Genomic DNA, 57,671 nt, shown 5'->3' with positions numbered 1-57,671 from the left:
CGCCATACCGTCAACATCGGTCCGGCGGTCAAGGCACTGGCCAAGGAAGTGCTGGCGTTCGAAGGCAAAGGGCCGGGCTCCCGGGATTTCGTGCTGGGCAATACCAAGGCGCGGATGCGCATGGTGGCGCAGTACACCATCGCCGGTGCCGAGCAAGGCCTGGTCATCGGCACCGACCATGCGGCCGAAGCCGTGATGGGTTTCTTCACCAAGTTCGGTGACGGCGCCTGTGACCTGGCGCCGTTGAGCGGCCTGGTGAAAAACCAGGTCCGGGCTATTGCCCGAGACTTCGGCGCGCCGGAATCGCTGGTGGAAAAAGTCCCCACTGCCGACCTTGAGGACCTGTCGCCCGGCAAGCCCGACGAAGCCGCCCACGGCGTGACCTATGGCGAGATCGATGCGTTCCTGCATGGGCTGCCGGTGCGCGAAGAAGCCGCTCGAATCATTTGCGAGACCTATCGCAAGACCGAGCACAAGCGGGTGATGCCGTACGCGCCGTGACCGGCAATCCCTGTGGGAGCGAGCCTGCTCGCGATAGCGGTGGGTCAGTTTGCATTGATGTTGAATGTGCTGCCGTCATCGCGAGCAGGCTCGCTCCCACAGGATGTGCGGTTATTGGCGAGGCACAAAAAAGCGCCCTGAAACGGGCGCTTTTTTTATGCCTGATGTGATTACTTCAGGGTAACCGTGCCTTTCATCATCGAGATGTGGCCCGGGAACGAGCAGAAGAAGCCGTATTTCTCATCGGCGCTCAGTTTCGACACATCGAAAGTCACCGAGTCCTTCTCCTTGGCCCCAATGAGCTTGGTGTGAGCGATGATGCGCGCATCGTCTTCTTTCAGGTAGTTCTTGTCGATGCCGGCTGCCAGGCCATCGGTAGCAATCGGCTGCATGTCAGCCTCTTTGCTCAGTACCCAGTTATGGCCCATGACGTTCTTCGGCAAGCTGCCTGAGTGAGTCAGTTCAACGGTGAAGGTCTTGCAGCTCTTGTCGATCTCGATGGCCTTGGTGCTGAAGGACATCTGGTCGGTCGAGTCGATGGTGGTCTTGCACTCGGCTGCCATCAGCTGGCTGCTGGCCAGCGTCAACAGGGATACTGCAGCAAGTTTGGCAAACATGGTGAATCTCCAAGGCATGGTTAGAAAAATTCCGTCAATGGGGAAGACTGCCTGAATTTCAGACAAGTTCCTATGACCTGAGTCAAAGATTGTATACAACTTAAGGCTATCAGCCTGATGAGCATAATCAACCAGCCAAAGGTATGAGGCGGCCATATGATCAGCTCCATCACCTCTCTGGAGTACCGCATCATGAACCTCAACGGCCTGCTGTGCAGCTTGCTTGCCGCCTACGCCTGCGGTGCCAGTGGCACCTACGAAAAACCCCGGCGCGAGGTTTAATTGCTTTGCGCAGCCAAAGCCAGGCTTTACTCTGGTCCAGTTACTGACCACGGAGTAAGGCATGTCTTTAGCGTCTGTTTGTGTATTTTGCGGCGCCAGCACCGGTAGCCACCCAGCCTATCGTGAAGCGGCGCAGGCCTTGGGGCGTGCGTTGGCAGAACGAAAACTGACCCTGGTCTATGGCGGCGGCGCGGTCGGCTTGATGGGCATCGTCGCCGATGCGGCCCTGGCGGCCGGCGGCGAAGTGATCGGTATCATCCCGCAGAGCCTCAAAGACAAGGAAATCGGCCACAGCGGCCTGACCCGCCTGGAAGTGGTGGACGGCATGCACGCCCGCAAGGCACGCATGGCTCAGCTCAGCGATGCCTTCATCGCCCTGCCCGGCGGCCTTGGCACGCTGGAGGAGTTGTTCGAAGTCTGGACCTGGGGCCAGCTCGGCTATCACAGCAAACCGCTGGGGCTGCTGGAAGTGAACGGTTTCTACAGCAAACTCACCGGTTTTCTTGATCATATCGTCGGCGAAGGCTTCGTCCGTGGGCCCCACCGTGACATGCTGCAAGTGAGCGAATCACCCCACCACCTGCTCGATGCGCTGGACGAATGGCAACCGTCGGTGCAGCCAAAGTGGGCCGAACAAAAACCCAGCTAACGGCTCGACCCCGATACAGGGCAGAATACGCGCCGCTCAACCTCACCTTCGACCCCAGAGGATCGCCCATGGCCAAACCCAATTATTCCTTCGCCAAACGTCAGAGAGACTTGGCCAAGGAGCAGAAGAAAGAGGAAAAGCTTCAGCGCAAGAAAGCTACCGCTGAAGAAGAAGCAGCAGCACTGACCCCGGATACCGAAGGCGACGTGGCAGCAGACGTAGATGTTGATGCACCGAAAGATCAGACGCCCGACGCCTGATACCCTCAGGGCCCGATGATCTGATCCGGCCCCCGGTTCTGTGTCCAGGGTCGGCAGCCTCGCTGCCGGCCCTCACAGCCCAGTCCGTTCCCACACTGGGATCTGTTTACGATTCAAGCGGCATCACCGTCACCCGCACTTCGGGGTCATGATCACCGCCGCCCAGAATGACTCCCCGCAACGGCGACACATCGGAAAAATCCCGGCCCCAGGCCAATGTGATGTGTTCCAGCGCCGGCTGAACGTTATTGGTCGGGTCGAAGTCCACCCAGCCCAGCACCGGGCAAAACACCGAGATCCAGGCGTGCGAGGCATCGGCACCGATCAACCGTGGCTGACCCGGCGGCGGTTGAGTCAACAGGTAGCCGCTGACGTAACGCGCCGCCAACCCGCGGGAGCGCACGCAGGCCAGCATCAGGTGAGCAAAGTCCTGGCAAACGCCCCGCCGCCGTTCCAGCACCTCCACCAGCGGCGTTGCCACCTGGGTGGCTTCGGCATCGAAGGTGAACTCCTCGAATATCTTCTCCATCAGCGCCCGCACGCCGAGCATCAATGGGCGCCCCGGCGCGAAACAGCTTTCGGAAAACTCGACAAAGCTGCGCTTGAGGTGCACATAGGGTGACTCGAAACGATAGCGGCACGCATCCAGCAACGGAGCAGCCATTGGCCGGCCGCTGTAGGTCAACGCATGACGGGTTGACTCCCAGGCGGGGGACAAACTGAAGTCCAGCACAGGACGCGCCAACACTTCCACGCTCAGACGCGCGTTGACCAGCAACTCGTCATGGGGCCGTTCGAACGCCAGGCGGGTCAGTGGGTTGCCGAACACATCCAGCTCATCGCGGCGGGTCGTCGGCTCCGGGCTGATCAACAACTGCTGCTCGGTGCAACGCTGCCACTCACAGGGGCGCGGCCACAGGTGAGCAAGCTGCTGGGCCAGGGATACCGGGCTGTCGTAATGGTAGTGGGTGTCGTGGAAGATCTGGTAACGAGCGCTCATCAGACGGACACCGTACGCTGGCTGACGTCATCGACGTGAGCGAAATGACGCAAGGCCAGGCGATCGGACACCTGGCCGCTGACGTCGGCCACTTCCTGCAACAGATCGGCCAAGCCATCGAGGGCTGCGCGCAGGCTGGCCTCGCCGAACAGCGGACTCTCCAGGCAACGCAGGTCAAAGCATGACAGGCGAGCGACCAGCTCTGGCAAGGCGGTTTCCCTGGGCGCGCCGAAGTCATCGTTCAAGCGCTTGAGGGTACGGGCCACCAGTTTCAACTGGAAGAGCACCGCGTGAGGGTTTTGTTCGTCCAGCAACAGCAGGTCGAGCACCGGAATCAACTGGGCCACCGCCAGGTAACGCGAACGATAGGTGATGCTGCTGTTGCCCAGTTCCAGCAACCAGTCCAGCCCCGCCTGGTCGAACACCGCCTCGCCTCGCAGGAACGCCGCCAGGCTGCTGCTGAGAAATTGCAGGCGCTCCAGACGACGACCGATCATCAGGAAACGCCAGCCCTCGTCGCGGGTCATGTCGTCCAACGCGAATCCGGACAACGCCGCCAGGGACATCACCAAACGGTTGAGAAAATCCAGCAACTCACCGAAATCCGGCTCCGCGGTTTCTAGCTCCATGGCTTCGCGCTGCAGCTCCACCAGTGCCTGCCAGTTCTCCCGGGACAGCTTGCCGCGAACCTGGGAGGCCGCCCACTGCAATCGCTGCAGGTTGGAACGCAGGCTGAACGACCAATCGTCCCCCAACAAGGCCGCCAGCAGTCGCTCGGGCAGCTCGCCCTCCTCCGGCAACAGCATCAGGCTTTCCCCCAGGGATACCGCCGACTGCAGCGCTTGCGGGTCGTCGCCATCGACATAGCGCGCCAGCATGATCCGCAGCAGCCGCGCACTGTCGTCACAGCGCTCGCAGTAGCGACCGAACCAGAACAGATTTTCCACGACGCGGGACGGCAGATAGGGATCACGCCGAACCAGATCGTGGACGCCCACGGTTCGCTGGGCCTTCCATTGTTCGCCACTGGGCGGCTGTTCTCCCAAGACCCAAGTGTCCTTACTGGCGCCACCTCGCTGCATCGACACCACTTCGGCGTCGGCCTCGGCCGCCACGCGGGTCAGGCCGCCCGGCAGCACCCGATAGTCATCCTCCCCGGAAACGGCATACACGCGCATGCCGATGGCCCGCGGCTGAAGCTGACCGTCTTCGGCCTGCCAGACCGGTGCCTGGGACAGCTGCGCCAGCTCCTGGGCGACATAGGCATAGGGACGCGCCTGCATGCGCGCGGCCAGAAGTGCACGCTGTTGTTCGTTCAGGTCGCGCCCCAATACCGGGCTGAAACTTTGGGAAGGAAACGCCGGTTTGATCAGCAAGTGCGGCAGTTTTTCCAAGGCCTGGGCCAGCACCGGCGGCTCACCGCACCACCAGGTGGCGATGGACGGCAGTATCAGTTCCTCACCGAACAGAAACTGGCTGATCTTTGGCAAAAAGCCCAACAAGCCCGGTGATTCCAGCACGCCGCTGCCCAAGGCATTGGCCACCAGAACCCGGCCCTGGCGCACCGCCTCCAACAATCCCGGTACACCCAAGGCCGAATCGGTGCGCAGCTCCAACGGGTCGCAGAAATCATCGTCGAGCCGGCGCATGATGGCGTGAACCCGTCGTAGCCCGCTCAGGGTCTTGAGGTACACCGTGGCGTCGCGAACGGTCAGGTCGCTCCCTTCCACCAGCGGATAGCCCAGCTGGCGCGCCAGGTAAAGGTGTTCGAAATAGCTTTCGTTGAACCGTCCAGGCGTCAACAGCACCACCAGCGGCGACTCGCCATCACTGGGGGCCTGACGCGCAAGGGTCTGCTGCAAGGTGCGGAAGAAACCGGCCAGGTGCTTGACCTTCAGGTCACGATACAAATCGGGAAAGGCGCGGGAGACGATCATGCGATTTTCCAGCGCATACCCGGCCCCCGAAGGCGCCTGGGTCCGATCCGCCGTGACCCACCAGCGACCGTCGGGCGTACGGGCCAGATCCACGGCATACAGGTGCAGGAAAATGCCGTCCGGTGGCGTTATGCCCTGGCACGGCCAGAGAAAATTGTTGTGCCCGAACACCAGTTCCGCCGGCAGCAGCCCCTCACTGATCAGCCGTTGCGGCCCGTACAGGTCGGCCAGTACTGCGTTGAGCAAGCGTGCACGCTGGGCGATGCCCGCCGACAGTTGCTTCCACTCCTGCGCATCGATCACGTGGGGCAGCAGGTCCAGCTCCCACGGCCGGTCGGCGCCCTTCGGGTCCGCATAGACGTTGTAAGTGACACCGTTTTCCTGGATCTGCCGGGCCAACAGTGCCTGACGCTGGAGCAGTTGGGCCGGCGTACTGCGCTGCAAATGGTCGAGCAGGCGGCGCCAGTGCCCGCGCACCGCGCCACTGTCGTCCATCAATTCGTGATAGGTGCCCGTCGTCAGCGGGTAACGGTCAAGCAGGTCAGGCATGGAAAGCTCGGCAGACAGCAATGAAACGTGAGACTAGCGCAAGCGCATGACACCCGGATAGTTGAAATATCCGGGTGTCGTGTACGACTTAGGGAGCGCTCTCAAAAACGTCGCAGATCGAGCGTGAGGGGAAACTCGTCGTCCACTGTCAGGTGAGGTATCGGAAGTTTCCCAGGCGTGTGTCCGAGACGGAAAAAACGCGCCATTCGCCGGCTCTCCGCCTCATTGGCATTCACCGGCAGGCTGTCGTAATTACGTCCCCCCGGATGGGCCACATGATACTGGCACCCCCCCACCGAACGTTGCGTCCAGGTGTCGAGTAAATCGAAGACCAACGGCGCATGGACCGCAATGGTCGGCTGCAGGCAGTTGGCCGGTTGCCAAGCGCGAAAACGCACCCCGGCGACAAATTCGCCGACCCGGCCGGTGGCTTGAAGCGGCACCGGAACACCGTTGCAGGTCAGCAGATACCGTTGCGGCGCCAGGCCGCTAAGCTTGACCTGCAAACGTTCAAGAGAAGAGTCCACATACCGCACGGTGCCGCCCGCTGCCCCCTCTTCTCCCAGTACATGCCAGGGTTCAAGGGCCTGGCGCAATTGCAGTTCGATGCCGCTGACCGCGTAATCACCCACCTTGGGAAAACGAAACTCCAGGTGCGCGGCGAACCATTCGGCCCGCAGCGGGTAACCGGCGGCGTTCAGTTCATTGATGACGTCGGCAAAATCCTGTTCGATAAAATGCGGCAACAGGAAGCGGTCATGCAGTTCGGTCCCCCACCGCGCCAGCTTCGCAGGCAGGTAGGGCTCACGCCAGAACCGCGCCACCAGCGCCCGCAGCAATAGCTGCTGGGCCAGGCTCATACGGGCGTGGGGCGGCATTTCAAAAGCCCGCAGCTCCAATAGACCGAGACGCCCGGTGGCGCCGTCCGGCGAATAGAGCTTGTCGATGCAAAATTCGGCACGATGGGTGTTGCCGGTCACGTCGATCAACAGATTGCGCAACAGCCGATCAACCAGCCAGGGCGGGCACTCTTCGCCAGGTTGCGGCATTTGTGCGAAGGCAATTTCCAGCTCATACAACGCATCGTTGCGCGCTTCGTCCACCCGGGGCGCCTGGGACGTCGGGCCGATGAACAAGCCGGAAAACAGGTAGGACAACGACGGGTGGTTATGCCAGTAGCTGATGAGACTGCGCAGCAGGTCAGGGCGCCGTAGAAAGGGAGAGTCGGCCGGGGTTGCGCCCCCCAGTACGAAATGGTTGCCACCACCGGTGCCGGTGTGCCGACCGTCGATCATGAATTTCTCGGTGGTCAGCCGGGTCTGTCGCGCCTCTTCGTAAAGAAACTCGGTGCGCTCGACCAGTTCATCCCAGGTCGCGGACGGCTGCACGTTAACCTCGATCACACCCGGATCGGGGGTGATGCGAAAGTTACTCAGGCGCGGGTCGCTCGGTGGCTCGTAGCCTTCCAACAGTACCGGGCAATGCAGCTCCTCGGCTGTCGCTTCGATGGCGCTGACCAGTTCCAGATAATCCTCGACCCGCTCCAGGGGCGGCATGAACAGGTACAAACGCCCCTCGCGAGCCTCGGCACAAAACGCCGTGCGGGTCAGCCAGTCGGCGGATTCGTCGATCTGCGGGGCACGATCCTGCTCGGTTGCCGGCTCACCATGACGGGCCAGGCGTTCGGCATCGGGCAGCACCGGCAGGTCCTGGTTCGGGTCGGTGGGATGAATGAAAGGGTATTCGGCCGCTGTCACCCAGGGCTGGGAAGCCAATGGCAGGCGGTAGCCCAAGGGCGAATCCCCCGGAACCAACCGGCAGTGACTATCGCGCAGGTACCATCGACCGCTTTGCCATTGATCGCCCTTGGCGGTACGCGCCAGCGGCAGGACCTGCCCGATCACTTTATCCAGGCCCTGACTGAAGACCTTGCGCAACCGTTCCCGCTCCAAAGCATCTTCCAGGCGGGGGTCCTGGGCCGTGACGTTCGATGGCAATGCACCTTCGCGCCAGAGGTAATAGAAATTGTCCTCGTAGGCTGGGAACACGAATCGCGCAGGAATTTTCAAACGCTCGGCAACGCTTGTCAGAAAGCGCCCGGCCATTTCGCCGTCGGCGCCGTAGTCCTGCTGCTCGTCAGCGATCAACGCGCTGTTGTGCCAGATCGGCACTCCGTCACGCCGCCAATAGCAGTTGAGCGACCAGCGCGGCAACTGCTCACCGGGGTACCACTTGCCCTGGCCAAAATGCACAAGCCCCTGGGGCGCATAATGCTTGCGCATGCGCTGGAACAGCTCGGCGGAGAGGCGACGTTTGTCCGGCCCCAGCGCGGCGGTGTTCCATTCGGCGCCGTCCGGGTCATCAATCGAGACGAAGGTCGGTTCGCCCCCCATGGTCAGGCGCACATCGCCTTCCAGCAGGTCGGCATCAATTTTCCGGCCCAACGCCTGAATCGCCAGCCACTGCTCTTCGGTGTAGGGCTTGGTGACCCGTGGCGCTTCCCAGATCCGCTCGACGGACATTTCGTGGCTGAATTCGCACTCGCACGGTTCCACCAAGCCACTGATGGGCGCCGCCGAGGACGGATCGGGACTACAGGCCAACGGGATATGCCCTTCACCGGCGAACAACCCGGACGTCGCATCCAGGCCGATCCAGCCGGCACCGGGCAGGTAGACCTCGCACCAGGCATGCAAGTCGGTGAAATCCACCTCGGTACCGGACGGACCGTCGAGGCTTTTCACGTCGGCGGTCAACTGGATCAGGTAGCCGGAAACGAACCGCGCGGCCAGGCCAAGGTTGCGCAACAACTGCACCAGCAACCAGGCCGAGTCGCGGCAGGAACCGGACGCATGCTCCAGGGTGTGCTCCGGGGTCTGGACGCCCGGTTCCATACGGATCAGGTAGTTGATGTCTTCGCTCAGGCGCTGGTTGAGCGCCACCAGGAAATCCACCGCCGGCAACGGCGTGCGGTCGATGCCGTCCAGATAGGCTTGGAATCTCGGCGTCAACGGCAGGGTTTCAAGGTAAGGCGCCAACTCCTTGCGCTCATCGGCGGCATAGGTGAACGGGATTTTTTCCGCGTAGGGTTCCAGGAAAAAGTCGAACGGATTGAACACCGCCATTTCAGCCAGCAGATCGACTTCAATGCGCAGCTCCCGGGTTCTCTCGGGAAACACCAACCGCGCCAGGTAATTGCCCTGGGGATCCTGCTGCCAGTTGATGAAGTGCTGATCGGGCGCGACCTTCAGCGCATAAGAAAGAATGCGCGTGCGGCTGTGGGCCGCCGGGCGCAGGCGAACGATCTGCGGACCGAGCTCGACAGCGCGGTCGTATCGGTAATGCGTGACATGGTGCAATGCGACGTGAATCGACACGACGTACCTCCTGCGAGCCTGGGCGTTATCGAAAGCGGCGCAAGACTTATGCCATGCAGGCAAGCCGGACACTTTCTTCGTCTACTCAAGGCAGTAGAGCACTAAAAGCGCGCGATGCTCGCATTCGGGTGCAAAGCTAAGCACATAAATGTGGCAGCGGTGGTAGCGAATCGACTCAACGCCGTGAGCGGGAGGCTTTGGCGGCCTGGATGAAGAGCTCGCGTTGGTGGCGGACTTCTACCAGTTTGCTGCGCATTTCGCGGTGACGTTTGCTGTTGAGCAATAGCAGCCCGAGCAATGGAAAAAACAGACCCGCCGCATAAACGAATCGATTCGGGCGATAACCAATAGTCGGCAAGACACACAACAGACAGACCACAAAAAGCCCGACAAACACCCAGACCCAACCCGCTCTGCCGCGCACGACCATAAAGTTGCTATGGACCAGAACCAACGTACAAATAGCAATGCATACAGCGGAAATTTTCGCTTGGCTCGACAACGTAGCGCGCACAAAAAAACTGTCGAGAAGAGCAAAGAGCGCCAGTAAACACGATATTTTCGCCACGAATATCGTTGCGATGAAGGTCGGAAAGTAGCGCTTCATAAAATGGATGAAAGTCGGATAGTTTTCCATCTAGCGTCCTTTCCTTTTCTTCTGTAAACGGACGGCAGACCTTATCGCCATACGCTCCTCGCGCAACTCCGACAATTTCTGGCGCATCTCTCGATGGCGCTTACTGTTGAGCAATAGCAGCCCCAGCAACGGGAACAACAACCCCGTCACATAGGCAAAAGGATGCGGCTTGTAGCCGTAGGTGGGGAGGACCGTGAAGAGACACGCCAGATAGAACACAACGATGGCACGAACACCCCATGACCGCCCCCTGATCATGACGAAATGGCTCAACGCCAAGAGCAGAGAGAGGATCAGCGCAACCAGAAAAGAATACTTGGCCCGTTCAGGATCGCCTCGAAAGTAAGTGCTAGAGACTAATGAAATTGAAGCGGAAACCGCGAAACAGGCTAGAAAAAAAGCGCAGATGAAGGTTGGAAAATAATGAGCGAGGAAAGCGTTCAATGAATGCTTGCGGTCCATTATTCAACTTCCTCATACAGCCCCACGGCAATTGTCTTCAGGTTCCCAGACAAGCTACTGCCCGTTAAGCCGATGGCTGCCCCCAGGGAGTCGCGAATCTGGGTCACGGTCGCGTGATTGATCTGGGTAGCCGTGAAACGCTTTGCAAGCGTCCCCGAACGCTGGCGAAGCTTTAATAGTTTGTTAGTCAGGCTTGGGTCCTTCAGTGTTAACAACTCTTTGGTCAATGCCTTTCTTTGCTGACGAGTCAAACCTTTGGAAAGCTCGTACCAACTCCTGCCAGTCGAGACCTTCCTCGCTTGCAAGAGTTTGAGCGTTGTTAAAGTGGATGCCCCGGCTCCCAGCAATGATGCGGCATCCAACACTGGCATTGCGTAGCGATACCAGTCCTCACTGTCCATATCATCATTAGCTGCTGGATCGTTGAGTTCGTTGTAGGTACGCATGCTCCCAACCACGCACTGCGCAGTACTGGCAGCGGCGGCGGTTGCCCCCACGGCTGTGACAACCAGGCTTGCACCCGCTGTAAATGGAACTGCGATCGTGCCACTGAAAACCACAATCCAGCCCAGAATGGCGCCAGCGCAGGATAACGTCGTATTGACAGCCTCTCCCACTAAACGAGACTCACGCGGGTTGTTCTTTACCTGATCAGCAAACTGAGCCGGCGCAATGTACTTCTGCGCCTCGCGCAAGATGATCCGCTTGGGCTTGATACTGCAAATCGGCTTGAACTCGCGCAGGGTCACCACGTTGAATTCGGCATCGATGTACACCACGCCAGCGCCGACGATACTGGGATCGGCGTCGATGGCCGCGAACAGGCGCGGCAGGTTGATCTGGCTTTCGATGCGTTGGCGGGCCATGAACTGGGAGGGGCTGTAGTCCATGCCGATACCCGGTAAAGGGGTACTCATATGAATCGTCCTTGAAAATCCGAGGGTGAGAACTTTATTGCCTGAGTGGCCGTGATTGCGGGCAAGCCGGGCTCTGCCAGGGCCAACACTGACATCTGTGGCGAGGGAGCAAGCTCCCGGTGTTTGGCTTTATTGCACGGAACTGACTGGCATTGGCGGTCGCCACGATAGCAAACGAGTAGCACAGCCGCTAGAAAGCAAAACGCCAGCTTTTAAGCTGGCGTTTGCAATGTGGCTTGGCGATCAGCGCGGTACGACTGGCTTGCGCGCCGGTTTCGGCCCTTTGCCCTTGGCGGCGTCCTTGCGCTCCTTGGCGGCCTGCTGGTTGCGGGCGAATGCCGCGGCCTTGGCCTGCTCGCGCTTGTCCCACGGGTTGCCGCCGTCGCTGGCGCGCGGTGGCAGACCGGTGTGCTGGGTCAGGATCTTGGTGGTTTCCTTGCCTACCTTGTGGCTGCCAGCCGGCGTCGAGTTCTTGCGACGGGCGCTCTGGTAGCTGTCGGTGGCTGGCTGGTGCAACGGAATCAATTGATTCTTGCCCGGCCCGATCAGGTCGGCGCGGCCCATGCGGGTCAGCGCTTCGCGCAGCATCGGCCAGCCCTTGGGGTCGTGATAACGCAAGAAGGCCTTGTGCAGGCGGCGCTGCTCCTCGCTCTTGACGATGGTCACCGCGTCGCTCTTGTAGGTGACCTTACGCAGCGGGTTCTTGCCCGAATGGTACATGGCCGTGGCGGTGGCCATCGGCGACGGATAGAACGCCTGCACCTGGTCAGCGCGGAAACCGTTGCCCTTGAGCCACAGAGCCAGGTTCATCATGTCTTCGTCGGTGGTGCCCGGGTGGGCGGCGATGAAGTATGGAATCAGGTACTGCTCTTTGCCGGCTTCCTTGGTGTACTTCTCGAACATCCGCTTGAATTTGTCATAGCTGCCGATGCCCGGTTTCATCATCTGGTTGAGCGGACCTTCCTCGGTATGTTCCGGGGCGATCTTCAGGTAACCACCCACGTGGTGGGTCACCAGTTCCTTGACGTATTCCGGCGACTCGACCGCCAGGTCGTAACGCAGGCCGGAGGCAATCAGGATCTTCTTCACCCCAGGCAATGCCCGGGCGCTGCGGTACAGCTGGATGAGCGAAGAATGGTCGGTATTGAGGTTCGGGCAGATACCGGGGAACACACAGGATGGCTTGCGGCACGCGGATTCGATTTCCGGGCTCTTGCAGGCAATGCGGTACATGTTCGCGGTCGGGCCGCCGAGGTCGGAAATGACGCCGGTGAAGCCCGGGACCTTGTCGCGGATCTCTTCAATCTCGCGAATGATCGATTCTTCAGAGCGGTTCTGGATGATCCGGCCTTCGTGCTCGGTGATCGAGCAGAAGGTGCAGCCGCCAAAGCAGCCACGCATGATGTTCACCGAGAAACGGATCATCTCGTAGGCCGGGATCTTTTCCTTGCCGTACGCCGGGTGCGGAACACGCGCGTAAGGCATGCCAAACACGTAGTCCATTTCCTCAGTGGTCATCGGAATGGGTGGTGGGTTGAACCAGACATCGACTTCACCATGCTTCTGCACCAGAGCACGGGCGTTGCCCGGGTTGGTTTCCAGGTGCAGCACGCGGTTGGCGTGAGCGTAGAGCACCGCATCGCCACGAACCTTTTCCACCGACGGCAGACGAATCACGGTCTTGTCGCGAGTCATGCGCGGGCTCGCCAGAATCTGCACGACCTTGGCTTCGCTCGGGTCTTCAACCGGACCTTTCTCTTGCTCGATGGCGCAGGCAGCGGTGTCCTGGGTGTTCACATACGGGTTGATGATCTTGTCGATCTTGCCCGGGCGGTCGATGCGGGTGGAATCGACCTCGTACCAGCCTTGCGGGGTGTCGCGGCGGATGAACGCGGTGCCACGGACATCGGTGATGTCTTCAATCTTGTGGCCATAGGACAGGCGCTGGGCGACTTCGACAATCGCCCGCTCGGCGTTGCCGTAGAGCAGGATGTCGGCGCAGGCGTCGATCAGGATCGAGTTGCGCACCCGGTCCTGCCAGTAATCGTAATGGGCGATGCGGCGCAGGGAGGCTTCGATACCGCCGAGCACGATCGGCACATGCTTGTAGGCTTCCTTGCAGCGCTGGCTGTAGACCAGGCTCGCACGGTCCGGCCGCTTGCCCGCCATGCCACCCGGGGTGTAGGCGTCGTCGGAACGGATTTTCTTGTCGGCGGTGTAGCGGTTGATCATCGAGTCCATGTTGCCGGCCGCGACGCCAAAAAACAGGTTCGGCTCGCCGAGCTTCATGAAGTCGTCTTTGGACTGCCAGTTTGGCTGGGCAATGATCCCGACGCGAAAGCCCTGGGCTTCCAGCAGCCGACCGATGATCGCCATGCCGAACGACGGGTGATCGACGTAGGCATCACCGGTCACGATGATGATGTCGCACGAATCCCAGCCGAGCTGATCCATCTCCTCCCTGCTCATGGGCAGGAACGGCGCGGGGCCGAAACATTCGGCCCAGTACTTGGGATAGTCAAATAACGGCTTGGCTGCTTGCATGTCGATGACCGGTATGAAAGATGAAAAATCGCGGGCGCGGAATATAGCACAAAAATTAACCAATTCCGACGGCTATGGTCGGAAATGGTGACGCCCTCATCGCGAGCAGGCTCGCTCCCACATTGAATCGCATTCCCTTTGAAGGAACTCGGTCAACTGTGGGAACGAGCCTGCTCCGGGCGGCGTTCCGACGATGGGGCCAGTTCAGGCGACGACGAACTTACTCGTCGTCATCAAAATTGTAGCTACCCGGCGCCAGGTTCTCGAATCGGGTGTATTTACCGATAAAGGCCAGGCGAATGAAGCCGATCGGGCCGTTACGCTGCTTGCCGATGATGATTTCGGCGATGCCCTTGTGCTCCGTCTCCGGGTGGTACACCTCGTCACGGTAGACGAACATGATCACGTCGGCGTCCTGCTCGATCGCTCCGGATTCACGCAAGTCGGAGTTCACCGGGCGTTTGTTGGGGCGCTGTTCCAGGGAACGGTTCAACTGAGAGAGCGCCACCACCGGGCAGTTGAATTCCTTGGCCAGGGCCTTGAGGGAACGGGAGATTTCGGAAATCTCGTTGGTCCGGTTGTCGCCACTGGAGCCCGGAATCTGCATCAACTGCAGGTAGTCGATCATGATCAGCGCGATATCACCGTGCTCACGCACCAGGCGACGGGTCCGGGCGCGCATTTCCGAAGGGCTGATACCGGCAGTATCGTCGATGAACAGCTTGCGGTCGTTGAGCAGGTTGACCGCCGAAGTCAGGCGCGGCCAGTCGTCATCTTCCAGTTGGCCGGAACGGACCTTGGTCTGGTCGATACGTCCCAGGGACGAGAGCATACGCATGATCAGCGATTCACCTGGCATCTCCAGGGAGTACACCAGTACGGCCTTGTCGCTGCGCAGCACGGCGTTTTCCACCAGGTTCATCGCAAAGGTGGTTTTACCCATGGACGGACGGCCGGCGACGATGATCAGGTCCGATGGCTGCAGGCCGCTGGTCTTCTCATCGAGGTCGGTGTAGCCGGTGGACAGGCCGGTGATGGCGTTGTCGGTGTTGAACAGGGTGTCGATGCGGTCGATGGCCTTGGTCAGCAGATCGTTGACGCTCACCGGGCCACCGGTTTTTGGCCGGGCCTCGGCGATCTGGAAGATTTGCCGTTCCGCTTCATCGAGGATCTCGGCAGCGGTTCGGCCTTCCGGGTTGAAGGCGCTGTCCGCGATTTCGGTGCTGATACCGATCAATTGGCGCAAGGTCGCCCGTTCGCGCACGATCTGGGCATAGGCCTTGATGTTGGCGACAGACGGCGTGTTTTTTGCCAACTCACCCAGGTAACCGAGGCCGCCAACCTGAGACGTCTGGCCTTCCTTGTCCAATTGCTCGGCCAGGGTCACCACGTCGATCGGCATGTTCTGATCGGCCAATCTTGCGATGGCACGGAAAATCAGGCGGTGGTCATGTCGGTAGAAATCGCCGTCGGATACTTGATCGAGCACGCGTTCCCAGGCGTTGTTGTCCAGCATCAGACCACCGAGCACGGCCTGTTCGGCCTCGATGGAGTGCGGAGGCACCTTCAGGGCTGCGGTTTGCAGATCGTATTGCTCGGGAGCGGTGATTTCGTTCATGGCCACTTGATTCTTTTGGAAACGCAGGGGGTTTTGAAAATCAGCAATTGCAGAAAGACAAAGGGCACGACCTGTAAACAGGATCGTGCCCGATGTTACCGACTAGTACCCGAGGGTGCCAGCCGACAGGTATTGCTTAAGCTGCTACCACGACAACGCGTACGGTGGCTTCAACTTCGGCGTGCAGGTGCACGGCTACGTCGAATTCGCCTACGTTGCGGATGGTGCCGTTCGGCAGACGAACTTCGCTCTTCGACACTTCAACGCCAGAGGCGGTCAGTGCGTCAGCGATGTCGTGAGTACCGATCGAACCGAACAGCTTGCCTTCGTCGCCAGCGGTGGCAGTGATGGTCACTTCCAGCTCGGCCAGTTGGGCAGCACGGCTTTCAGCCGAGGTCTTACGGTCTGCTGCGGCTTTTTCCAGCTCAGCGCGACGCTCTTCGAACGCGGCCAGGTTGGCAGCGGTCGCAGCGGTGGCTTTGCCGTAAGGCAGCAGGTAGTTACGACCGTAACCGGCCTTAACGTTTACTTTGTCACCCAGGTTGCCCAGGTTGGTGACTTTTTCCAGAAGGATCAGTTGCATGTGAAAATCCTCTAACTTTTAACCTTCACCGTTCGCGTTGTCGGCGTCTTTCGGCGCCATACGACCGCGAAAATCAATCAGGCTGTCGACGATGGCCAGGACCACCAGCAACGGATAGATCAGCTGCATGAACAGCAACAACGTGACGTACAACCCCACCAGCCAGAACCTGGCCAGTCGCTTTTGCGCCACCAGCCCGTGAATCAGGGCCAGAGCGGCAAATACCAGCGGTACACTGCACAACGGCGTGAGCATGGCCATCTGCGGACCGAAGTTCGGCCCCAGAAGCATGCCCGCCAGCAGCAACATCGCCAGCCCAAGCGGGAAACGGATGGCGCGAAATTCGCGACCAAAACCACCCGGGTTGTACAACAACGCCTGCCAGTAGCGCCCGATAATCAGGCTCAGCACACTGACGATTTGTAACAAGGCCGCAATCAGGCCGGTCAGGACCGGTGCGATCAGGGACGCGAAACGCGCTTGCTCCTCTACCGACATCTGCTGGTAGAGATCACCGAGGGCCTCGGGCAGGATTTTTATCAAAGCCTGCGACAGCATCTCGATCTGGGGCGCGAAAGCCACCCCGAGCACCACTGAAAACACCACTCCCATCGCTATGCTGACCAGCAGCACGCGGTTCCAGGATTCGCTTGCGCGCAACACCAACGCCAGCGCCGAAGACCCCAGCAGCACCATCAGTGCCCGCGGGTCAGCGGAATACAACCACCAGAGCAAAGCCGGCAGCAGTCCCAGAGCAAGAACGCCAAGGGCGTCCTTCAATCCGCGCCGCAGGAGTACAAGACTCACCGCGGCAGCACCCAACCAATACAACAACGGCAATGCCGCGCATCCAGCCACTACCAGAGTGGCCTGCATACGACCGCGCATGATGAACTCAGCTAAGGCGCGCATGCATTCAATCCTTTGCTACGTGTCGACTGCCCGGTCTCAGCGGCCGTGGCTGTCGGTGTAGGCCAGCAGGGCCAGGAAGCGGGCGCGCTTGATAGCGGTGGCCAGCTGACGCTGATAACGAGCTTTGGTACCGGTGATACGGCTTGGAACGATTTTGCCGGTCTCGGATACGTAGGCTTTCAGAGTGTTGAGATCTTTGTAATCGATCTCTTTCACGTCTTCAGCGGTGAAGCGGCAGAATTTACGACGACGGAAGAAACGTGCCATGTGATTGGCTCCTTAAAAGGTCCGTGGATTACTCGTCAGCGTTATCGCTGTTGTCGCTGTCGCTATCGCTGTCATCGCCATCGGCGCTGTCAGAGTGCTCAGGACGGTCGCGACGCTCACGGCGCTCACTGCGGTTTTCTTCAGCCTTGAGCATCTCGGATTGGCCGGTGACGGCTTCTTCGCGACGGATGACCAGGTTACGGATCACTGCATCGTTGTAGCGGAAGTTGTCTTCCAGCTCGGCCAGGGCCTTGCCGGTGCATTCAACGTTCAGCATCACGTAGTGAGCCTTGTGAACATTGTTGATTGCATAGGCCAGTTGACGACGGCCCCAATCTTCCAGACGGTGGATTTTGCCGCCGTCTTCTTCGATCAGCTTGGTGTAACGCTCAACCATGCCGCCGACTTGCTCGCTTTGATCCGGGTGGACCAAAAAGATGATTTCGTAATGACGCATGAATGCTCCTTACGGGTTGTAGCCTGCCGCTCAAAAACGGTCAGACAAGGAGTGAATGACACTTATGGACTTGTGGACGCTAGACACATAAGTGCCTGCCATCACAGCAAGGGGCGCAATTGTAGAGAAGGGCCGAGGGCGGCGCAAGGTGATTGGTGATTATTTGAACAACCCCAATGTTTACCCACACAAACCATTGTGGGAGCGAGCCTGCTCGCGATGAGGGCGCTCCATTCAACATTTGCGTTGAACGGCACTCCGCTATCGCGAGCAGGCTCGCTCCCACAGGAATACAACTGGATCAGGATTTCTTGGCGGCCGCAGCAACCTTGACGCTACGCTGGCGCTGAGCCTCGAACAGGCACACGCCGGTCGCGACCGAAACGTTGAGGCTGCTGACACTGCCGGCCATCGGCAGCTTGACCAGGTAGTCGCAATGCTCGCGGGTCAGGCGCCGCATGCCCTTGCCTTCGGCCCCCATGATCAGGATCGTCGGGCCCGTCAGGTCCTGGTCATAAATGCTGACCTCGGCCTCGCCCGCCGTGCCGACCACCCACAGGCCACGCTGCTGGAGTTTCTCCAGGGTACGCGCCAGATTGGTCACGGCCACCAACGGGATAACTTCCGCCGCGCCACAGGCGACTTTACGCACCACCGGCGTCAACGTCGCCGACTTGTCTTTAGGTACGATCACCGCCAATGCACCCGCCGCATCGGCCGAGCGCAGGCAAGCGCCAAGGTTGTGAGGATCGGTCACGCCATCCAGTACCAGCAACAATGGCGCGCCTTCGGTGCGATCGAGCAACTCGTCGAGCATCGCCTCGCCCCAGACCTGGCTCGGGCTGACCTCAGCCACCACCCCCTGGTGCACACCTTCGACCCAGGCGTCCATTTCCCGCCGTTCGGCCTGGCCGACCGCTACGCGATTCTCGCCAGCCAGCTCGATCAGGGTCTGGACCCGCGGATCACTGCGGCCTTCCGCCAGCCAGATCTGCTTGACCCGCTTGGGATGGTGACGCAGCAACGCTTCCACGGCATGCACACCGTAGATTTTTTCCAACTGACTCATGACTTGGCCTTGGGTTTACGCGCCCCGCCGCTCTTGGCTGGGGCCGAGCCCGCTTTCGGCGGGCCTTTACGGTGTTTGCTCGGCTTGCCGGTCGCCTTGTCCGGCGCCGACCGTCCGGTCTTTCCCCCAGACGCCGCTTTACCGCCGCTCTTGGCTTCGGCGAGCAACGCCTGTTTCATCTCACGACTTTTGCGCAGCTCGGCGTTTTTTGCCGCCGCATCGCTTGGGCGATAGGCTTCGACGGCCTTTTCCTTGGCCGGGCCGCGACGCCCGGACTTGGCCGCAGCAGGCTCGGCGGCGGTCTTGGCCGCAGGCGCAGAAGTTTCAGTGCCGCGCTTCTTGCGGCCAATCGGCGCGCTGATGGTTTTTTCCGCCATCTCGAAGTCGATCTTGCGCTCGTCGAGATCAACGCGCATGACCCGCACTTCGACCGTATCGCCAAGACGGAAGCTGCGACCGGTGCGCTCACCCGCCAAGCGGTGATGCACGGGGTCGAAGTGGTAGTAATCGCCCGGCAGCGCGGTGACGTGCACCAGGCCTTCGACGTAGATGTCGGTCAGTTCGACGAACAGGCCAAAACCGGTCACGGCAGTGATCACGCCCGGGAAGGACTCACCCACGCGATCCTTCATGAACTCGCACTTGAGCCAGTTCACTACGTCGCGAGTCGCTTCATCGGCACGGCGCTCGCTCATCGAGCATTGCTCGCCGAGTTGCTCCAGGGCCGCCTCGTCGTAGGGGTAGATGCGCGCCTTGGGAATGGTCATCGCACCGGCACGTTTGACATGCGGGGTGTCCATCTTCGAGTGGATCACGCTGCGGATCGCCCGATGCGTGAGCAAGTCAGGGTAACGACGGATCGGCGACGTAAAGTGGGTATAAGCTTCGTAATTCAGGCCGAAGTGGCCCTGGTTATCGGCGCTGTATACCGCCTGGCTCAACGAGCGCAGCATCACGGTCTGGATCAGGTGGAAATCCGGACGATCCTTGATACTGGCCAGCAGGGCCTGGTAATCCTTGGGCGACGGACCGTCCTTGCCTTTGTGCAAGGACAGGCCGAGCTCACCGAGGAAGGCCCGCAGTTTTTCCAGGCGCTCCGGCGGCGGGCCATCGTGGACCCGGTACAGCGCAGGAATCTCGTGCTTCTTCAGGAACTCAGCAGTGGCGACGTTGGCGGCCAGCATGCATTCCTCGATCAGCTTGTGGGCATCGTTGCGCACCGTCGGACGAATCTCGGCGATCTTGCGCTCGGAGCCGAAGATGATCCGGGTTTCCTGAGTTTCGAAATCGATCGCTCCACGCACGTGACGGGCCGCCAGCAGCACTTTGTAGAGCGAGTACAGCTCTTTGAGATGCGGCACGACATCGGTGTATTCGCCACGAAGCTTGCGCGATTCGGCAAGTTTCGGGGTTTCCAGCATCGCGCTGACCTTGTTGTAGGTCAGGCGGGCGTGGGAATGGATCACCGCCTCGTAGAAGCAGTAGTCGGTCATCTCGCCGGATTTGGAGATGGTCATCTCGCAAACCATGGCCAGGCGATCGACGTGAGGATTGAGCGAGCACAAACCGTTGGACAGTTGCTCTGGCAGCATCGGTACGACGCGCTCGGGGAAGTACACCGAGTTGCCGCGTACCTGGGCTTCGGCGTCCAGCGCCGAACCGAGTTTCACGTAGCTGGAAACATCGGCAATCGCCACGTACAACTTCCAGCCGCCGGAGAACAGGCGCAGCTTGCCAGGCTTGGCTTCGCAGTAGACCGCGTCGTCGAAGTCCCGGGCGTCTTCGCCATCAATGGTGACGAATGGCAGGTGACGCAGGTCGATGCGCTTCTCTTTGTCTTTCTCTTCGACTTCCGGCTTGAGCTTGGCGGCTTCTTTCAGGACCGCTTCGGGCCAGACGTGGGGAATGTCGTAGGTGCGCAAGGCAACATCGATTTCCATGCCTGGGGCCATGTAGTTGCCGACCACTTCCACCACATCGCCCTGGGGCTGGAAGCGCGGGGTTGGCCAGTGGGTGATTTTCACCTCGACGAACTGACCGACCTTGGCGTTGGCATTGCGGCCCGGGGTGACCAGCACTTCCTGCTGGATCTTCGGGTTGTCGGCGACGACAAAGCCGATGCCACCTTCTTCAAAGTAACGGCCGACGATGCTTTCGTGGGCACGGGACACTACTTCAACGATCACGCCTTCACGGCGGCCGCGGCGGTCCAGGCCGGAAACCCGGGCCAAAGCCCGGTCACCGTCGAACACCAGACGCATCTGCGCCGGGCTCATGAACAGGTCGTCGCTGCCGTCGTCCGGGATCAGGAAGCCGAAACCGTCACGGTGACCGGCGATGCGGCCCAGGATCAGGTCAAGCTTGTCCACGGGCGCATAGGTGCCGCGCCGGGTGTAGATCAACTGCGCATCGCGCTCCATGGCGCGCAGACGGCGGCGCAGGGCTTCGAGCTGGTCTTCGGTGGTCAGACCGAACTCTTCGACCAGTTGCTCGCGGCTAGCAGGCGAACCCCGATCGGCGAGATGCGCCAGGATCAGTTCGCGGCTAGGAATAGGGTTTTCGTATTTTTCCGCTTCACGAGCGGCCTCGGGATCGAGGGACTGCCAATCGGCCATTAGAGAGTTTTCACCTTGTCTATATGCGGGTTAGTTTGGCATAGGCGTAATGAAACGGGAAATTTCAAGCATCCAATGCCTTTTTCTGAAGCCTTTTGACCCCTCTTGAAGCCCGGAAATGCACCGCTCGTGAAATTTAGCGGTTTTTTTCTCGTGAGGGGTTTACAGTTAAAAACACGCTCCGTATAGTGCGCGCCATCGACGACGCACACACGTTGCCGATACTGCCCAGATGGTGAAATTGGTAGACACGCCAGCTTCAGGTGCTGGTGACCGCAAGGTCGTGGAAGTTCGAGTCTTCTTCTGGGCACCAATTTCGAGCGACAGATCAATGATCTGCCAGCTCCCCAAAAACCCGCGAAAGCGGGTTTTTGCATTTTCGGCCCCTGGAATCCGACTGGTAATTACTAAAACAAAAACAGGGGTTTACAGATCAAAACTCGCTCCGTATAGTGCGCCACATCGACAGCGGCAACGCTGAAGATGCTGCCCAGATGGTGAAATTGGTAGACACGCCAGCTTCAGGTGCTGGTGACCGCAAGGTCGTGGAAGTTCGAGTCTTCTTCTGGGCACCAATTCAAGCTTCAAGGTTACGGCCTTGAACTCACAGAAACCCGCGAAAGCGGGTTTTTGCGTTTCTGGGGTTGGCGATTTATTGGCTGACGACAAGATGCCTCTGAGCCACTGAAACCGCTATCGCGAGCAGGCTCGCTCCCACATGGGATCTCCAGCGCTCACAGATACTCTGTTCACAGTGGATCAATGTGGGAGCGAGCCTGCTCGCGATGAGGCCAGCCCATCAAGCCCGGAACTGTCCCAGGCTCGCCTTCAACTGCGCCGCCAGACTATCCAATACCTTGCCACTGGCCGTGGTCTCGACCACAGCCTGAGCCGCTTTCTCGGCCTGGGCGTGAATGGTTTCCACCCGCCCACGCACCGCTTGCGCACCTTGCGCCTGGTGAGCCGCCGCTTGCGTGGCCAGACCGATGGCCGCATGCACCTGCTCTACAGAGGTCTGTACCGACTGCTGTAAGCGCGCGCTGTCACGCAACACCAACAACCCCTCACTGGCCTGACGCCCGGCCTGGCCGATGGCAGCCACCGCCTCGCGAGCGCCCTGCTGCAGCGCGACGATATGCGCCTGGATGTCGCCGGTCGAACTCTGGGTCTTGCTTGCCAGCGCCCGCACCTCGTCGGCAACCACTGCGAACCCACGCCCGGTTTCCCCGGCCCGCGCCGCTTCGATGGCCGCGTTCAAAGCCAGCAGGTTGGTTTGCTCGGCAATGCCGTGAATGACCGTGAGCACCACTTCGATCTGCTCGCTCTGTTGCGCCAGCCGCTCGATGACTTTTGCCCCCGTATCGACCTGCCCTGCCAGCGCTTCGATCAAACCACCGACCTTGGCCGAGGTTCGGGTGTTTTCGTCGGTAGCCTTGCGAATCTCCACCACCTGCTGCAAGGCAGCCTGCATCGCCTGGCTTTCCGATTGCGCTTCATCGGCCATCTGCGACAGCGCCCGCAAGCTCTCGGCCACTTCATCACGCTGCATTCCGGCCGCCGCATCGGCACCGGAGTTACGCAAGGTCATTGCACCGATTTCCACACCGGTGCGCTGGGCCACATCCCCCGCCTCTCGCACGATGGGCTGCAACTTATCCACAAAACGATTGACCGCCGAGGCCATCTCGCCGATTTCGTCCTTGCTGCTGATTTGCACGCGCTTGGTCAGGTCGCCCTCACCCGCCGCCAGATCGTTCATCGCGGCAATCAACAGTTTCAAACGATTGACCACTCGCCGCCCCAACACCACCGCCAGCAGCACCAGCACGCCAAACCCCACCAGCGCTAGACCCAGGCCGATCCGCCAGCGCAAAGTGCCCGCAGCGTCCTGTACGGTGGTGGCGGTGTTGGCCTGCATTTGCGTCGCGGTGGACTGAGCCGACTCCAGGCGCCCGCGCATTGCCGTGGCGCTATCGGCTGCCGCCCCCTTGAGGCTATCACCCACCAACTGGTCACCACTGGCGATCAAGGCCGAGAAGCGCCGGTCCAACGCCTCCAGGTCAGCTTCAACGGAGGCCGTGGAAACGCCCATCAACACCTTGCCGATCTCTACGCCGTTGGGGTTGATCGAGGCCTCAAGGTAATACACCGAAGGGTCGTTCTTCGCCGCGTCCAACACCTTGTCCAGCGCCCGGTCGCCCTGGCCTTTCTCCAACAAAGCCTTGTTGATCGGGTTCTCCCGATTCAGGTAGCGAGTCAGGTGCTGGCCGGTGGCGTCGTCATAAATGACGAAGAGTACGTTGGGATTGCGCTGGGCCCGACGGGCAAACTCGGAGAGCGCAGGCACGTCGCTGTCCCACATGGCGCGGGGCGCAACCGAAGCCAGGAGTTGCGCCATATCATTGGCAGAGTCCTTGAGCGATTTTTCCAGCGTCGCCCGCAACTGTGCCTGCTCATCCTTCAGCCGCGCAGATAAACCGGCGGTGAGGCGCTGACGAGTGCTGGCAGACAAGCTGTCCAGGCTCGACGTCACTTCACGCCCGGCCTGCTCCAGCTCGCCAGACAACTTCTGGCTGTCGCCGCCGAGCCGCGCCTCCAGATCAGCCTCCAGCGCAGTGACCGTGCTTCGCGTCAGCGCGACAGCGACCAGCACCTGCACCAAAAGGGCGACACCAAGAGTAACGAACACAGGCCGCAACAGGCGGCTTTGTAACAATGAGAGAACGGCCGACACAGGGAATCCCTCTACTAACGCCATTAATTTGATGGCACTTCACAAGAAGCACTTATTATTCATGGTGTATAGCAAGTGTCGTGCCGTCTGGCAGGCAGAAACGACAAAGGACCCAAACGAGGGTCCTTTGTGTTTTACATCAACGACTTATTAGGCAAACGGGTGACGCAGAACGATGGTTTCGTTGCGGTCCGGCCCCGTCGAAATAATGTCGATCGGTGCACCGACCAACTCTTCGACGCGCTTGATGTAATTGCGAGCCGCTACTGGCAGCTCTTCCAGGGTCTTGGCACCCACGGTCGACTCAGTCCAGCCTGGCATCTGCTCGTATACCGGCTCCAGACCGATGTAGCTGTCAGCGTCAGTCGGTGCGTCGATGACCGCGCCGTCCTGATTCTTGTAGCCCACGCAGATGTTGATGGTTTCCAGGCCGTCCAGTACGTCCAGCTTGGTCAGGCACAGGCCCGAGATACTGTTGACGTCGATGGCGCGACGCAGGATGACGGCATCGAACCAGCCGCAACGACGGGCACGGCCAGTGGTGGCGCCGAACTCATGACCACGCTTGGCCAGGAACGCACCAACATCATCGAACAGCTCGGTCGGGAACGGACCCGAACCGACGCGAGTGGTGTATGCCTTGGTAATACCGAGGATGTAATCCAGATACATCGGGCCGAAACCCGAACCCGTGGCGATGCCGCCAGCCGTGGTGTTGGAACTGGTGACGTACGGATAGGTACCGTGGTCGATGTCCAGCAGCGACCCTTGGGCGCCTTCGAACATGATGTCCTTGCCCGCGCGACGCAGCTCGTGCAGCTCGGCAGTGACGTCGAGCATCATCGGCTTGAGCAGCTCGGCGTACTCCATGCACTCATCCAGGGTCTTCTGGAAGTCGATGGCCGGCTCTTTGTAGTAATTGACCAGAACGAAGTTGTGGTAGTCCAGCAACTCGCCCAGCTTGGCGGCGAAGCGCTCACGGTGAAACAGGTCACCGATGCGCAGGCCACGACGGGCCACCTTGTCTTCGTAGGCCGGGCCGATGCCGCGACCGGTGGTGCCGATCTTCAGCTCGCCACGGGCCTTTTCGCGGGCCTGGTCCAACGCAACGTGATAGGACAGGATCAGCGGGCAGGACGGGCTGATACGCAGGCGCTCGCGCACCGGTACGCCTTTCTCTTCCAGCTTGATGATTTCCCGCAACAAGGCGTCAGGGGCAACCACCACCCCGTTGCCGATCAGGCACTGCACGCCTTCGCGCAACACGCCCGACGGAATCAGGTGCAGTACGGTTTTCTCACCGTCGATCACCAAGGTGTGACCTGCGTTGTGGCCACCCTGGTAGCGCACTACGGCGGCAGCATGTTCGGTCAGCAGATCAACGATCTTGCCTTTGCCCTCATCACCCCACTGGGTGCCCAGGACTACGACATTCTTACCCATAACACTTGTCCTCATTCGCGCAAACTTGGTGCCGGCCGCGGCCGGCAGGAAAACTCAAGAAGCCAGCGGCAATACTTGCCAAAGCCCGTTCTGCTGAATCAATTGCCGGTCGCAGTCCGCTTCACGGGCGGCGGCCAAAGGCTGCCCAGGCAAGGCCTGGACGACACGCTGACCCTCACTGCGCAACTGGCAGACCGTCTGCCAGAGTGCTGCATCCGTACTGTCAGGCATCCAGATACCGCCAGACGGTAGCTCGACTTCAGCACGCCCCAGGGTCACCAGGGTTTTCAAATCGGTAGAGAAGCCGGTCGCCGGACGGGCACGACCGAAGTCGGCGCCAATATCATCGTATCGACCGCCCTGAGCGATGGACTGGCCAACCCCCGGCACGAACACCGCGAACACCACACCGGTGTGGTAGTGATAACCGCGCAGTTCACCCAGGTCGAAGTACAGCGGCAACTCGGGGAAACGCACCGACAGCCGCTCGGCAATCGCCAGCAAATCGTCCAGTGCCGCGAGCACCGGTGCCGGCGCATGGGCCAGCCGCTCGCGGGCAGCGGCCAGCACTTCGCGACCTCCGCACAGATCCACCAGCGCCCGCAACATGCCGGACAGATCGGCCGGCAGGCCTTCGGTCAGACTGATCACTTCATCGATGGCCTTGCGCTGCAAGGCATCGAACAACTGCTGCTCCACTTCGCCGGACAAACCGGCCGCACGCGCCAGGCCACGATAGATGCCGACGTGGCCCAGGTCCATGTGGACATCCGGTACGTCGGCCAGTTGCAGCATGGCAAGCATCAGGCTGATGACTTCCACGTCGCTGCTCGGGCTCGCATCGCCATACAACTCGGCACCCAGCTGGATCGGACTGCGCGAAGACGACAGGGCGCGCGGCTGGGCGTGCAGCACACTGCCGGCATAGCACAGACGGCTCGGACCTTCACGACGCAGGGTGTGGGCGTCGATACGCGCCACTTGCGGCGTGATGTCGGCACGAAAGCCCATCTGCCGGCCCGACTGCGGGTCGATAACCTTGAAGGTGCGCAGATCCAGGTCCTGGCCCGCGCCGGTCAGCAGGGATTCCAGGTACTCGATATGCGGGGTAACGACGAATTCGTAACCCCAGCTCTGGAACAGATCCAACACCTGCCGACGCGCTACTTCAATACGCGCAGCTTCCGGTGGCAGTACTTCTTCGATGCCATCTGGCAGCAGCCAGCGGTCTACCGTTGCCATTACGCCATTCCCCTATGGTCCGGGCGGCCAGCCCTCGGGCAAGCCTTGAGTGAAGCAGAAAATGCCCGCCCCATGCGCAAACCCCGCGCATGAGCAACGTGACGAATGGCCTGTAGTCGGCCTCGCCAAGCACTTTCCTCGAAAAACCTGTCGAGCCGTTCAACCCGACGCCTGCAACAAAAACCGCAATCGAACGTGCAGACGCAAAAAAGCCGGGAATTTCCCGGCTGCCGCATCATACACACGTTTTCCCAAAGGATCACCCCGCCCGACGCTTTAGCCGCCGGGCGGAGTGCTTCAGGTCAACGTCGCATCAAGGCTTGGACTTTTCCAGGTACTGGAAGAAGTCGCTGCTTGGGTCAAGGACCAGGACGTCGGATTTGTCCGCAAAGCTTTCACGGTAGGCACGCAGGCTACGGTAGAACGCGTAGAACTCCTGATCCTGACCATAGGCCTTGGCGTAGATCGCAGCGGCCTGGGCATCACCGTCACCGCGCAGCTCTTCCGATTCACGGTAGGCTTCGGCCAGCAATACGCGACGCTGACGATCGGCGTCGGCACGGATGCCTTCAGCCAGCTCGTTACCCTTGGCGCGGTGCTCGCGAGCTTCACGCTCACGCTCGGTGCTCATCCGCTCGAACACACTGCGGTTCACTTCCTTGGGCAGGTCGATGGCCTTGACCCGGACATCGACAACTTCGATACCCAGCTCTTTTTCCGCCATCGCGTTCAGCGAACGAGTGATGTCGGCCATGAGCGCATCACGCTCACCAGACACGACTTCATGCAGCGTACGCTTACCGAACTGGTCACGCAGGCCCGACTCAAGACGACGGGACAGACGCTCGTCGGCAATCTGCTTGAGACCGGAAGTCGCGGTGTAGAAGCGCTCGGCATCTTTCACGCGCCACTTGGCGTAGGCGTCCACCATCACGGCTTTCTTTTCCAGCGTCAGGAAGCGTTGTGTCGGTGCATCCAGTGTCATCAGGCGGGCATCGAACTTACGCACCTTGTTGACGTACGGCACTTTCACATGCAGGCCCGGCTGGACATCCGCCTGGACCACGCGACCGAATTGCAGCAACACCGCACGCTCGGTCTGAGCCACGATGTAGAAGCAGTTCCAGGCAGCGATCGCCACGACGACACCGACAATAAGGGCGATCAGCGATTTATTGCTCATCAGCGACTCTCCCTGGTACGTGCTTGCTGTTGCTGCTGCTCCGCCGCCGCGCGGGCATTGGCTTCATTGCTGGCCGCTGCCGTGCTGGACGGTGGCGTGCCGGTTTTACGACCGCCTTCGACCATCTTGTCCAGCGGCAAGTACAGCAGATTGCTCTGGCCGTTCTTGTTGCCGGTCACGAGGACCTTGCTGGTGTTGCTGAAGACTTCCTGCATGGTGTCCAGGTACAGACGCTCGCGGGTGACTTCAGGCGCCTTGCGATACTCGCTCACCAGTTTGGTGAAGCGATCCGCCTCACCCTTGGCGCGGGAGACCACTTCGTCGCGGTAACCGTTGGCATCTTCAATGATGCGCTGGGCCTGACCACGGGCTTCCGGCACGACGCCGTTGGCGTAGGTCTCGGCCTGGTTGCGCGAACGCTGCTCGTCTTCACGGGCACGGATCACGTCATCGAAGGCTTCCTGGACTTCACGCGGTGCCGCTGCGCTCTGAACGTTGACCTGGGTAACGGTGATACCGGTGCGATAGGTATCGAGGAACCTTTGCAGGCGCTCCTTGATTTCGCTGGCCATCAACTCACGACCTTCAGTCAGCACCTGGTCCATGGCGGTAGAGCCCACCACATGACGCAAGGCACTTTCAGTGGCGTGCTGCAGGCTGATTTCCGGTTGGTCGACGTTCAGTACGAAGTCTTGCAGATTGGAAATCTTGTATTGCACGGTCAGCGGCACTTCGACGATGTTCTCGTCTTCGGTGAGCATCTGGCCCTGCTTGGTATAGGCACGCTCACGCGTGACGTTTTCCATGAACTTCTTGTCGATCGGCGGGAAATAGATGTTCAGACCCGGACCGACAGTCTCGTAGTACTTGCCAAAGCGCAGCACCACGGCCTGCTCCTGCTCGTCCACGACATATACCGCGCTGTACAGCCAGACAGCCGCGAGCACGACGAGACCAATGCCGAGCAGGCCATAACCGCCACCCTTGCCCGAACGGCCACCACCATCGTCACCGCGTTTCTTACCACCACCGAACAAACCGTTCAGGCTTTCCTGCAGCTTTCGGAAGGCCTCGTCGAGATCCGGCGGCCCCTTGCGGTCGCCGTTGTTACGACGTTTTCCACCCCAGGGATCCTGATTATTCGAGTTGCCACCCGGCTCATTCCAAGCCATAGCGCTCTCCATCTGATAAAGCAAAGACGCACCCACGGCGCGCCGACCAATGCTACAGAATGCCTGACACAGCTTTCTCAGGCTTTTATTGCAAAGTGTGTTGCTCGATGAATTCCATCGGCTGCAGCCCTTCGCGACTGACCAGTCGATTGAGCTCCGCCCGAGGCAGGCGAACCGCCAGCAGGCAGACGCCTTCTTCGTCGTGTTCTTCTTTCTGCACCGCTCCGAGCTCAAAGAACTGGGCCCGCAGCCGAGCGAAACGTTGCGGCAACTTCAGCGTGCCAACAAACAAGTCGTTGCCCAGCAGCTCCGCCACGGCCTGCTTGAGCAGGTCGAGGCCGGAGCCGTCGCGGGCCGATAACCAGACCCGCTGCGGTTTGCCATCGGCATCACGCTGGATCTGCGGCTCCACGCCTTCGAGCAAATCGAGTTTGTTGTATACCTCGAGGATCGGCAAGTCCTGGGCTCCGATCTCGCCCAGCACCACCATGACCTGCTCGATCTGCAGCATCCGGTCCGGCTCGGCGGCATCGATCACGTGCAGCAGCAGGTCGGAGTTGCTCGACTCTTCGAGCGTAGCCCGGAAAGCCTCGACCAGCTTATGCGGCAGGTGCCGAATGAAGCCCACGGTGTCGGCCAGCACAATCGGCCCGAGGTCGTCCAGATCGAGCCGGCGCAGGGTCGGATCGAGCGTGGCGAACAACTGGTCGGCGGCGTAGACATCGGACTGGGTCACGTTATTGAACAGCGTCGATTTGCCGGCGTTGGTGTAACCCACCAATGAAACCGTCGGGATATCAGCACGCTTGCGGCCACGCCGGGATTGCTCGCGCTGGCTGCGGACCTTTTCCAGACGCCCCTTGATCTGGCGCAGGCGAACCCGCAGCAGGCGCCGGTCGGTTTCCAGCTGGGTCTCACCCGGACCGCGCAGACCGATACCCCCCTTCTGCCGCTCAAGGTGGGTCCAGCCACGAACCAGTCGCGTACTCATGTGCTCAAGCTGGGCCAGTTCGACCTGGAGCTTGCCTTCATGGGTACGGGCGCGTTGGGCGAAGATATCGAGAATCAACCCCGTCCGGTCGATCACGCGACACTCGAACACACGCTCGAGGTTACGTTCCTGACTGGGCGTGAGGATGTGATTGAAAATCACCAGGTCGACCTGCTCGGTTTTGACCAGGTCGCGCAATTCCTCGACCTTGCCGCTACCTATCAGGTATTTGGCGGTTGGCCGATGACGCGGCACGTTAAAAAACGCGACGGTCTCGGCGCCGGCCGAAAGTGCCAATTCCTGAAACTCCTGCGGATCTTCGCGCGCCTCAGGGTCTTGTCCATCCAAGTGAACGAGAATGGCCCGCTCACCCCCACCGTGGCGCTCAAAGAACAAAGGAGACTCCTATCAAGCGTTACCCGGTTCAGCGTCACCGGCTTCGGATTCGGTTGCGCTAGGCAGACGAATCGCACGCACAGGCACTACTGTCGAGATCGCGTGCTTGTAGACCATCTGGCTGACGGTGTTTTTCAACAGGATGACGAACTGGTCGAAAGACTCGATATGGCCTTGCAGTTTGATCCCGTTGACCAGATAGATGGACACCCCAACTTTCTCTTTACGTAAAGTGTTCAAGTAAGGGTCTTGTAGCGAATGCCCTTTTGACATGTGCCGCACTCCTTTAAGGATCAATAATTAAAATCGGAATCAGATGGCTTGGGCCGTCACACCCCCAAGGATAGACGGCAATTGCAAGGACTCAGCTCAATATGGAGATGGTCCCAAGGTATTTCAAGGCGCGCGGCAGATTGTCGCAATCAAGACTGTCAAGCCAATGCAAGTCAGTCCAGCTCCGCAGCCAGGTGAACTGGCGTTTCGCCAATTGGCGCGTGGCAATGATTCCACGCTCCTGCATCTCGGCTGACGTCAGCTTGCCGTCCAGATAGTCCCAGACCTGTCGATAACCCACCGCACGTATAGACGGCAACCCGGCATGCAGGTCACTTCGCTCACGCAGGGCTACGACCTCGTCTATGAATCCCTGTTCCAACATTAATGTGAATCTTTGTTCAATTCGCCGATGCAGCACTTGCCGGTTCGCCGGAGCGATGGCCAGATTGGCGACAGTATAGGGCAATTGTTGCATTCCCGAAGCGGCTGCTTCAGTACTTTGCGCAGATTGTCGCTGTCGCAGGGCCGTCATGCTCTGCCCGCTGACCCGATAGACCTCCAGCGCCCGGCTGAGCCGTTGCGGGTCGTTGGGGTGAATGCGGGCCGCCGACTCCGGGTCGATGACCGCCAGTTGCTCATGCAGGGCTTGCCAGCCAAGGCGTGCAGCCTCTTCTTCGATCTGCGCGCGCACGTTGGGATCGGCAGCCGGCATGTCCGCCAGCCCCTCGACCAGAGCCTTGTAGTACAGCATCGTGCCGCCCACCAGCAGCGGAATCTTGCCTCTGGCGGTGATGTCGGCCATGGCCTGAAGGGCATCGCGACGAAAATCCGCTGCCGAGTAAGCTTCGGCCGGATCCAGGATGTCGATCAGTCGGTGCGGGAACTCGGCCAGCAGCTCTTTTGACGGCTTGGCCGTGCCGATGTCCATGCCCCGGTAGACCAAGGCCGAATCGACGCTGATCAGCTCGCAGGGCAGCACTTTGGTCAACTCAATGGCCAGGTCGGTCTTGCCGGCTGCGGTCGGCCCCATCAGAAAGATCGCAGGTGGTAACTGGCTCATCAACGACCGCGCAGGAACAGTTTGTCCAGGTCGTCCAGGCCCAGTTGGGTCCAGGTCGGCCGGCCATGGTTGCATTGGCCGCTGCGCTCGGTGTTTTCCATATCCCGCAGCAGGCCGTTCATTTCCGGCAAGGCCAGACGCCGGTTGGCGCGGATTGCGCCGTGGCAGGCCATGGTGCCGAGCAGTTCGTTCAGGTGCGCCTGGATCCGGTCGCTGGTGCCGTACTCCATCAGGTCCGCCAGCACGTCGCTGACCAGTCGGTTGGCCTCGGCCTGTTTCAACAACGCCGGGATCTGCCGGATCGCCAGGGTTTCCGGGCCCAGGCGCTGCAGCTCAAAGCCCAGGCGCTGGAACCAGCTCACATGCTCCTCGGCGCAATCGGCCTCACGCTGACTGACCGCCAGGGATTCAGGCACCAATAGCGGTTGCCCGCTAAGGCCTTCGCTGGCCATGGCGATCTTCAGCCGCTCGTACATGATCCGCTCGTGGGCGGCATGCATGTCTACCAGGACCAGGCCCTGGGCATTTTCCGCGAGGATATAGATGCCTTTGAGCTGCGCCAGGGCATAACCCAGTGGCGGAATGTCACCCTGGCCGTCCGGCAACGCCGCCGCACCGGCCTCAGGCAGGGGCTTGAAGAACTCGCGATAAGCCGCCTGAGCTTCGGCGGCGGGCACGCTCGATTGCGCACGCGGGGTGTATTGGTACTGGTAACCGCTGCCCGCGCCGGTCCCGGCGGCGTTGTAGGTCGGCTGGGGCTGGGGTTGCTCCAGCAGTGCGTTGGCGGCCAGGCGCATTTCGCCCTGAGGCCCGAATTCGCCAGCCTCCAGCCCCGTTGGCCGGACCATGCCGGCAACTGCCGCCGGTGCCGCCAATTGATCTTCGGGGCGCACATCACCCAAGGCGCGGTGCAAGGTGCCGTAAAGGAAATCGTGCACCATGCGCCCGTCACGGAAGCGTACTTCATGCTTGGTGGGATGCACGTTGACGTCCACCACCGCGGGATCGACTTCGAAAAAAAGCACGAACGTTGGATGCCGACCGTTGAACAACACGTCGCGATAGGCCTGGCGCACCGCGTGGGCCACCAGCTTGTCGCGCACCGCCCGCCCGTTCACGTAGAAGTACTGCAAGTCCGCCTGGCTGCGAGAAAAAGTCGGCAGCCCGACCCAGCCCCACAGGTGCAGGCCATTGCGCTCCACTTCGATGGGCAGAGCCTGCTCCAGGAACCCGGCACCGCATACCGCGCCGACGCGTCGAGCACGGGCCGCATCATCATGGGCCTCGTGCAGGCTGAGGATGGTCTTGCCGTTGTGGCGCAAATGGAACGCCACGTCAAAACGCGCCAGCGCCAGACGCTTGATGACTTCCTGCAAATGATCGAATTCGGTCTTCTCGGCCTTGAGAAACTTGCGCCGGGCCGGGGTATTGAAGAACAGGTCGCGCACTTCCACCGAGGTGCCCACCGGATGGGCCGCGGGCTGGACGCGAGAGGCCATGTCCCGGCCTTCGGTCTCGACCTGCCAGGCCTGGTGGGCTTCGCGGGTACGCGAGGTGAGCGTCAGGCGCGACACCGAACTGATGGAGGCCAGCGCCTCGCCACGGAACCCCAGGCTCATGACCCGCTCGAGGTCTTCCAGATCGCGGATCTTGCTGGTGGCGTGGCGCGCCAGGGCCAACGGCAGGTCGTCGGCAGGAATGCCGCCACCGTCATCGCGCACACGCAGCAGCTTGACACCGCCCTGCTCGACATCCACATCGATGCGCCGGGCCCCGGAGTCGAGGCTGTTCTCCAGCAACTCCTTGATCACCGACGCCGGACGCTCGACCACCTCACCGGCGGCGATCTGGTTCGCCAGCCGGGGGCTGAGCAGTTCGATGCGGGCAGTGCTGCCGGTCAGTTCATCGCTCATTGCTTGACCACCACTTCGTTGCCGGGAATGGTCAGGGTCTGGCCGATCTTGAGCTCGTCGCTCTTGAGATTATTGGCACTGCGCAACGACGCGGGCGACACCTGATAGCGCACCGCGATCATTGCCAGGGTTTCGCCAGGATTGACCCGATGGTCTCGCGGCCCCTGGGCGATCTTGCCGGAGTCTCGTAGCCAGGCGATGTAGGTGCCCGGTGGCGGGTTCTGCTGGAAGAACTGTCGCACGCCGCTGCTGATGGAACGGGCCAGGGCCTGTTGGTGGCTGGAGGATGTCAGCTTCGAGGCTTCGTTGGCGTTGGAGATGAACCCGGTTTCCACCAGAATCGACGGGATATCCGGCGACTTGAGCACCATGAACCCGGCCTGCTCGACGCGTCGCTTGTGCAGCGGCGTGACACGCCCAATGTTGCTCAAGACTTTTTGACCGACGTTCAGGCTGGACGTCAGCGAGGCGGTCATCGACAAATCGAGCAGCACGCCGGCGAGCATGCGGTCCTTGTCATCGAGGCTGACGTTACCGGCACCGCCAATCAGGTCGGAACGGTTTTCGCTGTCAGCCAGCCAACGGGCGGTCTCGGAGGTGGCCCCCCGGTCAGACAGGGCAAACACCGAGGCCCCGAACGCGGCTTTTGAAGGGGCGGCGTCGGCATGGATCGAGACGAACAGGTCCGCGCCCTTCTTGCGGGCGATTTCGGTACGGCCACGCAAGGGGATGAAATAGTCTCCGGTACGGGTCAGTTCCGCGCGAAAGCCCTTCATACCATTGACCTGGCGCTGCAACTCACGGGCGATGGACAACACCACGTCCTTTTCACGCTGCCCTCGCGAGCCAGAGGCACCCGGGTCCTCCCCCCCGTGACCGGCATCGATCACAACGATGATATCGCGCTTGCCGGAAGGCGCCGGCGGTAGCTTGAGAGCAGGCTCGGTCGGCGTGACCGGCACCGCCGGCACTGTGGCGACTTTGGTCGGCGGCGCAGGCGGTGGCGCGGCATCGCCCGGGTTGTCGAACAAGTCCACCACCAGTCGGTTGCCGTACTGGGCGTTGGGCGCCAGGGTGAAGCTTTTCGGGGTAACCGCCTTATTCAGATCGACGACCACCCGCAGGTCAGTCGGCGTGCGCTGAGCCGAGCGAATGGCCGTGATCGGCGTGTTGGCGGTGGCGGCTGTCAGCGGCGCCCCCAGGGATGCGCCATTGATGTCGATCACCAGGCGATCCGGAGCGGTCAGGGTGAATACGCTGTGCTGCACCGGCCCCGTCAGGTCGAACACCAGACGAGTGTTGTCCGGCGCCCGCCACAGACGAACGCTGCTGACCTTCGTCTGTGCCACAGCATCGACGGCCAGTGCCGTAAGCAACATTCCTACGACAGCAACCACCGCGCGAAAGCGCATACCAAACCCCATCATCAATTAGTTTCCAGTGCCAAAGCGGCACACCACGACTCGCCACGCGAGCCTTGCGGCGTCAGTATCAACGAACGCCCGCCGTTCTGCGCGCCAATGGTAATGGTCAGGTCGGGCTTTGGCAAAAAGCCTGCACCCTTCTGGGGCCATTCGATCAGACACAAGGCGTCATCTTCGAAGTAATCGCGGATACCGAGGAATTCCAACTCTTCAGGGTCCACCAGTCGGTACAGGTCAAAATGGAAGGCACGAATGTCGCCGATTTCGTAGGGTTCAACCAACGTGAACGTAGGGCTTTTCACTGCGCCGACGTGTCCCAGGCCACGAATAATGCCGCGGGACAAGGTGGTTTTTCCCGCGCCGAGGTCGCCCTCCAGAAAAATCAGACCATGGCCTGCCGTGGTACGCGCAATGCGCGCCCCCAATTGCGTCATGGCTTGTTCGTCCGCCACGTACAGGGTTACTTCAGACACGGTGAATGCTCCTCCAACAACTGACGAATGGCCGGGATCAGATCGGTCGCCGCCAATCCCCGGCCCGACTGACCGGCTTGCGCACCGGCATTGGCATGCAGCCACACCGCCAGGCAGGCGGCGTCAAAGCCATCCATGCCTTGGGCGAGCAACGCACCGACCACCCCGGCCAGTACATCCCCGAGGCCTGCCGTGGCCATGGCCGGATGGCCCTGGCTACAAACCGACAGGCGACCGTCTGGACTGGCAATCAGGCTGCCAGCGCCTTTGAGAATCACTGTGGCCGCGTATTGTTTGCTCAATGCGTGGGCCGCCGCCGGACGATCGGCCTGCACCTGAGCCGTGGAGATACCCAGAAGCCGCGCCGCCTCGCCCGGATGAGGGGTGATCACACAGTGCGCGGGCAAACTGACCGCGCCACTGCTCAGCAGGTTCAGCGCATCGGCATCCCACACCTGGGGCAGCAATGCGTTGGCCGCCGCCGACAACAAGCTACGTCCCCACGCAGCCTGACCGAGGCCCGGCCCCACCACCAACACACTGACCTGCTCAAGCAACCCCATCAATTGGTTTGCTGAGTGGGTGCCCTGCACCATGACTTCGGGTAAACGCGTCAGCGCAGCGGACACATGCTCGTTGCGAGTGGCCATGGACACCATCCCCGCGCCGCAACGCAGGGCACTCTCGGCGCTCATCTGGATAGCCCCGCCAAAACCTCGATCGCCGCCGATCAATAGAACATGACCGAACTTGCCTTTGTGGGATGCGCGCGCGCGCGGCGTCAGACCCGGCAGATTAGCGGGCTGCAGAAGCCGGGCCGTGGCCGGCGCCGCCTCGACGATGTCGGGATCGGCATGCAGATCATTGAATATCAGTTCACCGACCCGGTCCGCCGCATCGCCTGTGAACAGGCCCAGCTTCAGGCCGATAAAGGTTACGGTCAGGTCGGCCGTCACTGCCGTACCCAGCACCTGTCCCGTGTCGGCACACAGCCCCGAAGGGATATCCACCGCGGCCACTGGCAGGCCACTGACATTGATGGTGTCGATTGCCCGAACGTAGGGCTCGCGTACTTCGCCACTCAATCCCGTGCCGAGCAAGGCGTCGAGCAGCACGCCGCGCAAGTCGGACTCGTCCGACCATGGCTCCACCGGCACACCCACCGCCACCGCCTCGGCGTGGGCATTGGCGGCATCCCCCTGCAAACGCCGGGGCTCACCCACCGTCAGCACCCGCACTGACCAGCCGGCACGGCGGGCCAGGGTCGCCACCAGATAACCGTCGCCGGCGTTGTTGCCATGCCCGGCCAGCACGGTCAGCTCGCTGGCGTCTGGCCAGTGCCGGACAATGGCGCGCCAGGTGGCGCGGGCGGCTCGCTGCATCAATTCGAAGCCAGTCGTGCCTGCCGCAATCAGCTGTGCGTCAAGGGCCCGAACCTGCGCGGCACTGTACAGCGCGTCGGGAAAATCATCTTTAGTGTGCGGCATGCGTCTTCGGGCTCCGATGTCTGGCAGAATTATACGCATCTCAGCTCCGGTTTCTCTCGCCTCATGCCCGTCATTCCCACAGACCTCCCCGCCCTCGCCCAATCCATCAAGGACTGGGGCCGCGAGCTGGGTTTCCAGCAGGTCGGCATCAGCGGCCTGGACCTGGCCGTGCATGAGCAACATTTGCAGCGCTGGCTCGACGCGGGCTATCACGGCGAGATGGACTACATGGGCGCCCACGGCAGCAAACGCTCGCACCCCGAGGAACTGGTGCCGGGCACATTGCGTGTGGTTTCCCTGCGCATGGACTACCTGCCGGGCGACACGCAAATGGCGCAGATGCTCGGCCAACCGGAAAAAGCCTACGTCTCGCGTTATGCATTGGGCCGCGATTACCACAAATTGATCCGTAAACGCGTGCAGCAGCTGGCAGAAAAAATTCAGGCGGTCATTGGCCCCTTCGGTTATCGGGCCTTCGTTGACAGCGCACCGGTGCTGGAAAAAGCCATCGCCGAGCAGGCCGGCTTGGGCTGGATCGGTAAAAACACCCTGGTACTGAACCGCAAGGCCGGCAGCTATTTCTTCCTGAGCGAACTGTTCGTCGACCTGCCGCTGCCGGTTGACCCGCCCCACGCCAGCGAACACTGCGGAAAATGCACCGCATGCCTGGACATCTGCCCTACGAATGCCTTCGTCGGCCCCTACGTCCTGGATGCCCGACGCTGCATTTCCTACCTCACCATCGAACTCAAAAGCGCCATCCCCGAGGAACTGCGGCCATTGATCGGCAACCGGGTGTTCGGTTGCGATGACTGCCAGATCGTCTGCCCGTGGAACCGCTTCGCCCGACCGTCCGGAGAAAGCGACTTCAAACCGCGACACAACCTGGACAATGCCGGGTTGGCCGAGTTGTTCATGTGGGACGAGGAAAAATTCCTCAGCAGTACCGAGGGCTCGCCCCTGCGCCGCGCCGGGTACGAACGCTGGTTGCGCAACCTGGCGGTGGGGCTGGGAAATGCACCTTCAACCATCCCGGTCATGCAAGCGCTTGAAGCGCGGCGCGATTACCCATCGGAACTGGTGCGCGAGCATGTGGAGTGGGCGTTGCGCCAACACGCCGAGCGTCAGACCTCGTCGTTGTAGACGAACTTCGGCATTTCCCAGTGAAAGCGGATCGCCAGGAGCCGCAACAGGAAACCGCCGAACAAGGTGATGAGGATCGCCTGCTCGCTCGGCAACTGCAGATAGACACACAGCATGTAGCACCACGCCGCGGCAAACGAAACGCTGGCATAGAGCTCGCGACGGAAGATCAGCGGGATATCGTTGCAAAAAATGTCACGCAGGATGCCACCGAAAACGCCGGTAATCACGCCACTGACCGAAGCCACCAACATGCCATGGCCCATTTCCAGGGCGGTCATGCAGCCGATCAGGGTGAACGCCACCAGGCCCACGGCGTCGAGCACCAGGAATAACGAGCGCAAATGGCGCATCCAGCGCGCCAGGATCACCGTCAGCATCGCCGCCGCGGTGGTCAGCACCAGATATTCCGGGTGCCTGACCCAGGTGAGCGGGTAATGACCGAGCAGCACATCGCGCACCGAGCCGCCACCCAACGCGGTGACGCAGGCGATCAGCACCACGCCAAACCAGTCCATGCCACGACGCCCGGCAGACAAAGCCCCAGTCATGGCTTCGGCGGTGATGGCGATCAGGTAAAGCATCAGCAACATGATGGCGGTCCTTGCAGGAAGGCGCGCAGTCTAGCCAGTTTGGGCAGGCACCAAAAGAGGGCGCGACACCGTCTTCTGCCTGAGCGCCATGCCGCCCGTTCAAACTACCCCTGTGGCGAGGGAGCTTGCTCCCGCTCGGCTGCGCAGCAGTCGCCAAACCGGACAACTCGATCTACCTGAAGCTGTTGGGCCTGCTTCGCAGGCCAGCGGGAGCAAGCTCCCTCGCCACAAAAGCGTGCTCGCACAACAGCCGAGGAGCCGACTTAGAACTTGATGAAGTGCTTACGGTAGTGCTGCAGCTCGGCGATGGACTCGCGGATATCGTCCAGGGCCAGGTGGCTGCCGCCCTTCTGGAAGCTGTCACGTACCTCAGGTGCCCAGCGGGCGGCCAGTTCCTTGAGGGTGGAGACGTCCAGGTTGCGGTAGTGAAAGTAGCTTTCCAGGGATTTCATATGGGTATAGAGAAAGCGACGATCCTGGCAGATGCTGTTGCCACAGATCGGTGACTTGCCCTTGGGCACCCACTGCTCAAGAAAGGCGATGGTTTGGGCTTCGGCCTCAGCCATGCTGATTTTGCTCTCGCGCACCCGTTGGGTCAGGCCTGAGCCGCCGTGCTGGCGAGTGTTCCATTCGTCCATACCCGCCAGGACCTCGTCGCTGTGATGGATCGCGATCACAGGGCCTTCGGCCAGGGTGTTGAGATCACTGTCGGTGACGATGGTGGCCATTTCGATGATGACGTCGGTGTCCGGGTTCAGACCGGTCATTTCCAGGTCGATCCAGATCAGGTTCTGCGGGTTCTGCATGGGGGAGCTCCTCGGCGTAGCTGCGCAGTTTAGCTTAGGCTTTGAACGAAAAGTGCCTGCGCGACGATCATGCTGCGTTGAAAACAGCCTCGGAATGCTCATTGACCACCAGTCAACGCCGCTTCCTCGCCTGTTTTCGCCCTGCCTGATCGCTGCTCGGCGACTTTTCGTTCAAACCCGAGGCAGGGCCTTGAGCGTGCTAAACTCGCGGCCGTTTTTACCTAATCGCTGCATTCTTCATACGGAACACCCATGGCCAAACGCCAACTCAATCGTCGTCAAAACTGGCGCATCGAAAAGATTCAGGGCGAGCGCGCCGCCCGCGCCGCCAAACGCGAATCCAGCGCGGTACAAGCGCTGGAGGGCGGCGACCTGGGCCCTGAACAGACCGGCCTGGTGATCGCGCACTTCGGTGTACAGGTCGAGGTCGAGGCCCGTGAAGGCGAATTGGCCGGCCAGGTATTCCGCTGCCACCTGCGAGCCAACCTGCCGGCCCTGGTCACTGGTGATCAGGTGGTCTGGCGTGCCGGCAACCAAGGCATCGGCGTGATCGTGGCTCAACTGCCGCGCCACACCGAACTGTGCCGTCCGGACAGCCGAGGCCAGCTCAAGCCGGTGGCGGCCAACGTCGACATGATCGTCATCGTCTTCGCCCCGCTACCCGAGCCCCACGCCAACCTGATCGACCGCTATTTGGTCGCGGCCGAACACGCCGGCATCCGCCCCTTGTTGCTGCTCAACAAATTCGACCTGATCGATGAACACAACGCCCCGGCGCTGAACGCACTGCTCTCGGTCTATCGGCACTTGGGCTACCCGGTGCTGGAGGTTTCGGCTCACCACGGCGACGGCATGGAAAAATTGCAGGAACAACTGGACGGGCGCATCAGCGTGTTTGTCGGCCAGTCCGGTGTCGGCAAGTCGTCGCTGGTCAACAGCCTGCTGCCGGAAGTCGAGACGCGCGTCGGGCCGTTGTCCGAGCTGTCCGGCCAGGGCACTCACACCACCACCACGGCGCGGTTGTTCCACTTCCCCGGCGGCGGTGAATTGATCGACTCGCCGGGCATCCGCGAGTTTGGCCTGGGCCACGTCAGCCGAGCCGACGTGGAAGCGGGGTTCATCGAGTTCAACGACCTGATCGGCACCTGCCGTTTCCGCGACTGCAAGCACGACCGCGAACCCGGTTGCGCCCTGCTCAAGGCGCTGGAAGACGGTCGTGTGCAGCAGCAACGGATGAACAGCTATCGCTCGATCATCGCCAGCTTGCCGGAAAGCAGTTACTGATCCGAAAGGAAGACAAGCCGGACACAGTTGTGGCGAGGGGATTTATCCCCGCTGGGGCGCGAAGCGCCCCCCCTTTATCACCCCGAATATCAGATGAAAAAAGAGGGGCTGCTTCGCAGCCCCACGGGGATAAATCCCCTCGCCACAGGTTTACGCTCGCCAGTCAGGTCACTGCGCAGGCGGCTCGGCCGGTTTCGGCGCGAGATCATCGAACAGATTCAGACGCTCACGTACCTCATGGGCGGGAACAGGCTGCTGGTCCGCCGGCAATGCGTTCGGATCCGCCGCCGCGCCGGGCGTAACCGGCACTTCACCCGGCGCGCCGGCGCCCTGGGCCGGGTCCGGCGCCGGGTCATCGGTTTGCGAACCTTCGATGGCTTTCTGGGCCTTCTTGGTCAACACCACGATATCGATCCGCCGGTTGACCGGGTTGAACGGGTCTTTGCGGTCGAACAGCGCCGAGGAGGCATAACCGACCACCCGCGCCACCTGCTCGTCCGGATAACTGCCGGCCACCAGGGCCCGACGAGCCGCATTGGCGCGATTGGCGGAGAGTTCCCAGTTACCGAAATCGCCTTTGCCGATGAAGGGCTTGGCATCGGTATGACCACTGATGCTGATCTTGTTCGGCACCGCTTTGATGGTGTCGGCCATGGCCAGCAGAATATCTTCGAAATAAGGTTTCAGGCGCGCGCTGCCAGAGTCGAACATCGGACGGTTCTCGGCGTCCATGATCTGGATGCGCAAGCCGTTCGGCGTGATTTCGAACAGGATCTGGTCCTTGAACTTCTGCAGTTGAGGGTTCTCTTCGACTTTGTTCTGCAACTCTTGCAGCAACAACTCCAGACGCTCGCGCTCGACCTCCTCGGCCATGCCTTCGGCGTCATTGGCGTCTACCTTCGCCTTGTCGGGCTGAGGCTGGGATTCGACTTCAGGGTTGAGGGTGTTTTCCGGCGCCAGGACCGGCGAGCCGCCCAGGTCGATGATGTACGGCGTGCCGCTTTCGGAAAAACCCACCGGGTCCTTGAAATAACCGGCGATGGCGATTTTCTGCTCTGGAGTCGCGGTGGACAGCAGCCACAGCACCAGAAAGAACGCCATCATCGCCGTCGCGAAGTCGGCGAAGGCGATTTTCCAGGCGCCCCCGTGATGCCCGCCGGCTATGCGCTTGACGCGCTTGATAATGATCGGCTGGTTGTTTTCCATCTTAGCGACCGCGAACCGCTTGTTCTAACTCGGCGAAGCTTGGACGGTGCGCCGGGTACAGGACCTTGCGACCGAACTCCACAGCCAGCGATGGAGGCATGCCCGAAGCCGAGGCCACGAGCGATGCCTTGATGGCTTCGTAGACATTGAGTTCTTCCTTGGCGTCGTGGGCCAGGGAATGGGCCAACGGGCCAAAGAAGCCATACGCGGCGAGAATACCGAAGAAGGTACCTACCAGTGCCGCACCTACGTGCAGGCCGATAGATGCCTGGTCGCCTTCGCCCAGGGAGGCCATGGTCACCACGATGCCCAATACCGCCGCGACGATACCGAAACCCGGCATGCCGTCGGCGATGCCGTTGACCGCGTGAGACGGGTGCTCCAGGTCTTCCTTGAGGCTGTACAGTTCCATGTCGAACAGGCCTTCGAGCTCATGGGGAGCCATGTTGCCGGACGACATGATGCGCAGGTAATCACAGACGAACGCCGTCATGCGCTCATCCTTGAGCACCGTGGGGTACTTGGCGAAGATCGGGCTGGACGCTGCGTCTTCGATATCCCCTTCGATCGCCATCATGCCTTCGCGGCGGCTCTTGTTGAGGATCTCGTAGATCAGCCCCAGCACCTCAAGGTAGAAAGTGTGGCTGAAACGCGAGCCGAACATGCTCAAGGACTTCTTGAGCACGTGCATCGTCATGTAGCCGGGGTTGGCTTGCAGGAATGCGCCAAGGGCCGCGCCGCCGATGATCAAGACCTCAAAGGGCTGGACCAGGGCGGCAATCTTGCCATGGGAGAGCACGTATCCGCCCAGAACGCTCGCGAACACGACAATGATGCCGATAATTTTAGCCATAGATAGAAAGTACTTATTTAAGTCGGGTTCAAGGTCATATTCGGAAGCTGAAAAATCTCTTCTTCTACTTATCGGCAAAACTGCGCCAGACTATAGCCAGTTCAGGCGAAAAGCCAATTTGCCCCGTTCCGGGCGTAGATACTCCCTATGATGATCGCGTCCAGCCATGGCTAATGAAACGAAGGTTCCAACTCCACGACCGAACACGCTCGAAGGCTGGGTCAAGCTGCTCGAGGGCGTCCATCTGCCAGTGCCGCAAGCCAGTCATGACCTGGTCTGCAAAGCCATTGCCGACAGCCGCCGCTCACTGCGCGACATTGCCGAGCTGATCCAGGACAGCCCCGCCCTGGCGCTGAGCGTCATTCGTGAAGCCAACCATCACACCCATGGCAACTTTGCCGAACCGGCAGAAAATCTCGAAGTGGCCATCAACCGCCTCGGCCTCAAGCGCACCGAAGAACTGCTTGCCCGACTGCCCTCGTTGCCGGAACAGCAAATCCCCCTCGCGCTGCGCCAACTGCAATTGATCAGCCAGCACGCAACGCAACAGGCCAATGGTTTTTTTGCCAGCCGCCTGGCGCGGCTATGGCAAGACATCCACTGGGGCAGCCTGCTGTTTCTGTCACCGCTCTGGCCGCTGGCCCTGACTCATCCGGGATTGCTGGGCGAGTGGGAATTGCGGGTTGTCCATAAAGGCCAGTCAGCGAGCAAAGTGGAGCGCGAGTTGTTCGGCGTCAGCCTGCTGAAAATCTGCCTGGCGCTGGTAGAGACCTGGCGCCTGCCGGTCTGGGTGGCTCAGGGCTACCGCCTGCTGCTCAACGAACGCCGCGAGCTGGTGAAAGTGCTGCGCATCGCCCGGGACAGTGAACACCCGCTGCGCCAGCAGAATCGCCTGGACGATGACCCGACCCTGCGGCGCTGGCTCAATCAGCCAGCCAACACAGTGCTGCTAGCCAACGGCCTGGCCCTTTCAGCGCAACAGGCGTGGGACGGCCCTCACAGCACCCGCTGGCAATATCTGACAAGTTTGTATCTGCAGATGTCCATGGATGAGGTCCAGCAGCAATTGCACCAGCAAGCCGTCATCAGTGCCCGCCACAACACCATGCCGGACCTCTGGCATCCGGCTGTGGCGTTGATCTGGCCCTGGGGCAGCCGACGCGTCCACCCGGGGCTGCTGCCGGCCGCCCCGCCCAGCGCCGAAGACCTGACCCAGTGGCGCAAGCAATGCGCCGAATTGCTGCTGGAACCGAGCCCGTTCAGCAACGCCATGCACCTGACCACCTCGGCACGGGACGCCTTGGTGGCCTGCGGCATGCGGCGGGTGATGATTCTGATGGCCGACCGCAGCCAGACCAGCTTGCGCGTGCATCAGATCGCCGGCCTGCCCAAAGAAGCGGCGGCCATGAGTTTTTCCATCAGCCAAAGCAAAGTGTTGCAACGGTTGCAGGCCCAGCAGGCCCAGGTTCGCCTGAACCCGGACAACAACGCTCAGTTTTCGGCGTTGCTGCCGCCGGGCCTGCGCAGCCTGTTTCGCGGCGAACACCTGCTGCTGCGTTCACTGACCTGCAACGGCCGGGTGATCATGCTGGTGGCGGTGGACCAGGGCGGCGGGCCCTTCTCGGACGTGACGGTGCAAGCCTTCGGTAAAACCGTGCAGTGTATCGAACGCGCCTTGCACAGCTTTACCAACCGCGGTCGCTGATCTTGATACAATCTTTTCCCTTTGCGCCCCTGGAGACCTCACATGCCTGACTTCTCTGGCTTGCCGCTGGTAATCGAGCCGAGCGACCTGCTGTCGCGCCTCGACGCCCGCGAACTGATTCTGGTGGACCTGACCAGCGCCGCCCGCTATAGCACCGGGCACATCCCTGGCGCACGCTTCGTCGACCCCAAGCGCACCCAACTGGGCCAGCCCCCGGCACCAGGCCTGTTGCCAGCAAAAGCCGACCTCGAGGCGCTGTTCGGCGAACTGGGGCACAACCCGAATGCGGTCTACGTGGTCTATGACGATGAAGGCGGTGGCTGGGCCGGGCGCTTTATCTGGCTGCTGGATGTGATCGGCCATTCGAACTACCACTACCTCGACGGTGGTTTGCTGTCGTGGCTGGACGAAGGCCTGCCGGTGTCCACTGAAGTGCCGCCGCCCGCCACAGGCCCGGTGAGCCTGACCCTGCACGATGAACCCACCGCCACCCGCGAATACCTGCAAAGCCGCCTCGGTGCCGCTGACCTGGCGATCTGGGACGCACGCGGGCCGCTGGAATATTCCGGCGAGAAAGTCGTCGCAGCCAGGGGCGGACATATTCCCGGCGCGATCAACTTCGAATGGACCGCCGGCATGGATCAGGCACGCAACCTGCGCATCCGCAGCGACATGCCGCAGATCCTCGAACAGTTGGGCATCACGCCTGACAAAGAAATCATCACCCATTGCCAGACCCACCACCGCTCTGGCTTCACCTATCTGGTGGCCAAGGCGCTCGGTTATCCGCGAGTCAAAGGCTATGCCGGCTCCTGGGGCGAATGGGGCAACCACCCTGATACCCCCATCGAGCTCTGAAGGTTCTTAAGGACAGTTAATGAAAAACCGCTTGTTCATCCTCAGCCAATACCTGCTACCCCACCACCTGCTGTCTCGGCTGGCCGGCTGCATTGCCGAATGCCGCGTGCGCTGGTTCAAGAATGCCTTCACCCAATGGTTCGCCAAACGTTATCAGGTGGACATGTCCCAGGCGCTGGTCGAAGACCTTACGGCCTACGAGCACTTCAATGCGTTCTTCACCCGAGCGCTGAAAGAAGGCGCCCGCCCGCTGGACCAGACTCCGGGAGCGATCCTCAGCCCCGCCGACGGTGCCGTCAGCCAACTCGGTCCCATCGAGCACGGCCGGGTATTCCAAGCCAAGGGCCACAGCTTCAGCGTGCTGGAACTGCTGGGCGGCGATGCAGCCAACGCAGCGCCGTTCATGGGCGGCGATTTCGCCACCATCTACCTGTCGCCCAAGGACTATCACCGCGTGCACATGCCACTGGCCGGCACCCTGCGGGAAATGGTCTACATCCCGGGACGGATTTTCTCGGTGAACCAGACCACCGCCGAAAACGTTCCGGAACTGTTCGCCCGTAACGAGCGCGTGGCGTGCATTTTCGACACCGAGCGCGGGCCGATGGCCGTGGTGCTGGTGGGCGCGATGATCGTTGCCTCCATCGAAACCGTCTGGGCCGGCCTGGTGACGCCACCCAAGCGCGAACTGAAAACCTTCCGTTACGACGAAGCCGCCCGGGCGCCGATCCACCTGGAGAAAGGCGCCGAGCTGGGCCGCTTCAAACTGGGATCGACCGCCATCGTGCTGTTCGGCCCGAATCAGGTGCAATGGGTCGAAGACCTGGTGGCCGGTTCGCCGGTGCAGATGGGCCAGGGGTTGGCATTGCCAAAAGCCTGATTCACGCCCTTGGAAGCCGGCTTGTGGGAGCAAGGCTTGCCCGCGATGAACGATAACGCAGTCTGAAACAAAGACCGCGGCGCCTGCATCGCGAGCAAGCTTGGCTTCCACAGCACATCCAGCGCGGCGCGCTTCTCTGTCAGCTGCTAGAGTTGGGAACATCCCTTTCATTTCCCGCCGGAGCCCATCCACGGCATGAATGAGACCAGCCCTCTCCAGCTTTCGCGCGTTCTGACACCGACCCAGTCGCGCCTGTCGTTCTGCGACGCCACGCCGCGCGACCTCAAGCGCTGGATCGCCAACCTGCCCAAGGCCAATATCGGCGAAACCGCACGCCTGTTGTACCAGGCCATCGGCGAACTCAACCAACTGATCACCCCCAGCGATAATCGCCTGCAACTGCTCGAATTGTTGCGGCCCGAGGTGTATTACGTCTGCAAACACCTGGAGCGGCATTTTTTGCAACAGGCCATCGTTCTGGATGAGCGCTCGCGCAAGATCGTCAACCTGTGCCAGGCCCTGCAAACCCAATTGGCCATGGGTTACAAACAGATCGTCGCGCGCATCTCGCCGAAATACTCCAAGGACCGCGCCCGGCTGCTGAGCACCGCGCTGCAACGCGCGATGCATGCCCTGGACGGCACGCTGCTGCGTATCAGCCAGTTGTATAGCCCGGTACCCGAAGGGCTGTGGCTCGATTTGCATCAGTTGTACCGAATCGCCTGCCACCATCGGCTGCAACACCTCAGCGTCAGCGATGAACTGGCCAGCCAGGTGCACCAGTTGAATGTCGAGCAAACCTACGTGGTCGCCCTGCTGCTGGGCACCTCACGCAGCAATCAACTGCGCCAGGGCCAGATTGCGCGACTCGTCGAGGTGCTCGAATCCTGGAGTCAGAAGGTCACGCTGGACCCGGCCACCACCGCCACGAGCCTGTTCGCCGTTGCACCGCAACTGGATATCGGGCCGCGCTATCGCTCCAAGTTCAGGGCCGAGCAACAGCCCAGCCTGCTGGGTTTCGATCCGCAGCCGCTGGTGCGCGCCATTGCCACTCATCTGGAGCAACCCGACGATCACACCTTGCCCGTGCCTGGCGCAATGAACGCCGACACCTTGCATCACCTGCAAGCGGCCTGGGGCGAAGCGGTCGAACGCAGCTTCCAGCGCACGGAGGGCAACGGCACGCTGACGCTCTGCGTGGGCATGAGCGCTTTGCACTATTACCTGGGCGGCGAGCGCTCTTTCAGCGAAATCCTCAAGGACTCTGCAACGCGCAAGGCCCGGTTCGAGGCCACACCGACCAAGACCAACGACACCTGGAGCCAGGCTTTCGACGCAGCTGCGGCCGGTGACAGTGATCTGTTGCCCTATGAAGAAATCGAGTACCCGGTCAATCCAGCCGATGACGACGGCGCCAGCTCCGACAACCAGCACCACTTCGCGACCTACGACCTGCCCATCATCAATCACAGCCCCGGAGGTTACTGCCTCGGCTGGCCGAAGGAGGTGCCTGAGCAACTGCAGGCCGGGGAAATGGTCGGCATTCGCGACACTAACGATCAAGCCTGGAGCATCGCCGTGGTGCGCTGGATCAGGCAAGTGCGCAATGGCGCCATGCAAATGGGTATCGAGCTGGTCGCGCCTCATGCCCAGCCTTGCGGGCTGCAACTGGTACGAGAGAAGGATGAGCATGGTCACTACCTGCGAGGGCTGCTGCTGCCTGAGATCAGCGCCATTGATCTGCCTCCCACCATGATCGCGCCCCGTCTGCCTTTCCAGGAAGGCCAGCAAGTGCTGATCAACACCAACGGCCAGGAACGCCGCGCCAGCCTGGACCGACGGGTGACCAGCACGCACAGCTTCAACCAGTTTGCTTATCGACAGGAAGACTCAGCGACCACCGGAGATGGCCACGACAATGAAGGGGATTTTGATTCGTTGTGGAAGTCGCTTTAGACCGCCAATACATAACCCTTTGTGAAGAGAGAGCTCTCTGTGGGAGCAAAACTTGCTCCCACAGATAAATCCCCTTGCCACAGGAGATTGAGTCAGAGCTGCCCGTCGCGATCCCTGAAGCCCAGCAGATACAACACCCCATCCAACCCCAGGGTTGAGATCGCCTGCCGGGCCGACTGCTTGACCAGCGGCTTGGCCCGGAACGCCACGCCCAGACCGGCGATCGCCAGCATTGGCAGGTCATTGGCGCCGTCGCCGACGGCGATGGTCTGTTCCAGGCGCAGGCCTTCCTTCTCGGCCAGTTCGCGCAACAGATCCGCCTTGCGCTGGGCATCGACGATCGGCTCGACGGCCACGCCCGTGACCTTGCCATCCACGACTTCCAGTTCATTGGCGAACACGTAGTCGATGCCGAGTTTGGCCTGCAACTGCTTGGCAAAGTAGGTGAAGCCCCCGGACAGGATCGCGGTCTTGTAGCCCAGACGCTTGAGTTCGGCGAACAGGGTTTCGGCGCCTTCGGTCAGGCGCAAGGAAGCGCCGATGGAGTCCAGCACGCTGACGTCCAGCCCCTTGAGTAGCGCCAGGCGCTCCTTGAAGCTAGCGCGAAAATCCAACTCGCCGGCCATGGCTCGCTCAGTGATGGCCGACACCTTGTCGCCCACGCCGGCGGCCTTGGCCAGTTCGTCGATGACTTCGGCTTCAATCAGCGTCGAATCCATGTCGAATACCGCCAGGCGACGGTTGCGGCGGAACAGCGAGTCTTCCTGGAACGCGATGTCGACATTCAACTCCTGGGCCACGCTGAGGAACTCGGCACGCAGCGCCTGGGGATCGGCCGGCTCGCCGCGCACGGAGAATTCGATGCAGCCCTTGCCCTTGTCATCCGGCGTATCCAGCGGCATGCGCCCGGACAAACGGTCGATGTGGTCGATGTTCAGGTCGTATTTGGCAGTGATCGAACTGACCCGCTGCAATTGCTCGGCGGTAACCTTGCGGGTCAACAGGGTCACGATGTGACGCTTCTTGCCCTGGCCATTGACCCAATGCTGGTAATCGGCTTCGGACACCGGGGTGAAACGCACCTGTTGGTCGAGCTTGTAGGCGGTGAACAGGATGTCCTTGAGCACCGACTTGCTTTGCTCGGCGTCCGGGATTTCAACCAGGATGCCGAACGACAGTGTGTCGTGAATCACCGCCTGACCAATGTCGAGAATGTTCACACCACCCTGGGCCAGAACGCCGGTAATGGCCGCAGTCAGACCCGGACGGTCACTGCCAGTGATGTTTATCAGGACGATTTCGCGCAAGGCGCACCCCCGCAGGTGGAAAAAAACCGCATTCTACCCACTTTCAGTGACCATCGGGCACCGTCGGTGCTTTGCCGGTCATGGGCCTGTCGCTATACTGCGCGTCAATTTCACGGACAAAGAGCCGAGCTCAGTGAACCGGCCCACGCCAGTCAAAACCGACAATTTCTTTCTGCTGATCTTCCGTGCACTGCGCCACCGTCGCGTGCCGATTGCATTGCGCATTGCCAGCCATAACGTGATCCTGGTCGCCCTGGCCCTGGTGATCTATGCCTGCGTGATGGGCCTGCAGTTCAAGCAGGCAATGCACGAACAGGCCGACGCCCTGGGCGAGAGCCTGACCACGCAGACCGCCACGTCCGCCACCGAGCTACTGGTGTCCAACGACATCCTCAGCCTCAACGTGCTGCTCAACAACCTCACCAAAAACAAACTGGTGGCCCACGCCGCCATTTATAGCGTGGACAACCGCATCCTCGCCGAAGCCGGCCAGCGTCCCAAGCCGGGCCTGCTGGGCGAATCCGGCGGCATGTACCAGAGCAGGATCACTTTCCAGGACGTGACCGCCGGGCAACTGCGCATCAGCCTGGACATGGACCAGTTCCAGCAGCCGATGACCATCAGCCTGCAAAGCATGGGCATCCTCAGCGCGATATTGCTGGCGCTGGCGCTGGCCTTGAGCTTGCGCCTGGGACGGCACATCTCTACGCCATTGCTGCAACTGCGGGTCTGGCTGCGGGATATCGACGAGCACACCCCAGCGACCCAGCGCCAGGACGAAATTGGCGATCTGGCTCGGCAACTGCACGCCAGCTTCGCCCCGGAACCTGCCCCCGTGCCGGAGCCTGAAGACATCGACTACAGTGACGACGAAGCCGAACCAGGTTTCGAAGTGCGTAACCTGCGGGACCCGGACTTCGATGAAAGCCAACCTCTACCCGCCTCCAGGCCCGGGCCACGCCGGGTGGTCCGCACGGTAGAGGACGATGAAGACGACGATGCTTTCGCCGACCTGCGTGACGACTCAATCGCCGATGAGCCGCAATCGGTCGCCAGACCCGTCGCCTCGGACCTGCCCCAACACAGTGCCGTGCTGGCCGTGCAACTGGGCGCCCAGGACCAACTGCGCCGGCTGCCCCAGGCGCGTCTGAAGGAACTGCTTGAGCGTTACCGCGACTGCCTCGATCAAGCCGCATCGCTGTATCAGGGCCAACTGCACACCCTGAACGATGGCAGCACGCTGATGCTGTTCCACACCGAGGACAGCGGTGATGACTACCTCACCAACGCCATTTGCTGCGGTGAGTTGCTCAGAGCCCTGGGACACCAGTTGCAGATCGAAGTCGCCGACAGCGGCATCACCCTGCAATTGCAGTTGGGCCTGACCTTGGGTGACGGGCTGTTCGGCCTGAGCCAGATCGACCTGCTGCTGACCGAAACCGCCCAGGACGCCCTGGCCCTGTCGCAACACAGCCGCAACCTGCTGCTGGTGGAGCGCAAGATCAACGACGACGCCCTGATCCGCCAGCGCGCCCGCATCCGCCCTATCGCCAGCCCGGAAGGCGCATGCTGCGTCGAGCGACTGATGGAGCCTTATCCGTCGATGCTGGAGCGACAACTGGCGCGGATGCATGAGCGTCAGGCCTGAGCCTCAACACCTGAAATGACGAAGCCCGCAGATGAGTGATTGTCTGCGGGCTTTTTTGTGGCCTTCGCCTACCTCATCGCGAGCAAGCTCGCTCCCACAGGGACCTCTGCTAGCCACAGATCCAGTGTGGGAGCGAGCCTGCTCGCGATGAGGCCGGCATAGACACCCGAGACTGCACCCCACAGAAACAACAAAGCCCGCATCAACGCGGGCTTTGTTTTGCATCCAGTTCAACCATCAGAACCTGAACACTTCCATGTCCGTACGGATCGGCAAGGCCATTGGAATCTTGTCCTTTTCCTTCTCGACCTTTTTGGTCGCTGCAGGAGCAGATTTGCGCGGCACCTCTGCGACAGGCGGCTGGTTGGCCAAAGGCTTGAGCGCCACGGACAGTTGCTCGGCCAGACGTTGCAGCAGCACGCCCTGAGCCTGGACCTGCGCCGCGGTACCGCCGGCATGTTGCTCCTGCAGATGAATGATCCGGTTCTCGCGAACCTTTCCGCGACGATCGATCAGGCGCCACTGGGCATCCAGTACCGCCGGTTGCGATTCGCCCGAATCCAGCCGGGTAATCGACAGCAAGACCTGAACATCCGGGGTAAAGCCCTGGGTGGCCGGCGCGAGTACTACGCGCTGGCTGTCCAGATGCCCGGCGACCTGACGCAGCAACAGCTGGTCAATGTCCGACGACAGGCTGCCGGCCCAACGACCGTCGGTGGCGGCCTGCAGGCTGCCGTCCGGTTGGCGTTGCAATAGGGTTTCACGTTGCAGGTAATCGGCAATCAATACCGGGCCCAGTAATACCGCCATGCCTGCGCTTTGTGCAGGCTGGGCCGGGTTTCCGCTGTCGAGTTGATACAGCGACACTGGCTGATTGACGCTACAGCCCGCCAGGCCAAGCAGGCCGGCGAGCCACAAAATAGGAAGGCGCAGAGCAGTCATCGTCCCGTCCAGGTGGCGGCCACAAGGCTTACCACAGTGAAAAAATACTCGGTCAATATGAAGAACGCTCGGCCACGCCGGCGCTTGAAAGGGCCTATCATCCGTGAATATGCGCTCCGACTCCAGCGCGAAAGTGCCGATCTGCGGCTTTTAATCGCAGACCGAGCGCTCTAGCACGCTTAATTGAGGTTTTCGACGAGCAGTGCATCGACCCGCTGAAACCCTCTCGGAAGCTTGTTGCCCCGCCGACCGCGTTCACCTTTGTAGTGTTCAAGATCGTCTGCCTTCAACGAAAGCGTACGCTTTCCAGCCTGCAGCACAAGCGTGGCGCCTTCCGGCAACACTGCAATATCCGTGACATATTCCTCACGACTTGCCACCCGTTCGCCGGAAATACCGATGATCTTGTTGCCTTTACCTTTACCCAACTGTGGCAAGTCACTGATTTTGAAGACCAGCAACCGACCTTCGGTCGTCACCGATGCCAGCCAGTTGTTCTCACGATCGGACACAGGTCGCGGCGCTATGACCTTGGCGTTATTCGGCAGGCTCAACAACGCCTTGCCCGCCTTGTTCTTGGCTTGCAGGTCCTCACCCTTGACGACAAACCCGTAGCCGGCGTCCGACGCAATAACGTACAGCCCGTCATCATCAGGCATCAGCACGCATTCAAAAGTTGCACCCGGTGGAGGAGTTAATCGACCGGTCAGTGGCTCGCCCTGTCCGCGAGCCGATGGCAGGGTATGCGCCGGCACCGAATAACTGCGTCCGGTGGAGTCGACGAACACCGCAAACTGGTTGGAACGCCCGGCCGCCAGGGCCTTGAAGCCATCCCCGGCCTTGTAGGAAAGCCCCGTCGCGTCAATATCATGACCTTTGGCAGAGCGTACCCAACCTTTTTCTGACAGCACGACAGTCACTTTCTCGTTCGGCAGCAGATCGTGCTCACTCAGCGCCTTGGCTTCGGCGCGCTCGACGATAGGCGAGCGACGGTCGTCGCCGTAGGTTTCGGCGTCCTTGAGCAGTTCGGTGCGCACCAGCTTCTTGAGCTTGGCTTCGCTGCCCAGCAAGGCTTGCAGCTTGGCCTGCTCCTTGAGCAGTTCATCCTGCTCGGCCCGCAGCTTCATCTCTTCCAGCCGCGCCAGTTGCCGCAGGCGGGTATCGAGAATGTAGTCGGCCTGGATTTCGCTCAAGGCGAAACGCTCGATCAGGCTGGCCTTGGGGTGCTCCTCGGTACGGATGATATGAATCACTTCATCCAGGTTGAGGTAGGCAATCAGCAAACCGTCCAACAGGTGCAGGCGACGTTCGACCTTGTCCAGGCGAAATTGCAGGCGCCGGCGCACGGTCTTGACCCGGAACTCCAGCCATTCCACCAGCAGCGCCCGCAGGTTTTTCAGCTGTGGCTTGCCGTCCAGACCGATGATGTTGATGTTGACCCGGTAGCTGGACTCAAGATCGGTACTGGCAAACAGGTGCTGCATCAGCGCGTCATGATCAACCCGACTGTTGACCGGAATAATCACGATCCGGCAGGGGTTCTCGTGGTCGGATTCGTCGCGCAGGTCAGCGACTTGCGGTGCTTTCGACGGTTTTGCCTGCATCATCGCGGCAATCTGTTCCAGCACCTTGGCCCCGGAAACCTGGTGCGGCAGGGCGGTGACGATGATGTCGCCATCTTCGATGTGGTACACCGCGCGCATACGCACCGAACCGCGACCGGTTTCGTAGATCTTCAGCAGGTCGGCGCGCGGGGTGATGATTTCCGCTTCGGTTGGGTAGTCCGGGCCCTGAATGTGTTCGCAGAGCTGCTCCACCGTGGCTTTGGGCTCGTCCAGCAAGCGCACGCACGCGGTGGCCACTTCCCGCAGGTTGTGGGGCGGCACATCGGTGGCCATGCCCACGGCGATACCGGTGGTGCCATTGAGCAGGATGTTCGGCAACCGCGCCGGCAACACCAAGGGTTCGTCGAGGGTGCCGTCGAAGTTCGGCCCCCAGTCCGCGGTGCCCTGGCCCAGCTCGCTGAGCAGCACTTCGGAATAACGCGACAGCCGTGCCTCGGTGTAACGCATGGCAGCAAAAGACTTGGGATCGTCTGGCGCACCCCAGTTCCCCTGGCCGTCCACCAGGGTGTAGCGGTAGCTGAACGGCTGGGCCATCAGCACCATGGCTTCGTAGCAGGCCGAATCGCCGTGAGGATGGAACTTACCCAGCACGTCACCGACGGTACGCGCCGACTTCTTGTGCTTGGAATCGGCATCCAGCCCCAGCTCACTCATGGCGTAGATGATCCGCCGCTGAACCGGCTTGAGACCGTCGCCGATGTGCGGCAAGGCGCGGTCCATGATCACGTACATGGAGTAATTGAGGTAGGCATTTTCGGTGAAGTCAGCCAGCGACCGGCGCTCTACGCCGTCTAAGCTGTCTGCAAGAATATCGCTCATGCGGGCCTCATCAGTTCGTTGTCTGGCGCAGCAACATGGTGCCGCCGCGCTGGGTAAATTCAAGTTTGTTCAGGGCGCTCATGCCCAGCAGCACTTGCGTGCCGCCCAGGCCTGGCGCCACCAGGGCACGGACATCGCGCAATACGATGTCACCCAATTGCAAACGGTCGATACGGGTGCGATAACCCTCGCTCAAACCGTTGGCGGTGCTCAACGTCACACCGAAACCTTTTTCCAGCTTGAGGCGCGCAGCCAGCTCCTGCGGGATCGCCACGTCCGTGGCGCCGGTGTCGAGCATGAAGTCCACCGGTTGGCCGTTGATCTGGCCGCTGGCGACAAAATGCCCCTGTTTATTGCTGACCAGCTTCACCTCGATAAAACCTTCACCCTTTTGCGAATACACCTCGGTATTGGGATTCTGCGCACGCTGCTCCCACTGGGCAAAAAACCGCGTCGCCAGAAACAGCGCCGCGCACCAGGCCAGTATCATCAACACCCGGCCGGCGCGCTTGCCCGGCGGTTGCTGGCTCATGGCGTGGCGCCCCAACCACCGTCCGGCGCGGCAAAGCGCCAGATGATCGGCCGCTGTTCGCCGTCGGCCCGTGCCCCGTCGTTGTTATCCAGACCAACCCAGGCGCCCTCGGCATCCACCACCAGCGCTTCGGCCAAGCCGTAGTTCTGTGAATAACGACGGTTTTCCTGCAACGCCTCGGCGGCGAACGACCAGCAACGCTCCACTTGAGCGGTTTGCGAGTCACGCCGGCAAATCTGATAAGCGTTGCGCTCCAGGGTAAACAGCTTGCCGTCGAACAGTGACAGATCGGCGAAATCCCGTGATACCGCCCGGGCATTGAGAAACTGCTCAGGTTGCATCTGCTTCCCCGCTTCACTGAGCAACACGCAGTTGCCATCACACTCCCACACCGCTTGCTGACGCTTGATCAGCAACAACCCGCGACGCTCCCGCTCAGCGGCCAGCCATAGCTGATCACCGGCCGGATTGATCGCCAAGCCTTCAAACAACGCATTGAAATGCAGCAACATGCCGCTGGCCCGCGCCTGGCGGATCATCGCCGGTCCGATTTTCAACCAGGACGCGGCGCCCGTCGGCGACACCTGCAACACCGCGGCATGGGATTCACTGACCACGTAGCGATTGCCGGCACTGTCACAACTGATGCCTTCGAAATCCAGCTCGCCACCGCGCAGGTACGACGCAGCCCAGGTCCGCGATCTCAAACCCCACGGCAAACCGCTGTCCGGCACCGGCGGCACCTCGATTTCAACGGCTTCTGCCTGCCAGACCGGCGCATCAGAAGACTTGAGACGGTAGATCCGATCGTCATCGCGATCCGACACCGTCCACATTTCACCCCCGCACACGGCCAGCCCGGACAAGTTACCGCCACGCAAATCCTCGACGGCATGCTCGGACAGCAACTTCAACTGCGGTGCAGGACCTGCGACCACCACCCCCGCCCACAGCAACAACGCCAGGGCGAAACCGTTGCGCATCAGGCCAGCACCTCGGCCAGGTCCCCTTTGGATTCGAGCCAGGACTTGCGATCGCCAGCGCGTTTTTTCGCCAGCAGCATGTCCATCATTTCCGAGGTCGCTTCGAAATCATCCAGGGTCAACTGCACCAGGCGGCGCGTGTTCGGATCCATGGTGGTTTCGCGCAGTTGCGGCGGGTTCATCTCGCCAAGGCCCTTGAATCGGGTGACCTGCGGTTTGCCGCGTTTCTTTTCGGCCACCAAACGATCAAGAATGCCATCGCGCTCAGCCTCGTCCAGGGCGTAGTAGATCTCTTTGCCCAGGTCGATGCGGTACAGCGGCGGCATCGCCACGTAGACGTGACCGGCGTCCACCAGCGGGCGGAAATGCTGGACGAACAACGCGCAGAGCAACGTGGCGATGTGCAGACCGTCGGAGTCGGCGTCGGCGAGGATGCAGATCTTGCCGTAACGCAGTTGGCTCATGTCCGCGGCGCCCGGATCGACACCGATGGCCACGGCAATGTTATGCACTTCCTGGCTGGCCAGCACTTCGCTGCCGTCCACTTCCCAGGTGTTGAGGATCTTGCCGCGCAACGGCAGGATCGCCTGGAACTCTTTGTCCCGCGCCTGCTTGGCCGAACCGCCGGCGGAATCACCTTCCACCAAAAACAGCTCGGAACGCATCGGGTCCTGCCCGGCACAGTCAGCGAGCTTGCCGGGCAACGCCGGCCCCTGGGTGATGCGCTTGCGCTCGACCTTCTTGCTGGCCTTGAGGCGCCGGCCGGCGTTGTTGATCGCCAGTTCTGCCAGGGCCAAGCCGGTTTCCGGGTTAGCATTGAGCCACAGGCTGAACGCGTCCTTGACCACCCCGGAAACAAACGCCGCCGCTTCGCGGGACGACAGACGCTCTTTGGTCTGGCCGGAGAATTGCGGCTCCTGCATCTTCATCGACAATACGAAGGCAATGCGCTCCCAGACGTCTTCCGGCGCCAGCTTCACGCCACGGGGCAGCAGGTTGCGGAACTCGCAGAACTCGCGCATGGCGTCGAGCAAACCCTGGCGCAACCCGTTCACGTGGGTGCCGCCCTGAGCGGTGGGGATCAGGTTGACGTAGCTTTCCTGGACGCTTTCGCCGCCTTCGGGCAGCCACAACAGCGCCCAGTCCACCGCTTCCTTGTTCCCGGCCAGGCTGCCGCAGAATGGCTCGTCCGGCAGGCGTTCGAAACCGTTGACCGCGTCCACCAGGTAAGAACGCAGGCCGTCCTCATAATGCCACTCGACTTTCTCGCCGGTGGCCTTGTCCTCGAAACTGACCAGCAGCCCCGGACACAACACGGCCTTGGCCTTGAGCACGTGCTTGAGGCGGGTGACGGAGAATTTAGGCGAATCGAAATACTTCGGGTCCGGCGCAAAATACACGCTGGTCCCGGTGTTGCGCTTGCCGACGGTGCCGACCACTTCCAGTTCGGTGGCCTTGTAGCCATCGGCGAACGTCATCTGGTA

The 57,671-nt window shown here is 61.2% G+C and carries 48 protein-coding genes and 2 tRNA genes (2 of these 50 only partly in view); 13 read left to right on the top strand and 37 right to left on the bottom strand.

Features of this window, described 5'->3' with window-relative positions; translation table 11 throughout:
- A protein-coding gene (gene nadE, locus AC3I65_RS02290; protein WP_047227330.1) for an NAD(+) synthase crosses the window boundary here: on the top strand, window positions 1-501 show its 3' portion. It extends 327 nt beyond the left edge of the window; the window shows 501 of its 828 coding nt (coding positions 328-828); the start codon falls outside the window, past its left edge; its stop codon occupies window positions 499-501.
- Between the two features lie 170 nt (window positions 502-671).
- On the opposite strand, the gene azu is transcribed toward nadE, so the two are convergent.
- Window positions 672-1,118, bottom strand: coding sequence for an azurin (azu, locus tag AC3I65_RS02285; protein ID WP_047227329.1), 447 nt, complete (start codon window positions 1,116-1,118; stop codon window positions 672-674).
- A 156-nt stretch (window positions 1,119-1,274) separates the two neighbouring features.
- On the opposite strand from azu, the gene AC3I65_RS02280 reads away from it, so the two are divergent.
- The 3 genes from AC3I65_RS02280 (at window position 1,275) to AC3I65_RS02270 (ending at window position 2,309) form a co-directional block, all read left to right on the top strand.
- Window positions 1,275-1,400, top strand: a complete 126-nt coding sequence (locus AC3I65_RS02280; RefSeq protein WP_257220608.1) for a hypothetical protein — start codon at window positions 1,275-1,277, stop codon at window positions 1,398-1,400.
- A 61-nt stretch (window positions 1,401-1,461) separates the two neighbouring features.
- Window positions 1,462-2,049, top strand: a complete 588-nt coding sequence (locus AC3I65_RS02275; RefSeq protein WP_107321468.1) for a cytokinin riboside 5'-monophosphate phosphoribohydrolase — start codon at window positions 1,462-1,464, stop codon at window positions 2,047-2,049.
- A 68-nt stretch (window positions 2,050-2,117) separates the two neighbouring features.
- On the top strand, window positions 2,118-2,309 hold the full coding sequence (locus AC3I65_RS02270) for a hypothetical protein (RefSeq protein WP_047227327.1): 192 nt from the start codon (window positions 2,118-2,120) through the stop codon (window positions 2,307-2,309).
- A 106-nt stretch (window positions 2,310-2,415) separates the two neighbouring features.
- On the opposite strand, the gene AC3I65_RS02265 is transcribed toward AC3I65_RS02270, so the two are convergent.
- The 14 genes from AC3I65_RS02265 to rnr all read right to left on the bottom strand — a co-directional run bounded on the left by AC3I65_RS02265 (window position 2,416) and on the right by rnr (window position 21,253).
- A complete protein-coding gene (locus tag AC3I65_RS02265) occupies window positions 2,416-3,309 on the bottom strand; it encodes a transglutaminase family protein (RefSeq protein WP_047227326.1) in 894 nt (297 codons plus the stop codon).
- Window positions 3,309-5,795 carry a circularly permuted type 2 ATP-grasp protein gene (locus tag AC3I65_RS02260; protein WP_076382890.1) on the bottom strand — a complete coding sequence of 829 codons (2,487 nt, stop codon included), beginning with the start codon at window positions 5,793-5,795 and terminating at the stop codon, window positions 3,309-3,311. Before AC3I65_RS02260 ends, AC3I65_RS02265 begins: the two co-directional genes overlap by 1 nt.
- Window positions 5,796-5,896: 101 nt before the next feature.
- On the bottom strand, window positions 5,897-9,172 hold the full coding sequence (locus AC3I65_RS02255; protein WP_188252151.1) for a transglutaminase family protein: 3,276 nt from the start codon (window positions 9,170-9,172) through the stop codon (window positions 5,897-5,899).
- A 175-nt stretch (window positions 9,173-9,347) separates the two neighbouring features.
- Window positions 9,348-9,809 carry a hypothetical protein gene (locus AC3I65_RS02250; protein ID WP_107321465.1) on the bottom strand — a complete coding sequence of 154 codons (462 nt, stop codon included), beginning with the start codon at window positions 9,807-9,809 and terminating at the stop codon, window positions 9,348-9,350.
- Window positions 9,810-10,271 (bottom strand): hypothetical protein, encoded by a 462-nt coding sequence (locus AC3I65_RS02245; protein ID WP_047227322.1) that lies wholly within the window; start codon window positions 10,269-10,271, stop codon window positions 9,810-9,812. It lies immediately after the preceding gene.
- Window positions 10,271-11,188: an Ssp4 family T6SS effector gene (gene ssp4, locus AC3I65_RS02240; RefSeq protein ID WP_047227321.1), complete on the bottom strand. Its 918-nt coding sequence runs from the start codon at window positions 11,186-11,188 to the stop codon at window positions 10,271-10,273. Before ssp4 ends, AC3I65_RS02245 begins: the two co-directional genes overlap by 1 nt.
- 243 nt (window positions 11,189-11,431) lie before the next feature.
- Window positions 11,432-13,732: a YgiQ family radical SAM protein gene (locus tag AC3I65_RS02235; RefSeq protein ID WP_047227320.1), complete on the bottom strand. Its 2,301-nt coding sequence runs from the start codon at window positions 13,730-13,732 to the stop codon at window positions 11,432-11,434.
- A 220-nt stretch (window positions 13,733-13,952) separates the two neighbouring features.
- Window positions 13,953-15,350 (bottom strand): replicative DNA helicase, encoded by a 1,398-nt coding sequence (gene dnaB / locus AC3I65_RS02230; protein ID WP_027911801.1) that lies wholly within the window; start codon window positions 15,348-15,350, stop codon window positions 13,953-13,955.
- Window positions 15,351-15,486: 136 nt separating this feature from the next.
- The gene (gene rplI / locus AC3I65_RS02225) at window positions 15,487-15,933 is read right to left on the bottom strand and encodes a 50S ribosomal protein L9 (protein WP_047227319.1); all 447 of its coding nucleotides are present in this window, start codon (window positions 15,931-15,933) and stop codon (window positions 15,487-15,489) included.
- Window positions 15,934-15,951: 18 nt separating this feature from the next.
- Window positions 15,952-16,845 carry a YybS family protein gene (locus AC3I65_RS02220; protein ID WP_047227318.1) on the bottom strand — a complete coding sequence of 298 codons (894 nt, stop codon included), beginning with the start codon at window positions 16,843-16,845 and terminating at the stop codon, window positions 15,952-15,954.
- Between the two features lie 36 nt (window positions 16,846-16,881).
- Window positions 16,882-17,112: a 30S ribosomal protein S18 gene (rpsR, locus tag AC3I65_RS02215; RefSeq protein WP_002551829.1), complete on the bottom strand. Its 231-nt coding sequence runs from the start codon at window positions 17,110-17,112 to the stop codon at window positions 16,882-16,884.
- A 28-nt stretch (window positions 17,113-17,140) separates the two neighbouring features.
- Window positions 17,141-17,569, bottom strand: coding sequence for a 30S ribosomal protein S6 (rpsF, locus tag AC3I65_RS02210; protein WP_003186395.1), 429 nt, complete (start codon window positions 17,567-17,569; stop codon window positions 17,141-17,143).
- Window positions 17,570-17,870: 301 nt separating this feature from the next.
- Window positions 17,871-18,638 carry a 23S rRNA (guanosine(2251)-2'-O)-methyltransferase RlmB gene (rlmB, locus tag AC3I65_RS02205; protein WP_107321462.1) on the bottom strand — a complete coding sequence of 256 codons (768 nt, stop codon included), beginning with the start codon at window positions 18,636-18,638 and terminating at the stop codon, window positions 17,871-17,873.
- Window positions 18,635-21,253: a ribonuclease R gene (gene rnr / locus AC3I65_RS02200; RefSeq protein ID WP_047227316.1), complete on the bottom strand. Its 2,619-nt coding sequence runs from the start codon at window positions 21,251-21,253 to the stop codon at window positions 18,635-18,637. The genes rlmB and rnr overlap by 4 nt, the downstream gene beginning before the upstream one ends.
- A gap of 226 nt (window positions 21,254-21,479) precedes the next feature.
- Between rnr and AC3I65_RS02195 the strand changes: the two genes are divergently transcribed.
- Together AC3I65_RS02195 and AC3I65_RS02190 are read left to right on the top strand one after the other, a co-directional pair.
- Window positions 21,480-21,566: transfer RNA gene (locus tag AC3I65_RS02195), tRNA-Leu, on the top strand.
- A gap of 175 nt (window positions 21,567-21,741) precedes the next feature.
- A tRNA-Leu gene (locus tag AC3I65_RS02190) sits at window positions 21,742-21,828 on the top strand.
- Between the two features lie 224 nt (window positions 21,829-22,052).
- Here the strand turns inward: AC3I65_RS02190 and AC3I65_RS02185 are convergent.
- The 12 genes from AC3I65_RS02185 to AC3I65_RS02130 form a co-directional block, all read right to left on the bottom strand.
- Entirely contained in the window at window positions 22,053-23,987 is a 1,935-nt protein-coding gene (locus AC3I65_RS02185; protein WP_488523430.1) for a methyl-accepting chemotaxis protein, read from the bottom strand.
- 150 nt (window positions 23,988-24,137) lie between these two features.
- Window positions 24,138-25,430 carry an adenylosuccinate synthase gene (locus AC3I65_RS02180; RefSeq protein WP_003186407.1) on the bottom strand — a complete coding sequence of 431 codons (1,293 nt, stop codon included), beginning with the start codon at window positions 25,428-25,430 and terminating at the stop codon, window positions 24,138-24,140.
- Between the two features lie 54 nt (window positions 25,431-25,484).
- Window positions 25,485-26,672 (bottom strand): ATP phosphoribosyltransferase regulatory subunit, encoded by a 1,188-nt coding sequence (locus tag AC3I65_RS02175; protein ID WP_047227314.1) that lies wholly within the window; start codon window positions 26,670-26,672, stop codon window positions 25,485-25,487.
- 313 nt (window positions 26,673-26,985) lie between these two features.
- Window positions 26,986-27,855 carry a protease modulator HflC gene (gene hflC, locus AC3I65_RS02170; RefSeq protein ID WP_047227313.1) on the bottom strand — a complete coding sequence of 290 codons (870 nt, stop codon included), beginning with the start codon at window positions 27,853-27,855 and terminating at the stop codon, window positions 26,986-26,988.
- The gene (hflK, locus tag AC3I65_RS02165; RefSeq protein WP_047227312.1) at window positions 27,855-29,027 is read right to left on the bottom strand and encodes an FtsH protease activity modulator HflK; all 1,173 of its coding nucleotides are present in this window, start codon (window positions 29,025-29,027) and stop codon (window positions 27,855-27,857) included. Before hflK ends, hflC begins: the two co-directional genes overlap by 1 nt.
- 85 nt (window positions 29,028-29,112) lie before the next feature.
- Window positions 29,113-30,414: a ribosome rescue GTPase HflX gene (gene hflX / locus AC3I65_RS02160; protein WP_160893732.1), complete on the bottom strand. Its 1,302-nt coding sequence runs from the start codon at window positions 30,412-30,414 to the stop codon at window positions 29,113-29,115.
- A gap of 12 nt (window positions 30,415-30,426) precedes the next feature.
- On the bottom strand, window positions 30,427-30,687 hold the full coding sequence (hfq, locus tag AC3I65_RS02155) for an RNA chaperone Hfq (protein WP_047227310.1): 261 nt from the start codon (window positions 30,685-30,687) through the stop codon (window positions 30,427-30,429).
- A 91-nt stretch (window positions 30,688-30,778) separates the two neighbouring features.
- The gene (miaA, locus tag AC3I65_RS02150; protein WP_160893734.1) at window positions 30,779-31,750 is read right to left on the bottom strand and encodes a tRNA (adenosine(37)-N6)-dimethylallyltransferase MiaA; all 972 of its coding nucleotides are present in this window, start codon (window positions 31,748-31,750) and stop codon (window positions 30,779-30,781) included.
- A complete protein-coding gene (gene mutL / locus AC3I65_RS02145; RefSeq protein ID WP_488523429.1) occupies window positions 31,750-33,663 on the bottom strand; it encodes a DNA mismatch repair endonuclease MutL in 1,914 nt (637 codons plus the stop codon). The genes miaA and mutL overlap by 1 nt, the downstream gene beginning before the upstream one ends.
- A complete protein-coding gene (locus tag AC3I65_RS02140; protein WP_047227307.1) occupies window positions 33,660-35,090 on the bottom strand; it encodes an N-acetylmuramoyl-L-alanine amidase in 1,431 nt (476 codons plus the stop codon). Before AC3I65_RS02140 ends, mutL begins: the two co-directional genes overlap by 4 nt.
- Window positions 35,090-35,560, bottom strand: coding sequence for a tRNA (adenosine(37)-N6)-threonylcarbamoyltransferase complex ATPase subunit type 1 TsaE (tsaE, locus tag AC3I65_RS02135; protein WP_047227306.1), 471 nt, complete (start codon window positions 35,558-35,560; stop codon window positions 35,090-35,092). Before tsaE ends, AC3I65_RS02140 begins: the two co-directional genes overlap by 1 nt.
- Complete coding sequence (locus AC3I65_RS02130) at window positions 35,548-37,047, bottom strand: NAD(P)H-hydrate dehydratase (RefSeq protein ID WP_488523428.1); 1,500 nt, start codon at window positions 37,045-37,047, stop codon at window positions 35,548-35,550. The genes tsaE and AC3I65_RS02130 overlap by 13 nt, the downstream gene beginning before the upstream one ends.
- A gap of 63 nt (window positions 37,048-37,110) precedes the next feature.
- Between AC3I65_RS02130 and queG the strand changes: the two genes are divergently transcribed.
- Window positions 37,111-38,190 (top strand): tRNA epoxyqueuosine(34) reductase QueG, encoded by a 1,080-nt coding sequence (gene queG, locus AC3I65_RS02125; protein ID WP_047227304.1) that lies wholly within the window; start codon window positions 37,111-37,113, stop codon window positions 38,188-38,190.
- Here the strand turns inward: queG and AC3I65_RS02120 are convergent.
- A complete protein-coding gene (locus AC3I65_RS02120; RefSeq protein ID WP_171061284.1) occupies window positions 38,172-38,786 on the bottom strand; it encodes a trimeric intracellular cation channel family protein in 615 nt (204 codons plus the stop codon). The two genes, queG and AC3I65_RS02120, sit on opposite strands and share 19 nt — an antisense overlap.
- Before the next feature lie 260 nt (window positions 38,787-39,046).
- Entirely contained in the window at window positions 39,047-39,589 is a 543-nt protein-coding gene (gene orn / locus AC3I65_RS02115; protein ID WP_047227302.1) for an oligoribonuclease, read from the bottom strand.
- 252 nt (window positions 39,590-39,841) lie between these two features.
- Between orn and rsgA the strand changes: the two genes are divergently transcribed.
- Entirely contained in the window at window positions 39,842-40,873 is a 1,032-nt protein-coding gene (rsgA, locus tag AC3I65_RS02110; protein ID WP_047227301.1) for a small ribosomal subunit biogenesis GTPase RsgA, read from the top strand.
- A gap of 168 nt (window positions 40,874-41,041) precedes the next feature.
- On the opposite strand, the gene motB is transcribed toward rsgA, so the two are convergent.
- Both motB and motA read right to left on the bottom strand, forming a co-directional pair.
- Window positions 41,042-42,079 (bottom strand): flagellar motor protein MotB, encoded by a 1,038-nt coding sequence (gene motB / locus AC3I65_RS02105; protein WP_107321460.1) that lies wholly within the window; start codon window positions 42,077-42,079, stop codon window positions 41,042-41,044.
- A 1-nt stretch (window position 42,080) separates the two neighbouring features.
- Window positions 42,081-42,932 carry a flagellar motor stator protein MotA gene (gene motA, locus AC3I65_RS02100; protein ID WP_047227299.1) on the bottom strand — a complete coding sequence of 284 codons (852 nt, stop codon included), beginning with the start codon at window positions 42,930-42,932 and terminating at the stop codon, window positions 42,081-42,083.
- A 166-nt stretch (window positions 42,933-43,098) separates the two neighbouring features.
- Here motA and AC3I65_RS02095 point away from each other — a divergent pair, with 166 nt between their 5' ends.
- The 4 genes from AC3I65_RS02095 (at window position 43,099) to AC3I65_RS02080 (ending at window position 48,331) form a co-directional block, all read left to right on the top strand.
- Window positions 43,099-44,637: an HDOD domain-containing protein gene (locus AC3I65_RS02095; RefSeq protein WP_454865207.1), complete on the top strand. Its 1,539-nt coding sequence runs from the start codon at window positions 43,099-43,101 to the stop codon at window positions 44,635-44,637.
- A 42-nt stretch (window positions 44,638-44,679) separates the two neighbouring features.
- A complete protein-coding gene (gene rhdA / locus AC3I65_RS02090) occupies window positions 44,680-45,495 on the top strand; it encodes a thiosulfate sulfurtransferase (protein WP_047227297.1) in 816 nt (271 codons plus the stop codon).
- A gap of 19 nt (window positions 45,496-45,514) precedes the next feature.
- Window positions 45,515-46,375 (top strand): archaetidylserine decarboxylase, encoded by an 861-nt coding sequence (gene asd / locus AC3I65_RS02085; protein ID WP_488523427.1) that lies wholly within the window; start codon window positions 45,515-45,517, stop codon window positions 46,373-46,375.
- Window positions 46,376-46,570: 195 nt separating this feature from the next.
- The gene (locus AC3I65_RS02080) at window positions 46,571-48,331 is read left to right on the top strand and encodes a hypothetical protein (protein ID WP_047227295.1); all 1,761 of its coding nucleotides are present in this window, start codon (window positions 46,571-46,573) and stop codon (window positions 48,329-48,331) included.
- A 92-nt stretch (window positions 48,332-48,423) separates the two neighbouring features.
- On the opposite strand, the gene serB is transcribed toward AC3I65_RS02080, so the two are convergent.
- A complete protein-coding gene (gene serB / locus AC3I65_RS02075) occupies window positions 48,424-49,638 on the bottom strand; it encodes a phosphoserine phosphatase SerB (RefSeq protein WP_076382904.1) in 1,215 nt (404 codons plus the stop codon).
- 133 nt (window positions 49,639-49,771) lie between these two features.
- Between serB and AC3I65_RS02070 the strand changes: the two genes are divergently transcribed.
- Window positions 49,772-51,286 carry an AhpA/YtjB family protein gene (locus tag AC3I65_RS02070; protein WP_305467213.1) on the top strand — a complete coding sequence of 505 codons (1,515 nt, stop codon included), beginning with the start codon at window positions 49,772-49,774 and terminating at the stop codon, window positions 51,284-51,286.
- A gap of 237 nt (window positions 51,287-51,523) precedes the next feature.
- Here AC3I65_RS02070 and AC3I65_RS02065 read toward each other — a convergent pair whose 3' ends face one another.
- The 5 genes from AC3I65_RS02065 to parE all read right to left on the bottom strand — a co-directional run.
- A complete protein-coding gene (locus AC3I65_RS02065) occupies window positions 51,524-52,228 on the bottom strand; it encodes a PqiC family protein (protein ID WP_047227292.1) in 705 nt (234 codons plus the stop codon).
- A gap of 179 nt (window positions 52,229-52,407) precedes the next feature.
- On the bottom strand, window positions 52,408-54,672 hold the full coding sequence (parC, locus tag AC3I65_RS02060; protein ID WP_047227291.1) for a DNA topoisomerase IV subunit A: 2,265 nt from the start codon (window positions 54,670-54,672) through the stop codon (window positions 52,408-52,410).
- A gap of 10 nt (window positions 54,673-54,682) precedes the next feature.
- Window positions 54,683-55,204 carry a retropepsin-like aspartic protease family protein gene (locus AC3I65_RS02055; RefSeq protein WP_076382906.1) on the bottom strand — a complete coding sequence of 174 codons (522 nt, stop codon included), beginning with the start codon at window positions 55,202-55,204 and terminating at the stop codon, window positions 54,683-54,685.
- Window positions 55,201-56,187, bottom strand: coding sequence for an esterase-like activity of phytase family protein (locus tag AC3I65_RS02050; RefSeq protein WP_047227289.1), 987 nt, complete (start codon window positions 56,185-56,187; stop codon window positions 55,201-55,203). The genes AC3I65_RS02055 and AC3I65_RS02050 overlap by 4 nt, the downstream gene beginning before the upstream one ends.
- On the bottom strand, window positions 56,187-57,671 hold the 3' portion of the coding sequence (gene parE, locus AC3I65_RS02045; RefSeq protein ID WP_047227288.1) for a DNA topoisomerase IV subunit B. 420 nt of this gene lie beyond the right edge of the window; 1,485 of the gene's 1,905 nt are visible here — the last part of the coding sequence; the start codon falls outside the window, past its right edge; its stop codon occupies window positions 56,187-56,189. The genes AC3I65_RS02050 and parE overlap by 1 nt, the downstream gene beginning before the upstream one ends.

It is taken from the genome of Pseudomonas sp. N-1-13, from assembly GCF_057787095.1.
This window is presented reverse-complemented; position numbering and strand designations above follow the sequence as displayed.

What these genes read in the sequence shown, in the direction of transcription:
- azu (WP_047227329.1), bottom strand. Translation starts at nt 1,118, where the DNA reads ATGTTTGCCAAACTTGCTGCAGTATCCCTGTTGACGCTGGCCAGCAGC.
- AC3I65_RS02280 (WP_257220608.1), top strand. Translation starts at nt 1,275, where the DNA reads ATGATCAGCTCCATCACCTCTCTGGAGTACCGCATCATGAACCTCAAC.
- AC3I65_RS02275 (WP_107321468.1), top strand. Translation starts at nt 1,462, where the DNA reads ATGTCTTTAGCGTCTGTTTGTGTATTTTGCGGCGCCAGCACCGGTAGC.
- AC3I65_RS02270 (WP_047227327.1), top strand. Translation starts at nt 2,118, where the DNA reads ATGGCCAAACCCAATTATTCCTTCGCCAAACGTCAGAGAGACTTGGCC.
- AC3I65_RS02265 (WP_047227326.1), bottom strand. Translation starts at nt 3,309, where the DNA reads ATGAGCGCTCGTTACCAGATCTTCCACGACACCCACTACCATTACGAC.
- AC3I65_RS02260 (WP_076382890.1), bottom strand. Translation starts at nt 5,795, where the DNA reads ATGCCTGACCTGCTTGACCGTTACCCGCTGACGACGGGCACCTATCAC.
- AC3I65_RS02250 (WP_107321465.1), bottom strand. Translation starts at nt 9,809, where the DNA reads ATGGAAAACTATCCGACTTTCATCCATTTTATGAAGCGCTACTTTCCG.
- AC3I65_RS02245 (WP_047227322.1), bottom strand. Translation starts at nt 10,271, where the DNA reads ATGGACCGCAAGCATTCATTGAACGCTTTCCTCGCTCATTATTTTCCA.
- ssp4 (WP_047227321.1), bottom strand. Translation starts at nt 11,188, where the DNA reads ATGAGTACCCCTTTACCGGGTATCGGCATGGACTACAGCCCCTCCCAG.
- AC3I65_RS02235 (WP_047227320.1), bottom strand. Translation starts at nt 13,732, where the DNA reads ATGCAAGCAGCCAAGCCGTTATTTGACTATCCCAAGTACTGGGCCGAA.
- dnaB (WP_027911801.1), bottom strand. Translation starts at nt 15,350, where the DNA reads ATGAACGAAATCACCGCTCCCGAGCAATACGATCTGCAAACCGCAGCC.
- rplI (WP_047227319.1), bottom strand. Translation starts at nt 15,933, where the DNA reads ATGCAACTGATCCTTCTGGAAAAAGTCACCAACCTGGGCAACCTGGGT.
- AC3I65_RS02220 (WP_047227318.1), bottom strand. Translation starts at nt 16,845, where the DNA reads ATGCGCGCCTTAGCTGAGTTCATCATGCGCGGTCGTATGCAGGCCACT.
- rpsR (WP_002551829.1), bottom strand. Translation starts at nt 17,112, where the DNA reads ATGGCACGTTTCTTCCGTCGTCGTAAATTCTGCCGCTTCACCGCTGAA.
- rpsF (WP_003186395.1), bottom strand. Translation starts at nt 17,569, where the DNA reads ATGCGTCATTACGAAATCATCTTTTTGGTCCACCCGGATCAAAGCGAG.
- rlmB (WP_107321462.1), bottom strand. Translation starts at nt 18,638, where the DNA reads ATGAGTCAGTTGGAAAAAATCTACGGTGTGCATGCCGTGGAAGCGTTG.
- rnr (WP_047227316.1), bottom strand. Translation starts at nt 21,253, where the DNA reads ATGGCCGATTGGCAGTCCCTCGATCCCGAGGCCGCTCGTGAAGCGGAA.
- AC3I65_RS02180 (WP_003186407.1), bottom strand. Translation starts at nt 25,430, where the DNA reads ATGGGTAAGAATGTCGTAGTCCTGGGCACCCAGTGGGGTGATGAGGGC.
- AC3I65_RS02175 (WP_047227314.1), bottom strand. Translation starts at nt 26,672, where the DNA reads ATGGCAACGGTAGACCGCTGGCTGCTGCCAGATGGCATCGAAGAAGTA.
- hflC (WP_047227313.1), bottom strand. Translation starts at nt 27,855, where the DNA reads ATGAGCAATAAATCGCTGATCGCCCTTATTGTCGGTGTCGTCGTGGCG.
- hflK (WP_047227312.1), bottom strand. Translation starts at nt 29,027, where the DNA reads ATGGCTTGGAATGAGCCGGGTGGCAACTCGAATAATCAGGATCCCTGG.
- hfq (WP_047227310.1), bottom strand. Translation starts at nt 30,687, where the DNA reads ATGTCAAAAGGGCATTCGCTACAAGACCCTTACTTGAACACTTTACGT.
- miaA (WP_160893734.1), bottom strand. Translation starts at nt 31,750, where the DNA reads ATGAGCCAGTTACCACCTGCGATCTTTCTGATGGGGCCGACCGCAGCC.
- mutL (WP_488523429.1), bottom strand. Translation starts at nt 33,663, where the DNA reads ATGAGCGATGAACTGACCGGCAGCACTGCCCGCATCGAACTGCTCAGC.
- AC3I65_RS02140 (WP_047227307.1), bottom strand. Translation starts at nt 35,090, where the DNA reads ATGATGGGGTTTGGTATGCGCTTTCGCGCGGTGGTTGCTGTCGTAGGA.
- AC3I65_RS02130 (WP_488523428.1), bottom strand. Translation starts at nt 37,047, where the DNA reads ATGCCGCACACTAAAGATGATTTTCCCGACGCGCTGTACAGTGCCGCG.
- queG (WP_047227304.1), top strand. Translation starts at nt 37,111, where the DNA reads ATGCCCGTCATTCCCACAGACCTCCCCGCCCTCGCCCAATCCATCAAG.
- orn (WP_047227302.1), bottom strand. Translation starts at nt 39,589, where the DNA reads ATGCAGAACCCGCAGAACCTGATCTGGATCGACCTGGAAATGACCGGT.
- rsgA (WP_047227301.1), top strand. Translation starts at nt 39,842, where the DNA reads ATGGCCAAACGCCAACTCAATCGTCGTCAAAACTGGCGCATCGAAAAG.
- motB (WP_107321460.1), bottom strand. Translation starts at nt 42,079, where the DNA reads ATGGAAAACAACCAGCCGATCATTATCAAGCGCGTCAAGCGCATAGCC.
- motA (WP_047227299.1), bottom strand. Translation starts at nt 42,932, where the DNA reads ATGGCTAAAATTATCGGCATCATTGTCGTGTTCGCGAGCGTTCTGGGC.
- AC3I65_RS02095 (WP_454865207.1), top strand. Translation starts at nt 43,099, where the DNA reads ATGGCTAATGAAACGAAGGTTCCAACTCCACGACCGAACACGCTCGAA.
- rhdA (WP_047227297.1), top strand. Translation starts at nt 44,680, where the DNA reads ATGCCTGACTTCTCTGGCTTGCCGCTGGTAATCGAGCCGAGCGACCTG.
- asd (WP_488523427.1), top strand. Translation starts at nt 45,515, where the DNA reads ATGAAAAACCGCTTGTTCATCCTCAGCCAATACCTGCTACCCCACCAC.
- AC3I65_RS02080 (WP_047227295.1), top strand. Translation starts at nt 46,571, where the DNA reads ATGAATGAGACCAGCCCTCTCCAGCTTTCGCGCGTTCTGACACCGACC.
- AC3I65_RS02065 (WP_047227292.1), bottom strand. Translation starts at nt 52,228, where the DNA reads ATGACTGCTCTGCGCCTTCCTATTTTGTGGCTCGCCGGCCTGCTTGGC.
- parC (WP_047227291.1), bottom strand. Translation starts at nt 54,672, where the DNA reads ATGAGCGATATTCTTGCAGACAGCTTAGACGGCGTAGAGCGCCGGTCG.
- AC3I65_RS02055 (WP_076382906.1), bottom strand. Translation starts at nt 55,204, where the DNA reads ATGAGCCAGCAACCGCCGGGCAAGCGCGCCGGCCGGGTGTTGATGATA.
- AC3I65_RS02050 (WP_047227289.1), bottom strand. Translation starts at nt 56,187, where the DNA reads ATGCGCAACGGTTTCGCCCTGGCGTTGTTGCTGTGGGCGGGGGTGGTG.